Origin of the sequence: Micromonospora sp. C51, assembly GCF_018070435.1 — a bacterium.
Lineage (GTDB): Bacteria > Actinomycetota > Actinomycetes > Mycobacteriales > Micromonosporaceae > Micromonospora > Micromonospora sediminimaris.
The window spans coordinates 1-45,375 of record NZ_JAGPXQ010000045.1 but is presented as its reverse complement, the minus strand read 5'-3'; the positions used below and the strand labels follow the sequence as shown (position 1 = coordinate 45,375).

Annotated in this window: 43 protein-coding genes; 15 read left to right on the top strand and 28 right to left on the bottom strand. The window is 70.5% G+C overall.

Translation table 11 applies throughout. From position 1 onward, the window contains the following. Positions 1–115: 115 nt before the first annotated feature. The 5 genes from KBX50_RS28160 to KBX50_RS28135 are packed head-to-tail and all read right to left on the bottom strand — an operon-like array spanning position 116 to position 4,179. Positions 116–904, bottom strand: a complete 789-nt coding sequence (locus tag KBX50_RS28160; RefSeq protein WP_210940868.1) for an endonuclease/exonuclease/phosphatase family protein — start codon at positions 902–904, stop codon at positions 116–118. Continuing rightward, positions 889–1,524, bottom strand: coding sequence for a dTMP kinase (tmk, locus tag KBX50_RS28155; RefSeq protein ID WP_210940866.1), 636 nt, complete (start codon positions 1,522–1,524; stop codon positions 889–891). The genes KBX50_RS28160 and tmk overlap by 16 nt, the downstream gene beginning before the upstream one ends. Further along, complete coding sequence (locus KBX50_RS33065) at positions 1,521–2,624, bottom strand: radical SAM/SPASM domain-containing protein (protein WP_307871097.1); 1,104 nt, start codon at positions 2,622–2,624, stop codon at positions 1,521–1,523. Before KBX50_RS33065 ends, tmk begins: the two co-directional genes overlap by 4 nt. After that, positions 2,621–3,598, bottom strand: coding sequence for an aminoglycoside phosphotransferase (locus KBX50_RS28140; protein ID WP_210940865.1), 978 nt, complete (start codon positions 3,596–3,598; stop codon positions 2,621–2,623). Before KBX50_RS28140 ends, KBX50_RS33065 begins: the two co-directional genes overlap by 4 nt. After that, positions 3,595–4,179: a metal-dependent phosphohydrolase gene (locus tag KBX50_RS28135; RefSeq protein WP_210940864.1), complete on the bottom strand. Its 585-nt coding sequence runs from the start codon at positions 4,177–4,179 to the stop codon at positions 3,595–3,597. The genes KBX50_RS28140 and KBX50_RS28135 overlap by 4 nt, the downstream gene beginning before the upstream one ends. Positions 4,180–4,215: 36 nt before the next feature. Between KBX50_RS28135 and KBX50_RS28130 the strand changes: the two genes are divergently transcribed. Continuing rightward, a complete protein-coding gene (locus tag KBX50_RS28130; RefSeq protein ID WP_210940863.1) occupies positions 4,216–4,662 on the top strand; it encodes a hypothetical protein in 447 nt (148 codons plus the stop codon). On the opposite strand, the gene KBX50_RS28125 is transcribed toward KBX50_RS28130, so the two are convergent. Further along, complete coding sequence (locus KBX50_RS28125) at positions 4,652–5,257, bottom strand: hypothetical protein (RefSeq protein WP_210940862.1); 606 nt, start codon at positions 5,255–5,257, stop codon at positions 4,652–4,654. The genes KBX50_RS28130 and KBX50_RS28125 overlap by 11 nt on opposite strands. Before the next feature lie 926 nt (positions 5,258–6,183). Here KBX50_RS28125 and KBX50_RS28120 point away from each other — a divergent pair. The 12 genes from KBX50_RS28120 to KBX50_RS28065 all read left to right on the top strand — a co-directional run bounded on the left by KBX50_RS28120 (position 6,184) and on the right by KBX50_RS28065 (position 22,746). Then, positions 6,184–6,459 (top strand): hypothetical protein, encoded by a 276-nt coding sequence (locus KBX50_RS28120; RefSeq protein ID WP_210940861.1) that lies wholly within the window; start codon positions 6,184–6,186, stop codon positions 6,457–6,459. Continuing rightward, the gene (locus tag KBX50_RS28115; protein ID WP_210940860.1) at positions 6,456–6,689 is read left to right on the top strand and encodes a hypothetical protein; all 234 of its coding nucleotides are present in this window, start codon (positions 6,456–6,458) and stop codon (positions 6,687–6,689) included. Before KBX50_RS28120 ends, KBX50_RS28115 begins: the two co-directional genes overlap by 4 nt. Beyond that, positions 6,686–7,435, top strand: a complete 750-nt coding sequence (locus KBX50_RS28110; RefSeq protein WP_210940858.1) for a GPP34 family phosphoprotein — start codon at positions 6,686–6,688, stop codon at positions 7,433–7,435. The genes KBX50_RS28115 and KBX50_RS28110 overlap by 4 nt, the downstream gene beginning before the upstream one ends. 44 nt (positions 7,436–7,479) lie before the next feature. Next, positions 7,480–8,973 carry an APC family permease gene (locus KBX50_RS28105; RefSeq protein WP_210940856.1) on the top strand — a complete coding sequence of 498 codons (1,494 nt, stop codon included), beginning with the start codon at positions 7,480–7,482 and terminating at the stop codon, positions 8,971–8,973. A gap of 13 nt (positions 8,974–8,986) precedes the next feature. Continuing rightward, a complete protein-coding gene (locus KBX50_RS28100; protein WP_210940853.1) occupies positions 8,987–9,646 on the top strand; it encodes a GNAT family N-acetyltransferase in 660 nt (219 codons plus the stop codon). Between the two features lie 161 nt (positions 9,647–9,807). Further along, positions 9,808–10,266, top strand: coding sequence for a GNAT family N-acetyltransferase (locus KBX50_RS28095; RefSeq protein WP_210940851.1), 459 nt, complete (start codon positions 9,808–9,810; stop codon positions 10,264–10,266). Between the two features lie 551 nt (positions 10,267–10,817). Then, on the top strand, positions 10,818–11,318 hold the full coding sequence (locus tag KBX50_RS28090; protein WP_210940849.1) for a hypothetical protein: 501 nt from the start codon (positions 10,818–10,820) through the stop codon (positions 11,316–11,318). An 810-nt stretch (positions 11,319–12,128) separates the two neighbouring features. Further along, positions 12,129–12,959: a formyltransferase family protein gene (locus tag KBX50_RS28085; RefSeq protein WP_210940847.1), complete on the top strand. Its 831-nt coding sequence runs from the start codon at positions 12,129–12,131 to the stop codon at positions 12,957–12,959. 21 nt (positions 12,960–12,980) lie between these two features. Next, complete coding sequence (locus KBX50_RS28080; RefSeq protein WP_210940845.1) at positions 12,981–15,371, top strand: tetratricopeptide repeat protein; 2,391 nt, start codon at positions 12,981–12,983, stop codon at positions 15,369–15,371. Between the two features lie 226 nt (positions 15,372–15,597). Beyond that, positions 15,598–17,475, top strand: a complete 1,878-nt coding sequence (locus KBX50_RS28075; RefSeq protein ID WP_210940844.1) for an Hsp70 family protein — start codon at positions 15,598–15,600, stop codon at positions 17,473–17,475. A 30-nt stretch (positions 17,476–17,505) separates the two neighbouring features. Next, entirely contained in the window at positions 17,506–19,437 is a 1,932-nt protein-coding gene (locus KBX50_RS33450; RefSeq protein ID WP_282101667.1) for a BTAD domain-containing putative transcriptional regulator, read from the top strand. Between the two features lie 330 nt (positions 19,438–19,767). Continuing rightward, the gene (locus tag KBX50_RS28065; RefSeq protein WP_210940842.1) at positions 19,768–22,746 is read left to right on the top strand and encodes a BTAD domain-containing putative transcriptional regulator; all 2,979 of its coding nucleotides are present in this window, start codon (positions 19,768–19,770) and stop codon (positions 22,744–22,746) included. A gap of 49 nt (positions 22,747–22,795) precedes the next feature. On the opposite strand, the gene KBX50_RS28060 is transcribed toward KBX50_RS28065, so the two are convergent. From KBX50_RS28060 to KBX50_RS28045, 4 genes are all read right to left on the bottom strand, one after another. Next, on the bottom strand, positions 22,796–26,185 hold the full coding sequence (locus KBX50_RS28060) for an NACHT domain-containing NTPase (protein ID WP_210940841.1): 3,390 nt from the start codon (positions 26,183–26,185) through the stop codon (positions 22,796–22,798). A gap of 337 nt (positions 26,186–26,522) precedes the next feature. Further along, a complete protein-coding gene (locus KBX50_RS28055) occupies positions 26,523–27,593 on the bottom strand; it encodes a M23 family metallopeptidase (RefSeq protein WP_307871096.1) in 1,071 nt (356 codons plus the stop codon). A gap of 415 nt (positions 27,594–28,008) precedes the next feature. Next, positions 28,009–28,962 carry a DUF2637 domain-containing protein gene (locus KBX50_RS28050; protein WP_210940838.1) on the bottom strand — a complete coding sequence of 318 codons (954 nt, stop codon included), beginning with the start codon at positions 28,960–28,962 and terminating at the stop codon, positions 28,009–28,011. Positions 28,963–29,232: 270 nt separating this feature from the next. Beyond that, a complete protein-coding gene (locus KBX50_RS28045) occupies positions 29,233–30,030 on the bottom strand; it encodes a hypothetical protein (RefSeq protein WP_210940836.1) in 798 nt (265 codons plus the stop codon). Between KBX50_RS28045 and KBX50_RS28040 the strand changes: the two genes are divergently transcribed. Beyond that, positions 30,029–30,352: a hypothetical protein gene (locus KBX50_RS28040; protein ID WP_210940834.1), complete on the top strand. Its 324-nt coding sequence runs from the start codon at positions 30,029–30,031 to the stop codon at positions 30,350–30,352. The two genes, KBX50_RS28045 and KBX50_RS28040, sit on opposite strands and share 2 nt — an antisense overlap. Positions 30,353–30,775: 423 nt before the next feature. On the opposite strand, the gene KBX50_RS28035 is transcribed toward KBX50_RS28040, so the two are convergent. From KBX50_RS28035 to KBX50_RS28025, 3 genes are all read right to left on the bottom strand, one after another. Continuing rightward, entirely contained in the window at positions 30,776–31,291 is a 516-nt protein-coding gene (locus KBX50_RS28035) for a hypothetical protein (protein ID WP_210940832.1), read from the bottom strand. Then, positions 31,288–32,043 (bottom strand): hypothetical protein, encoded by a 756-nt coding sequence (locus KBX50_RS28030; RefSeq protein ID WP_210940830.1) that lies wholly within the window; start codon positions 32,041–32,043, stop codon positions 31,288–31,290. Before KBX50_RS28030 ends, KBX50_RS28035 begins: the two co-directional genes overlap by 4 nt. A gap of 136 nt (positions 32,044–32,179) precedes the next feature. After that, positions 32,180–33,454 (bottom strand): DNA-processing protein DprA, encoded by a 1,275-nt coding sequence (locus KBX50_RS28025; RefSeq protein WP_210940829.1) that lies wholly within the window; start codon positions 33,452–33,454, stop codon positions 32,180–32,182. 414 nt (positions 33,455–33,868) lie between these two features. Between KBX50_RS28025 and KBX50_RS28020 the strand changes: the two genes are divergently transcribed. Continuing rightward, positions 33,869–34,294, top strand: a complete 426-nt coding sequence (locus KBX50_RS28020; RefSeq protein ID WP_210940828.1) for a hypothetical protein — start codon at positions 33,869–33,871, stop codon at positions 34,292–34,294. 54 nt (positions 34,295–34,348) lie between these two features. On the opposite strand, the gene KBX50_RS28015 is transcribed toward KBX50_RS28020, so the two are convergent. The 15 genes from KBX50_RS28015 to KBX50_RS27945 all read right to left on the bottom strand — a co-directional run bounded on the left by KBX50_RS28015 (position 34,349) and on the right by KBX50_RS27945 (position 45,166). Then, the gene (locus KBX50_RS28015; protein WP_210940827.1) at positions 34,349–34,630 is read right to left on the bottom strand and encodes a hypothetical protein; all 282 of its coding nucleotides are present in this window, start codon (positions 34,628–34,630) and stop codon (positions 34,349–34,351) included. Positions 34,631–34,906: 276 nt separating this feature from the next. Continuing rightward, positions 34,907–35,473, bottom strand: coding sequence for a hypothetical protein (locus tag KBX50_RS28010; RefSeq protein WP_210940826.1), 567 nt, complete (start codon positions 35,471–35,473; stop codon positions 34,907–34,909). Positions 35,474–35,606: 133 nt separating this feature from the next. Next, a complete protein-coding gene (locus KBX50_RS28005; protein ID WP_210940825.1) occupies positions 35,607–36,638 on the bottom strand; it encodes an ArdC family protein in 1,032 nt (343 codons plus the stop codon). Between the two features lie 100 nt (positions 36,639–36,738). Then, the gene (locus KBX50_RS28000) at positions 36,739–38,085 is read right to left on the bottom strand and encodes a hypothetical protein (RefSeq protein ID WP_210940824.1); all 1,347 of its coding nucleotides are present in this window, start codon (positions 38,083–38,085) and stop codon (positions 36,739–36,741) included. 285 nt (positions 38,086–38,370) lie between these two features. Next, on the bottom strand, positions 38,371–38,709 hold the full coding sequence (locus KBX50_RS27995; protein ID WP_210940823.1) for a hypothetical protein: 339 nt from the start codon (positions 38,707–38,709) through the stop codon (positions 38,371–38,373). After that, the gene (locus KBX50_RS27990) at positions 38,706–39,359 is read right to left on the bottom strand and encodes a GGDEF domain-containing protein (protein ID WP_210940820.1); all 654 of its coding nucleotides are present in this window, start codon (positions 39,357–39,359) and stop codon (positions 38,706–38,708) included. The genes KBX50_RS27995 and KBX50_RS27990 overlap by 4 nt, the downstream gene beginning before the upstream one ends. A gap of 144 nt (positions 39,360–39,503) precedes the next feature. Continuing rightward, positions 39,504–40,502 (bottom strand): DUF4192 domain-containing protein, encoded by a 999-nt coding sequence (locus tag KBX50_RS27985; protein ID WP_210940817.1) that lies wholly within the window; start codon positions 40,500–40,502, stop codon positions 39,504–39,506. A gap of 53 nt (positions 40,503–40,555) precedes the next feature. Further along, positions 40,556–40,909, bottom strand: coding sequence for a hypothetical protein (locus KBX50_RS27980; protein ID WP_210940815.1), 354 nt, complete (start codon positions 40,907–40,909; stop codon positions 40,556–40,558). 200 nt (positions 40,910–41,109) lie between these two features. Continuing rightward, complete coding sequence (locus tag KBX50_RS27975; protein WP_210940813.1) at positions 41,110–41,775, bottom strand: hypothetical protein; 666 nt, start codon at positions 41,773–41,775, stop codon at positions 41,110–41,112. Positions 41,776–41,873: 98 nt separating this feature from the next. Continuing rightward, positions 41,874–42,017 (bottom strand): hypothetical protein, encoded by a 144-nt coding sequence (locus KBX50_RS27970; protein ID WP_210940811.1) that lies wholly within the window; start codon positions 42,015–42,017, stop codon positions 41,874–41,876. Between the two features lie 47 nt (positions 42,018–42,064). Continuing rightward, entirely contained in the window at positions 42,065–42,496 is a 432-nt protein-coding gene (locus KBX50_RS27965) for a helix-turn-helix domain-containing protein (protein ID WP_210940803.1), read from the bottom strand. Next, entirely contained in the window at positions 42,493–42,720 is a 228-nt protein-coding gene (locus KBX50_RS27960; RefSeq protein ID WP_210940801.1) for a hypothetical protein, read from the bottom strand. The genes KBX50_RS27965 and KBX50_RS27960 overlap by 4 nt, the downstream gene beginning before the upstream one ends. After that, complete coding sequence (locus KBX50_RS27955) at positions 42,717–43,841, bottom strand: GGDEF domain-containing protein (protein ID WP_210940799.1); 1,125 nt, start codon at positions 43,839–43,841, stop codon at positions 42,717–42,719. The genes KBX50_RS27960 and KBX50_RS27955 overlap by 4 nt, the downstream gene beginning before the upstream one ends. 152 nt (positions 43,842–43,993) lie before the next feature. Beyond that, positions 43,994–44,326, bottom strand: coding sequence for a hypothetical protein (locus KBX50_RS27950; RefSeq protein WP_210940797.1), 333 nt, complete (start codon positions 44,324–44,326; stop codon positions 43,994–43,996). 183 nt (positions 44,327–44,509) lie between these two features. Continuing rightward, entirely contained in the window at positions 44,510–45,166 is a 657-nt protein-coding gene (locus tag KBX50_RS27945; RefSeq protein ID WP_210940795.1) for a hypothetical protein, read from the bottom strand. Positions 45,167–45,375 lie beyond the last annotated feature (209 nt).

The window sequence follows — 45,375 nt, the reverse complement described above, 5'->3', positions numbered from 1 at the left end:
GCCGCCGTCGGCTGCGGAAGCTGAACAGCGTTCTTCTTGTCTGCCATGACGTGGTCCTTCCCGGACAGGATCAACGTCCTGTCCAACGGACCACACCCAGGTCAAACACGGAAATCTACGCAGTCCCCGTTGCGAGTGCGGCACCGCGCCTGACGGTAGCTGGGACGTCGATGTCGACGCTGTGCGCGGCGTGGTCAGTGAGGCCATCTAGGCGGGGTTGGTGCAGATAGGCGGCGGCAGCCAAGTGGGGCAGCAGCCCAGGGCCCGTATGGAGGTAGTCGAAGCGGTATCCGCTGCCGCCGCGGCCGATCCAGCTGTGGGCTTGTACGTCGGGGTGCAGGCTCTGGTGGATGTCGGCGAGTCCGAGGTCGCCGAGGGTGTCGAGGAACTCGTATTCGAAGGTGAGGAAGCCGGGGTAGCGGGGTTGGTGGTCGCGGCTGATGACGTTGTAGTCCCCGCCCACGACGAGATGAGCCCGGTGGGCGGCAGCCATCGTGGCCAGGGTGTTGTGGACGGTGGTGAGGAAGGCGCGTTTCTTGGCGACCTTGGTGGGTGCACGGTTGCTGGAGGGCACATACAGGCCGAGCACGGTGACGGTGGGGTCGGTGTCGAGGGTGATGGCGGGGGCGCGGCCGGGCAGGCTGATTCCGGCGGTGAGGTGTGGGGCTGGTCGGCTCGGGACGCGGGTGGCGATGGCGCAGCCGCGGTCGCCGTCGGGTGAGGGCTGGTGGGTAACGGTGAGGCCGGCGGCGCGCAGTTCGGCGAGTAGGTGTCGGGTGCCGGGGCCGTTGCTGGTCTCGGTCAGGATGATCACGTCGTCGTCGCGGGCCAGGAGCCAGGTGAGCAGGCGCTGCGCGCGGGCTGGCGCGGCGGCTTGCACGTTGATCGTCAGGATGGACAGCACGGTTGCTGGGCCTCGCTGGTCAGGGGCAGGTCGGCGGGTAGGAGGCCGAGGATAGTGGTCACGACCTGGTCGGGGGTGAGCCTGTTGCAGGCGACGGTGTGTTGGCGCCATTGCTGCCGGTGTAGGTGTCGGGCCGCGTCGCGGTAGTGGGCGAGTTCTTGTTCGGGCGAGCCGGCGCGTTCGAGGCGGGTCAGGTGCGGTCGGGCGTCGAGTCGGGCGCGGATGACGTCGGGGTCGTCTTCGAGGTAGATGACGGTGGCGGGGAGGACGTACCGGTTGTAGGACCAGATCTCGGCGAGGTCGAGGCCGTCGACGCGTTGCAGGACCAGTGAGGAGGCGACGTATCGGTCGGTGACGACGTGGAAGCCGTCGTCGAGGCGGGGGATGATCTCGTTCTCGATGTGCGCGACCCGGTCGGCGGCGAGGGCGAGAGCGAGTGCTTTGCCGTGGAGGAAGTCTTCCTGCCGTCGCAGGAGTTGGCCCAGCGGCGTGCGGGTGGGCTCCGCGGTCAGGTGCACGCCGGCGGGGCCGAGGTCGGCGAGGCGGTCGGCCAGGAGGCGCGCGATGGTGCTCTTGCCGGCTCCGTTGGGGCCTTCGATGGCGATGAACAGGCTGATCACTCCTCGGCGACGGCGAGCGGTAGGAGGCGCCGGCCGTGCGGGGCGGTGACCGGGCACTGGTCGGCGTCGATGTCGCCGATGCGTCCGCCGGCCGCGACGACGGCTGCGGGGCAGCCTTTGCCGCACTGCCCGCCGAGCGTGCAGGAGCCGCAGGTCGGATTCCCGCCGGGCTGGTAGCGGGTGTGGAAGTCGTGGCCGTCGAGGTTGGCGGTGATGTCCGCGGCGAGGATGTTGCCGGCCAGGAACTCGGCGTCGCGGTGCGGGGAGGCCGGTGTGCGGGCGGCGAAGACGAGGTAGGGGCAGATCGCGACCTGCCCGTCGACGAAGACGTAGATCAGTTTGCCGGCGTCGCAGCCGCCCAGCGGCAACTCGTCGTTGGGGAAGCGGATATGGACGAGGTCGAGCTGGTCGGCGAAGCGGTCGGTCACCGCGCGGATGGCGTTCATCGTCGCCGCGGTGGCGGCCAGCCGTGCGCGGCTTTTCACCCCTCGTCCGAAGGACGACAGCGGGTTCATCAACACGTACTCGGCGCCGACCTGCACGCCGAAGGCACACAGGTCCGCGAACTCCTCCGGCACGGTCAGCGCGTTGGGCGTCGACAGGAGCCCTTTGAGTAGGCCGGCCTGGGCGAGCTTGCGGGTGGTGGCGAGTGTGGTGGCGAACGACGACCGGTCGCCGCGGAACGTGCCGTGGCTTTCGGGGCGGAATCCGTCGAAGGACACGTTGATGTGGACGTTGCCCAGCGCGGTCAGGGCGGCGATGTGATCGTCGGTGGTCTGCGTCGCGTTCGTGCAGATGCCCACGGGCAGCCCTCGGTCGGCCACGACCTGGCACATGGCGATCAGGTCGGGGTGGACGAACGGTTCCCCGCCGGTGAGCGTGATGCGTTGCACCCGGGCGTCGAGCAGCCGGGGCAGGACCCGGGTGGTGAAGTTCTCCAGCGTCAGGTCGCAGCCTTGGGCGGTGGAGGAGACGAAGCAGTGGGCGCAGTGCAGGTTGCACCGCTCGGTGATCTGCACGAGTGCTTTGCGGCCGTCCCCGCCTACTGAGGTGCGGAAGTAGCAGGACGAGGCGTGGGTGTCGACGATGAGACGTTTCACGATGAGCTTCCCGCTTCCAGCGGTAGAGGGGCGGCGCTGGCAGGTGGTGCTGCGCCGAGCAGTTGTGCGGCCCCGTGGAGCTGCCGGAGCATGACCTGGCTGTGACGGCGGTCGGTGTCGGGCCGGTGGTGGCCGGCGGCGGCGGTGGTCAGGAACCACCAGGCCGCCCAGACCCGGTGCCAGCCCAGCGCCCACCGCGCGGCGGGAAGGCCGCCCCGGTCGGCTTCCGCGCCTGGGTGCCCGCCTGCGGCTACGTAGGCGCGGATGAGTCGGGTGAGCAGTCGGGGTTCGGGTGGTGTGCGGGTGCCGAACCAGGTCGCCAGGTCGAGCAGGCCCGGTCCGGTGAACGCTTTGGCCCAGTCGACGAGGTGGCATCCGGCCCGGGTGACGTGCAGCGAGCTGCGGTGGAACTCGCCGTGGCACAGCCCGAACGGTGGCCGTTCGGCGCCGTCGGCCCGGCGGTGTGCGACGGCGGCCAGCCGCTGCAGCGACTCCTCGATCGGCCTGGAGTCGGGGAAGCGTTCCTGCCGGCGCAGCGCGTCAAGGGCGTCGAGTGCCTGTCCGGGCAGCCGCGCCAGGCCCGCCTGGTCGAACGTTGGTAGCCCGGTGATGCCGGCAACGGTGTGGACCCAGCGGGCCGCGGCGGCGGCCTCCGCCGCGGTCGCTGCCCGGACCGGGGCGCCGAGGTCGTCCATCAGCATGCCCAGCGTCTGAGGGCGCATCGCGTAACCGTGGAGCACCGGAACGGCGGCTTCCCGGTCGTTGAGCGCCCGCAGCACGGTCGCCTCGCCGGTGAACGGCGCGACGGCAACCTTGCAGACCACGCTGCTGCCGTCCGCGAAGATCAGCCGTTCCACGGTGGACAGCTCCCACTGCCCGATGCCCTGCCGCCCGGTCGGTACCCGTCTGGCGGCGGTGAGCAGGTCACATCGCAGCTGCGCGACGAGGTGCTCGTCGAGCCTGCCGGCGTTCACCGTAGCCCCGATGCGGCGATGGCGGTGGCCTGTTCGAGCCGGGCGAGGACGGCGTGCAGATGCGCCGACATGCTGGCCGGCACCCGCGGATGCGCCGCCTGCTGGAAGGCCCGGAAGTGCGGCAGCAGCCCGCACAGCACCGGCCGCCGGGCGAAGAAGCCGGTCACATCCCCGGTGGTTCGTGCCCGCCGCAGCAGCGAGGTCAGCGCGACGATCTTATCGGCGGTGGAGGCGAGCAGCACCGGCTGGTCACCGACACGGATGGGCGGGTCGGGTTCGTCGAGGGCGGAATGTTCGGCCTGCAGTGCGGCGATGATCCGCGCCACCTCGGGCCCGTACCCGGTGGTGAGGACCTGGTACACGTCCATTGTGGTCGGAGCGAGGTCCGGTGCGTCGTGCAGCAGCGCCGCCGCGATCACCTCTCGTGGCGGCGCGGGCACGTGCTCACCGATGGTCACCGCGACCCGGACCGCGTGGACCAGGGCCGGCCGGTCATCGATGGTGTGCCCCGCACACCATGCCCTGGCGTCACGAAGGGCGCGGTCGATGACGGCAGGACGGGGAGAGGATAAGACCGTCATACCCTGATACCTCCTGATTGCCGTACGATCGGCGGCATGTCCGGGCCGCTTCCGCACTGGTGTGAGCAGACCTGCGTCGTGTGTCCCGCTCAGCAGCTCGGACCGGGCCAGTTCGACGTGGTCGACCGGCCCGGACCCGAGTTCGCCTACCGCCCCGACCTCGGCTGGCGGGCCACCGGCGACGGGGTCGCCGTGTGCGTCCACCCCTTCCGGGTGGGCCTTCCCGCCGGCCGGTACGCCTCGGCCGGGGAACCGGTCCCCGACCAGGCGCCCCGGCCGGCGCCGACACCGGCGGCCCTGCAACTGCCCGCCGACCTGGTGGATCTGGAAGGCTGGCTCGTCGCCGTCCTGCGCGACGCACCCCCCGAGCAGATCTTCACCGCAGTCGCCCGCGCGGAACGGCTGGCCGGCGAGCGGTTCGATCCGAAACGGGTGGTGGCGGCCATGCGGCGAGTGCTGTCCGTGGAGCTGGCTAACCGCTGACCCCGACAGCGACCAGCTCCGGCTGGTCGAAGTCGAAATCGTGGCTACGCCCGTCGCGTCCGAGACCGGCCGCCTGGTAGCGGGTGTTGAGCAGGTCCAGGCGGCGGGTCACCTCGGCCGAGTCCAGCCAGTACCGCAGCGGCTGCTCACCCCACCCCGCAGCGGCGTAGTAGGCGTCGGTGACACACCCACGGGTGTAGGTGAACTCCTCCAACTCCGTCGCGTGGGGAAAGACCACTGCCAGGTCGGACTGCATCCGCGTCATCAGCGTGAACTGCGCCAGCACCGCGTGGATCATCTCGTCCACCGGCGCCGGCACCAGCAACTCGGCGGCCCGCTCGTCGCCACCGGACAACTCGAACACCGCCGCCTTGAGCGCCAGCACCCGCAGCGCCTCCTCCAGCAACGGCCCGGCGTCACGCTCCAACGACCAGCGGCTGATCGCCGGGTAACCGGTGAACGTGGCCCAACAGGTGGAGTACTTCATCGACGAGCTGTGCAACCGGTCGTAGGCCGGGTGGACGCGCATCCGGTCGAGGATCTCCGCGGCGACACGGCCGACCTCGACGACCTGCGGCATCGATGAACTGGTCATGGTGCATCCCTCCCAAAGGGGCAGTGGACACCGGGAGACCCGCGCGCCGGAATGCGGCGGCGGTCCCTCACCGCCCGTCGAACCCATGCGGGTGGTGACAAAGCAATCAGAAACTGTCGTCACCGATGTCGATAAGAGACACCGTTGACCTCCGACAATCCGCCGACATTTCGCCGTGAACGTCGTTCCGCGCTAATCCCCGGACCGGGATTGTTGCCGGAATGTCGGAACCCGCCGGCAGGTCTGGCCGACATAGATCGGTCTCGTCTTTAGTCGTCTCGTTGGCACGCGATCCTGCCAGCCGGCAGCCTGTCGAGCCGGGTGCACCACGGCTTCCTCATTCCGCCGTGTCATGGGTCGTTGACCGTGCGATCTGAAGGGTTCTGCTGTGCGTGTTGCCCGGAGACTGGCGTTGTGGCCGGCCATTCCGCTATCCGCGACCATGCTCTTCGCCGCGTGGGGTGTGACCTCGACGGGACGCCAGGCGACAGCCACCGATCGGCTGCCATCGCCGGCGGCAATCTCGTCGGCTGTCGGTGACGTGCTCCATCAGCTTGATCAGAAGCGTCAGGTCGCGGCGGCGGCGGTGGTCTCGGATGCCGGGCGGCTTGTTGGACGCTTTCTCAAGCAGGGCGCCGTTCCGACAGCGCGAGCCGGCCACGCATCTCACACAGAAAGGTGATGGCAGTGCGCGTCAAATGGTTCGTCCCTGCTGACGGCGAGCACCCGTTCAGGCCCTTCGGCATTGACTGCGAGGATGCAGCCACGCGCTTCGCCAGCTGTGGCGAAGCGACGCCTCGCCACCAGGATGAAAACACCGCACTGCCCCCTGGCACCCTCGATCGGCGTCGGCCGTGCGGGGCAAACTCCAGTCGCCCTGCCCTGGACTCCCACCCTCGACATCGAGGGCGTCGAAGGACGCGGCCATGAACCGCAGCCCACAGCCCCTGCCCGACATCACCCCGGGCACCCTGCTCCAACTCGAGGCGAACGACTGGTCCTACGGCCGTGACCTCACCCCCGGGACTCCCGTGGCCGTCACCGTGGCCGCGATTCGCGACCTGCCGAACCGCAGCGACGAGTGGATCTGGATCCTCGGCCACCGTCCCGAGTGCGACTACCCGCACGTTGACCGGCACCCGCCATGCATGGAGGTGCGGGTCACCGTGGCCGCACTACACCGCCGGAATTCTGGTTCATGACCAGCACCGACGACGGTGACCGCGCCGTCGATCGCTTCGAGGCGGCGCGCAACACGGTGCTCCAGCATCGCGACGGCGGCACCTGCCTCCACTGCCAGACCGGTGGATGCGGGCAACACGCCTGGGCGATCGGGGAACTCGCCCACCACCCCGGCGGCCTAAAGCTCCTCCGGCAGCTCGGGTTTTCCATCCCCTCTGACGAATCGACCGAGGAAGGTCAGCCGCGGTGAACACCCCACCCTCCGGCGCATCCAACGACCACGCACCCCACCTGTACGAACACCCGGCACCAATAGAACCGGCCCGGCCGGTGCGCGCCGTTGGCAGCGCAGCCGCCCACACCACCACGCGTCTTGCCGACGAGTTCTTCTACCTGGCCCACGATGACCAGACCGGACGTCCGCGTCTGTTCGAGTCGGCAACGGCGTACGGCTTGGCCGCCGCGCTGCTGGCGGAGCTGTACCGGGAGGGTCGGGTCACCTTCGAGGGCCGCCATGTGCGGGTGATCAACACGGTCCCACCGAAGGACTGGCTGCAACATCTCGTCCTGGATCGGCTGGTGGCCGAGCCGCGTCACACCGCGACCCGAACGTGGTTGGCGTTCCTCGCCACCACCGCCTACGAGCAGGTGATCACCCGGATGTGGCAGCTCGGGCTGCTGCGGCCGGAGCAGGTCGGCCGGCTGTGGCGCCAGCGCACCGTCTACGTCCCCACCGACGTGAACACGGCCGCCTGGTCCTGGGCTCGCCTGTCCTTCCAACTGCGCAACTACCAGCCGCTCAACGCCTTCGACCAAGTCCTCGCGGGCCTGGCGCTACACACGCAGCTCGATCCGATTCTGCTCGACGGCACACCGCTTGCCGTCCGCGCGTTCCTGCGTCACCAGGTCGACCAGGCGCACCCGCCGTTGCGCGACCTTCTTGCCGACCTCGGTGCCGTCGTCGGCGGCGCCGTGCTGAGCCACCGCACCTCCTGACTGGCCACCTTCCTATCCATCCCCTCATTGCTGAGAGAGAGCCGATGTCCCACTCGAAGCCCGACACCGTGTCCGCCGTCCTCGCCAGAGGCCGGCTCGGTATCCCGTCGGTGGTGTTCTTCGTCATCGCCGCCGCCGCACCCCTCACCGTCATCGCCGGTGGCGCGACCACCGGGTACGCGGTCACCGGCGTCACCGGCATCCCCGTCGCCTACCTCCTGGTCGCGGCCGTGTTGACGTTGTTCGCGGTCGGCTACGTGGCCATGTCCCGCCGCATCGTCAACGCGGGCGCCTTCTACACCTACGTCACCCGAGGACTCGGCCGCCCCACCGGCGTTGGCGCCGCGATGGTCGCCCTGCTCGCCTACAACGCAATGCAGATCGGCCTGTACGGCGGCGCGGGCGCGGTCACCGCCGCATTCCTCAACGACCGGTACGGCTGGCAGCTCACCTGGTGGATCTGCGCCCTCGCCGTCTGGGCCATCGTCACGGTGCTCGGGGTCGCGCGCATCGACCTCAACGGCCGCGTCCTCGCCGTCGTCCTGATCGCCGAATGCGCCGTCGCGTTGACCTTCGACGCCATCATGCTCACCCACCCCGCCGACGGGACCGTCAGCTTCGACACCCTCGCCCCGACTCACCTGGTCGCCGCCGGCATCGGCGCCGCCCTGGTCACCGCGATCACCGGGTTCGTCGGCTTCGAAGGCACCGTCGTGTTCTCCGAGGAGACCAACGACCCGCACCGCACGATCGCACGCGCCACCTACATCGCCGTGACCGTGACCGGCCTGCTGTACGGGCTGTCCGCGTGGGCGATGTCGGTGGCCACCGGCCCCGACCGCATCGTGGAGGCGGCCCGCACCGACGGCACCGACCTCATCTTCAACCTCGTGTCGCCCTACCTGAGCCAGAGTGTCATCACCGTCGCCCGGGTCCTGTTCATCACCTCCCTGTTCGCCGCGCTGCTGTCGTTTCACCACACCGTCGCCCGATACCTGTTCGCCCTCGGCCGCGAACGGGTGCTCCCGGCCGTGTTCGGCCGGACCAGCCGCCGCACCGGCGCACCGAAGGTCGGCTCCCTCGTCCAGAGTGCGCTCGCTTTCTGCGTGCTGGTCGGCTACGCGCTCGCGGGGGCGGATCCGATCGTGCACCTGTTCTTCTGGATCACCGTCACCGGCGGCCTCGGCGTGCTCATCCTGATGACCGCCACCTCCGCCGCCGTCATCGGCTTCTTCACCCGCACCACCCACGCAGAAGGAGCGTGGCGGTCGGTGATCGCGCCGGGGATGGCCTCGGTGGCGCTCGGCGGGATCCTCACCGTCACCCTGCGGGAGTTCGCCACCCTCCTCGGCGTGGCACCGGACTCGCCGCTGCGCTGGGCTTTCCCCGCCGCGTACGCCGTCGCCGCGCTGCTCGGTATCGCCTGGGCGCTGATCCTGCGCACCACCCGCCCCGATGTGTACGCGGCGATCGGCTTGGGCGCGGACAGCGACACCGGACCCCTACGCGCCCCTGACCTCGCCCGCCAACCTGCCTGACCAGAGGGAAGCTGTGACCGCAACCAACACGAATCTGCTCGTCCGCCCTGCCACCGAGGCTGACGCCGGACCGCTGATCGGAGTCCTCGCTGAGGCGTTCCACGACGGCGCCGTCGCCGACTGGCTGGTCCCCGACCCGACCGACCGCCGAACCGTCTACTACCGGTACTTCACCGACGCCTTCCATCACGGCCTGACGCACGGGCATGTCTACACGACGGGCGATCAGACGGCGGTGGCGATCTGGTACCCCCGTCTCGAACGCACCTCGACCGATACCCGGGAACGGCTGGAGTCGCTGGAGCACATCGCGGGCGTGTACGCGCCGAAGTTCGTGCTGCTGGAGGAAATGTTCGACGCCTTCCACCCCGACGACCCACACCACTACCTCGCCTACCTCGCCGTCGACCCCACCCGACAGAACCGCGGTCTCGGCGCCGCCCTGCTCGCCGACCATCACCGTCGCCTCGACGACCTTGGCCTGCCGGCGTACCTGGAAGCCACCACCATGCGCAACCGGCGGCTCTACCTACGCCACGGCTACACCGCCGGCCCCACCATCGTGCTCCCCACCGGCGGGCCCATCATCTGGCGAATGTGGCGCGGCACCCCCACCAGCAGCGGCGGCCGGACCCCCTTTCCGCGCACCCTGCCACGTCGGCGGCCCCTGTGACCGCCCCCGCCGTGACCGCGCCACCCATCCGGCCCGCGCAGCCCGGCGACGTCGCCACCATCGCCGCGCTGCTCACCGACGCCGTGGCCACCAACCCAGTAGCGCAATGACTCGTCCCCGACCCGGCCGGGCGGCAACACATCTTCCACGCCCTGCTCGCCATGGAAATCGACCACGCCGTCGAATGGGGGCACGTCGATATCACGGTCGACATGACCGCCGTCGCCGTCTGGCGCCACCACCCCGCACCGCAGGCGCCACCGCTGTCCGACTACCACCTGAGCACCTTCACCGGCCGACACCTAACCCACTTCCAGCACCTCCACACCCTGGTCCGCCGATACCGCACCGCCGCCGCACACCACTGGCTGACCTGGCTGCACGTCACCCCCCACGCCCGCCACCACGGCATCGGTCAGGCGCTGCTCGCCCACCACCACCGGCGAGTCGACCAGCTCGGCTACCCGGTCGACACCATCGCCACCACCACCACGGTCCGAAACCACCTGACCAGACACGGCTACCACGCAGGCACCCCGCTGCACCTCATCGACGGTCCACAGCTGTGGCCCCTACGCCGCGCCGGCCGACCGGCCCCGCTCACCACGGTGACCGGCTGAACCGCCACCTCGACAACCGGACCCCGAGGGCTGCCTCAACGGCGCGGCAGCCCTCGGGTCCGCACCAACCCAATGGGGCAGGGCGTCCGCGGTGCGCGGTGGCGGACAGGCTGGCAAACTGGCGATGCAGGCGCCCGTCACCGCCGACCTCGTCGTACCGCTACTCGGGTCCAAAATCCCCGGCGCAGGGCTACGCTCAGCAGTCCGGCAGCTCCTGCGGCGACGCATTCGGCAAGGCCGGAACATCGGCGCACCTTCATGGCCCTCACTCAGGGGATGCGGGACAACGTTGCCGGTCAGCGGCTCATCGCCGTCTGTCGGCGTACGGGGTCCGCTACAGAGTCAGGTACGCGCCGACCTACGGTATCCGCAGACCCACTCCCATTCGCCCTGCCGCGTGCGGGCCGCCCTGCCGCCGGGCGACCCCACCCGTCTCCGCTCGGCTTTCAGCGATCCGACCAAAACGAATAGAGCGGCCGGCCGGGGGCCGTGCGTACGCGAGGCTTGGGCGTGATCAGCTTTGCGGGGGAGGAGTAGCCAGGCATCCGGCGGTGACCTTCCTGCCGTACCTGTGTGTGACGTTCTACTATGGAACGGGCACGGACATCACAAGTTATCGATTGATGCGCCGCTGTCGCCACGGATCGGTCTCGGCTGTGGAGGTAAAGATGGACCTCGTGTCAGCTACTGTCCTAGCGGCGCTGGCGAGCGGTGCAGGTGGTGAGATGGGCCGGCAGGCCTGGGCGGCTCTCACATCGTTGGTGCGCAGTCGGCGTCGCTCTACCGACAGCGGGGATTTGTCAGCCCTGCCGACGGGGGAGCAGGAGCTGGACGAGCTTGAGGCGGCGCCTGCGGACTCGGGGGCTGCCGCCCGATTGGCTGCGGTGCTGCGCCGCCGCGCCGAAGCTGACGACGAGTTCGCCGCCGATCTGACGAAGCTGCTGGCCCCGGTTACGTCAGACTCCGCGCAGGTGAACAACCTCATCAGTGGCACAGTCTCAGGTACTGCCATCCAAGGCCGAGACTTTCACGGGCCGATAACGTTCACCTGACCAGCATGTTCGGTGGCGCGAATAGTGGGCCAGTAATGGCTGGGCAGGCCTCGAGCTGAGGTGCTAAGGCATGACCGGGGAGCGCACAACGCGCCTCGCTGCCGATCCGGCGCTCAATCAGCCAGCGCGCGACCCGATCCGGCTCCTCCGCTGCTGGCGAACCTCGCCCCATCCGGACTGCGGGGGTGCGCTAGATGTACCCGTCCATAAGGGTAACGACACGGACCAATCGACATTGATACCGCGATACGTCGATCGCGGTGACCTATGTTTGGTTGCTGCGCTGCTGATACGCCGCCGTAGCGCCCAGGAGGAGGTCAGGTGAGATCTTCACGGCCGTTTCTCCTGGTAGGACGTTCGTCAACTCACCCTCGGTGGCATCGTCCAACCGGAGGCCCTGAACCACGATATCGCCGTCTTCGGCAATGTAGATGGTGGGACAACTGCTGGACGACTCGCCATACAACAGCCTTAGCTTCATCAATCGCCCCTGCTGCGCTCGTCGTTGCCTTCAACCGTGTGCGAGATGGCCAGTATCCGGTACATCACGCTATGTAGTCAAGGCTTAGGGTGTTCACGTTGGTCGATCAAGGGTGGCTCTGACCTGCGGTAACACCAGTCGCCGGCGCAACTCGCCGCCGGCGAGAGTCCTCAGCCGCCGCACCTGCGCGAGACTCATTTGGCTTCACACGCGACAACCAAATCAGTGCCACCACTTCTGCCAGCACACGTGCATCGGCTGTAGGTAAAGCGTTAAGTTTGACGACCACAGGTGTCGACCTCTGATCGATCGGACATGCCATGACGCGCATGCGTGTGGCCTACGCTGGCCATGACTTCTTCTCATCCTGCCTGGAGCTATTGGCGCAGCGTGCCGACCTCGATCTCGTCGTGATTTTCAGCGACGGCCCCGGGGGCCAACCCACCGACAATGTCCGCGCAATCGCAGCCGCCCAGAACACGCCCGTCCGGAGTGGACGGTGGTCGACCGAGCAGATCGACGCCTTCAACACTCTGGACATTGACCTGCTGGTCTGTGCGGCGTACATGTACCGCATTCCGGTCGAACGCCTTGATGTCAGCTATGCGGTCAATGTCCATCCAACCCTGTTGCCCTATGGCCGCGGCCCCAACCCGCTGGCCTACCTCACGTTCGAACATCCCGACCTCAACGGGATCACCATTCACGAGATGACCCCCGAGCTCGACCAAGGGCCCATCCTGCTCCAGGAGCCCTTCGACCGCGACACCGACGACGGTTTCGACGAGACGTTCCTCAAACTCTGGGCGTACGCGCCCCGCGCACTACAACGCCTCATCGACGACATCGATCACTATTTCCAACACAAGCGTGACCAAGGCGCCGGATCGTACTGGCCCGAACCACCCGAGGCTGAACGCACCCTGCACGCCGCCACCGCCACCGTCGCCGACGCCCAGCGTCTGCAGGCGCGATTCGGTCACCTCGGCTTCGTGCTATATCCGGCCGACGCGCCGCCCCTGCAGGTACGCAGCCTGACAGCATCACGCTGCCAGCATCAGTACCCACCCGGCCGCCTCGCCGCGAAACTGCACCACGGTTGGATCGTCGCGGTCTCCGACGGTCTCGTGCACATCCACCCCGCGCAGCCACGAACCTGAAGCGCAAGGGAGGACATCGCCGTGCACGACACACCACCCGAGCCATCCGAGCAGACCCGATCAGTGCTCTACGGCGCCGCCCGCGACGTCGTGCAGGCCCGCCACGTCAGCGGCGGAGTCCACTTCCACAGCGCACCATCCGCAGGACCCACCCCACGCCTGCTCCCACCCGGCGTACCCGACTTCGTCAACCGCACCGACGACCTGCAACACCTCACCGCCGCGCTGGCCGCCACCACTGACGCACGCACACCCAGCGCCATCGTCGTCATCGCCGGCACCGCCGGCGTCGGTAAGACCTCCCTCGCCCTGCACTGGGCACACCAGGTCCGCGACCAGTTCCCCCACGGCCAGCTCTACGCCAACCTGCGCGGTTACGACCCCGGCCAACCCGCACGGCCACACGACATCCTCGAACGGTTCCTCCGCGCGCTCGGTGTACCCCACGACGACATTCCCGCCGACACCGACACCCGCACCGACCTCTACCGCTCCCTGCTGGCAGAACGCCGCGTCCTCATCGTCTTGGACAACGCCGCGACCGTGACCGACCTACGGCCCCTCCTGCCGGGCACCGGCGAATGTCTGACCCTCATCACCAGCCGCAGCAGACTGTCCGCACTCGTCGCCCGCGACGGCGCACGCCGCCTCACCCTCGATGTCCTCGCCGACCCCGACGCCGTGACACTGCTGCAGATCACCACCGACGGCTACCGCCGCGGCGACGACCCGCAGGAGCTCACCGAACTTGCCCGACTCTGCGCCCGGCTCCCACTGGCCCTGCGCATCGCCGCCGAACGCGCCTCCCGCTATCCCCAGCACACCCTCAGCGACCTGATCCAAGACCTCCGCGACGAATCCGGCCTCTGGGAACTGCTCGCCACCGGCGACGACGACGAAACCAGCCGCGTCCGCAGCGTATTCGCCTGGTCCTACCAGGCACTGCCCGCCGACGCCGCAGGCCTGTTCCGCCTGCTCGGCCTGCACCCGGGCGCCGACTTCTGCACCAACGCCGCCGCAGCCCTGGCGGCGCAGAGCCCCAACCGCACCCGCAGCATCCTCGACGTCCTCGTCGGCGCCCACCTGATCGAGCAACAAGCCCGCGACCGGTACCAGTTCCACGACCTGCTGCGCGCCTACGCCGCAGACCAGGTACAGCACGACGAACCCGCCGAATCCCGCACCAGGGCACTGCTGCGAGTCATCTCCTGGTACCTGCACAGCGCCGACAACGCCATCGCCGCCAGCGACTACGGCCGCCGACGCTTCGAGCTGGAAGCACTACCCGATGGCGTGACTGCGGCATCGTTCACCACCCACGAAGACGCCCTCACCTGGTACGAGGCAGAACGGAGCAACCTCGTCGCCGCCACCCGCGCCGCCCACACCGCAGGCCTGCACCAGCACGCATGGCAGCTACCCGCCCTCCTGCACCACATCTACAACTTCCGCCATCCCTTCCACGAATGGTTCACCACCACCGAGATCGGACTCGCCTCCGCCCGCGCCATCAACGACCGACGAGCCGAAGCGCTCCTTCTCCACAGTCTCGGCAAGGCATACACCCAGGCCAACCGCCACCACGAAGGCCTCGAACACCTCCGGCAAGCCATCGCCCTGCACGAGCACACCGCAGACCCGGCCGACGAAGCCGAAACCCTGTGCGGCGCCGGCCTGGCCTGCCTACGCCTACGCCGCCTCGACGAAGCCCTCGAACTGCTTCACCGAGCCCTCACCATCGCCCGGCACCTCCGCGACCGCCATCAGGAAGCCTTCGCAACCCACCTGATCGGCTGGGCCCTTCTCGAACTCGACCAACCGGCCGAGGCCCTACAGCACAGCCAGACCGCAGCCGAGACAATGCGCCAACTCGGCAACCGCGCATCGGAAATAGACGTCCTCGTCAAACAATGCGACATCCTGCGCCAACTCGGCCGTCTCGACGAGGCCCGCACCGTCGCGCAGCACACATTGACCGTCGCCTCCGACACCGACGACCCCGTCATCACCGCCGCCGCCTACATCGAGCTGGGCAGGATCCACCAGGACCTCCACGAACCAGAAGAAGCCCTCGCCGCCTACCAACGCGCCACCGTCCTCCAACGCCGCCTCGGCAACCGGGGTCGCGAAGCCACCGCACTCGACGCCACCGGACTGGCCTACCACCAACTCGGCCGGTACGCCGAAGCCGCCGAGTTCCACCTCCACGCCGCAACGATGCAGCGTGAACTCGCCGACCCCTGGCTGCAGGCGATCGCGATGACCCACCTCGGCGACGCTCTCCACGCCGCCGGCCGCACACCAGAGGCCACCGAGTCCTGGAACGACGCACACCACCTGCTGCGCCCATTCGACGACCCCGCCGCCCGAAAACTCCGCAACCACATCTCCACCGCGATGAAGACCAGCTGAACAAGCCGTCCCGCCGCTGCTCGGCACCTCACCCTGCACCCGTGCTCGCACAGCAACGCCTACACGGCGCGCCGGCGACCGCACGCACCATCACGCCTACGTGCAGCTCATCCCGGCGACGCCCCAGAATCCACCGGCCCATCCAGCCCGGGGCAGACCAGCCCGACCACTGCTGACTGTAGTTACGGCATGACGTGAATGTGATCCTCATGTTTGACTGTCGGGTATGCGAGCGGGGCAGGCGCGGCTGGCGATCGATTGTGGAAGCGCCACGACGACCGCGGTCCTTGCCTGGCCGGACGGATCCTGGTCACCGCTGCTGTTCGACGGCGAACCCGGGCTGCCCAGCGCCGTGCTCGTCGCTGGCGATGGGTCGGTGGTAACGGGGCAGCGGGCGTGGCAGGCGGCCACCGCCGATCCGCAGCGGTTCATACCCCGCCCCCGGCGCCCCGCCGACGAGCAGATGAGCGTCGCCGACATGCAGGTCGCACCCGCGGACCTGGTGGCGGCAACCCTGCGGCGAGTCATGGATGAGGCCCGGGCGGTGGCCGGCGGGCCGGTGGAGGACGTGCGGCTGGTCGTGCCGGCGGGGTGGGGGCCGCGCAGGCGGACGTGGCTGCGGCAGGCCGCCCACCGCGCCGGCTTGCCGCAGCCACGCCTGGTGGAGGCGCCGGTGGCGGTCGCCTCGCACGTGCTCGCCGGGGGTGTGCAGCTGCCGGTGGGGTCGGTGGTGGTGGTGTGTGATCTGGGCGGCGGCGCTGAGGTGAGTGTGCTGCGGCGGAGCCCGGTCGGTTTCGAGGTGCTGTCCACGCTCGCCGACAGCGACGCCGGCGGCGATGCCATCGACGCCGGGTTGACGGCCGCGGTGGCTCCCGCCGGGATGCCGGCGGGGGACGGGTGGGCGCTGACGGCGAGCCTCCGCAGCGCGAAGCACGCCCTGGCGGGGCATCCGGCGGTCACGGTGCCCATGCCGTCGGGATCGGCGGTGGTGCTCAACCACATGGTGGTGGAGCAGGCCGCCCGCCCGGCACTGACCCGGGCGGCGGGGCTCGTGCGGGAGGCGGTCGACGCCGCCGAGGTGGACCCGACCACCGTCGCCGGGCTGTGGTGTGTAGGCGGCACGGCGCAGATGCCGCTGGTCGCCGATGTCATGGCGGCCGAGACCGGGCTGAGGCCGATGTTGGTGCCGGATCCGCTGCTCGCGGCGGCCCGTGGCGCGGCCGACGCCGGCGGCCTGGCCACCGACCAGAGCACGCCGGCGGTGGGGGAGCCGCTGCCGACGTTGTGGCGGGCGGTCGCGGTCGCGGTGCCGGGGTTCGCCTCGCTGGCGCTGGTGTCGCACGCGCTGCTCACCGCGGAATGGCACTCGGGGCTGGTGAGGCCGTGGGCGTTCATGAACTGGGGTGAGGTGGCGATGGCGTCGGTGTTCGCCGTGATCGCCTGCCTGGCCGCCGGCACCGTTCTCGGTTCGACGCTGGCGACGCGTACCGACAGTGGGGTGCCGCTGTCGCCGGCCGCGCAGGTCGCCACCGGCATCCTCACCTCCGCGTGGCTCGGTGTCGCCGTCGTGGGCATGTACGCGGTGGTGGGTTCCCAGTACATCGGCACCGAACTGGGGGCGTTCCTGCGCTGGACCGTGCTGCCGGTCGCGCCGATCCTGCTGGTGGCGATGGTGCTGGCGCTGATCGCGTTCCGTCAGTGGCGTACCCCGCGGGGCGGCTGGTCGGAGTTCCTCGCGTTTCCTGTCTCGTCGACGTTGACGGCCACGGTGGGGATGGTCCTGGTTCAGTGGTCGCTGCCCGCGACCTATTCGCCCGGCATGGAGGTGTGGCTGGGGCTCGGGAGTCGCGTCGGTGGTCTGCTGATCGGGGTGGGGGTGATCACCGCGTTGGTGTCCGGGTGGTGGTTGCGGCTGGTGATGGGTGTCCCGTTCGCGATCCTCACCGCGACCCTGGTCGGCCGGTACAACACCGGGACGGTGGCCGGCCTCTACGTCGTGGCCGTCACGGTGTGGTGGCTGGCTCGCCTGTGGACCCGCATCCTCTACACGGCGCCCAGCCAGCCCCGCCGCAACCTTGTCCCACCCGGCCCACCACGTTCGTGACGCGCATCGCCGGTAGGGGGTGAGGAGAGAATGCGGTGGCCGCGGCACGTCGCGTCGCTGCTGCTGACGGTCGTGCTGCTGACCGGCCCGCCGATCCTGCTGGTCCGGATGGTGGGCTGGCCGTCGGTCGACTCGCCGCGGGTGGCGTGGTGGCAGTGGGTCCGTGACCCGTTGACCGAGCAGAACCTGATTCTGCTGCTGGTGGGGCTGGCCTGGCTGCTGTGGGCCTTCGTCGCCTACCTCGTCACGGCCACGACCGCGACCCGGGTGTGGGCCGGCGTGCGGTGGCTACGCCGCCTCCCGCTGCCCACCCCGTGGCAGGCCACCGCCACCGGCATGGCCGGCGCCGCCGCCCTGACCATCGCCACCCCGACCACCCCCACCCCCGACGCCAGCCACCAGGGGACAACCACCACCACTGGCACCGACCACGACAGGTTTGAGCAGGCCGACACGGCTGACGGGGTCGCCGTGCCGGGCGGATGGCTGCCCTACGACGTCGCCGAGCAGGTGAGCGCCGCGGCCGGGCTGGTGTGGCTGCGACGCCGCCGCGCCTACCGCCCCACCCGACCACACCCCCACACCGAGGACGCGCAGGACCTGGCGCCGCTCCCGGCCACCGTCGCCGTCATCCAAGCCGCCACCGGCAGCCGACCCACACCACCGGCGCCCGCCCCGGCCGCCGGGCTACCGCAGGTCGGATTCCCACCCACCGGGGTCGGGCTGACCGGCCCGGGAGCGCTGGACGCCGCCCGCGGACTGCTGATCACCGCACTCCTCTCCGCCATGCGGCAGAACACGGTGGAGCTGGTGATCACCCGCCGCGCCGTGGATATGCTGCTCGGACCGGCCGCCCCGCACCTGCGGCCCGCGGCAGGGCTGCGGATCGTCGACACCGCCGCGCACGCCACGACCCTGCCGGCCGACGACACGCCAGCCCTGTCACACGGCACCGAAGGCGGCCGGCGGGTGCTGATCCTCGACGAACCGCCCCCGAGCAGCCTCGCCACCAGCAGGGCGACGACAGTCGCGCTCACGGCATGGCCGCACGCGACGACGTGGCACGTCGAGACCGACGGCCACACCCACCCCTCCGACACCGCAACCGCCGGCCCGCGGGTATGTGTGCTCGACGCCGTCGCCACCACGGACCTGCTCACCGTCACCGGCCACCTCCACCCGCCGACACCCGCCACGCCCACACAGCCCCACCCGCAGGTGCAGGTGCCGCGCCCCACAGCCCCACACCACGACACCATCCGCCCCGACAAGCGGATGCGAGTGCGAGTCCTGGGTGAACCGGCACTGCTCGTCGACGGCACGGCCCTGACGGTGCGGCGCACCGCCGCCCGGCAGGCCCTGATCTTCCTCGCCGTGCACCCCGACGGAGTCGACAGCCATCTCATGGCCGAAGCCCTCTGGCCCGGACTACCCGGCCAGCGGCTCACCGGACGCCTCTACACCACCCTCAGCGAACTCCGCACCGCCGCGCGCACCACCGGCCTGCCCATCATCGACCGCACGGGCGACCGCTACCGTCTGCACCCCGACCACGTCGACGTCGACCTGTGGCACTTCCACCGTGCGGTCGACCGCGCCGCCGCCACCCTCACCGACCACACCACCGCCTGGCAGGCCGTCGTCGACGCCTACACCGGCGACCTCGCCGCCGGACACACCTGGGCATGGCTCGATCCGCACCGCGAATCCATCCGCCGCCATGTCCTCGACGCCTACGCCGCCCTCGCCGCCGCCGCACCTGATCCCCGCCAGGCACTGGCCTACCTACAGGACGGCATCCGCGTCGACCCGTACAACGCCGACCTGCACCACCGCGCCGCCAGCATCCTCGCCAGCCTGGGTGAGCACATCGCCGCCGCCGACCTGACCGACCGGTACACGCGACGACTCGCCACCGCCGGTCTCACTCCCGAAGGCACGCTCATACGCGGCAGCACCTGACCGCCAGATCGATCCCGCACCGCAATACCGTCCCGAATGGCACCTCGCCGGGCCTCAACCGACCGACCGGGCGCGGTGAAAGCAGATAGGGCGGCTGCCGGCGCGGTCGCCGCATCACGGTGCTCGGGCCCGTTGTCAGCAACCGCGACCGCCCCTCAGCGGCGAGGCCCATATAGGCGGCACCGGGTCTGACCTGCGGTTGTAAGGTTGTGTTAGACGGTGTTAGGTGCTGTTAGACCCGCACCCGGCCTCAACCGCCCGCCTTTCTCCTACGTTCGGTGTCACGACCGCATCGGTCGCCACGGATGAACGACGCAGGGGGAGGGCAGCGTGAAACCACCGGTCTCGACAGCGGGGGTCGCCGCGGTCGTGCTCGCGGCGGCGCCACTCGTGCTGCTGTATCTGGCAGGCTGGCCGACGCCCACGATGCCATCTGACAGCCAGCTGCGGGCGTGGCTGCACCAGCCCCTGACCACCGGGTTCCTCACCACAATGCTGCAGACCAGCGCCTGGCTGCTCTGGGCCATGCTCGCCACCGCCATCGCCCGCCGCGTACACACGGCCGCCGCGGCTCGGCTGCGATGGCGGATCGCGCTGCGCATGCCGGGACCGATGCAGGGCCTCGCGGCCGCGCTACTCGGCGCCACCGCCGTCACCTCCACCGCGCTACCCGCCGCCGCGCACACCACCGCCACGACCGACACGACGCCCGACAGCCCGCCAGGTGAGGACTCCCTCGCCCCGCGGTCCGACGCCGACCTGTCCACCTCGGACCGCCTCGACGCAGGCGGGACATCACCAGCGCACACCAGCCACAGTGCCGGTGACAACACTGGTCAGGAGGACGCTGCTCGACGCGGCACGTCCATCTCCGCCAGCGCTGCCCGCGCGGCGAGCGGAGCACCGGCGGCGACGCGGCTGACGGACAGCCACCGGGACAGAGCAGCGACCGGGCAGACCTACACCTGCGTAGTGGAACGCGGAGACAGCCTCTCAAAGATCGCCAAAGAGTGGCTCGGCGACCCCAACAGGTGGCCCGAAATCTTCGCCCTCAACCGAGGCACCCACTTCCGCGATGTCGGTGGCACGCTCACCAACCCCAACCTGATCTACCCCGGCTGGACCCTGCACCTACCCGACGACGCCACACCACCGACCACCGCGCAACCGCGAACCCCGCCAGCGCCCACCCTGCCACGCACACCGAACCAGACACCGTCAGCGACCCCACCATCTACCTCCACCGCCACACCAGACACCGCGCCACCCGCCCCGCAGTCCACGGCAGGCCCATCAACGCCGGCCACTCCCGACCCCGACTCCGTGGTCGAACGTCCCCCGGCCACCCCGCCGTCTGCCACAGCGACCTCCCCGACGAGCACACATGCCCCGAGCAGCACCACACCGACCGCCTCCCCAACGTCCGAGGACCAACCCAGCGACAACAGCCCCGGGGTCAGCTTTCCTGGAGGTTGGGTACCCGTCGGACTGGCAGCGGCGCTGGCCGCCGCCGCATCGATGGTCTGGCTGCGACGCCGTAGCCGCTACAACCCCACCACCGATCCCGACCCGGCCAACGATCCGACCCTGCAACCTTTGCCCGCCGTCATCAGCCGGCTGCGCCGAGCGGCCCGCGAGCAGGCACCCGACCTGGTCACCCCACCCGCCCCGCAGCCCACCGTCCGCGACATCGCCGAAGGCACACCACCGCCGCCAACCCCGACCGGCCCGTCCGGGCCGCAACTCGCCGGCCTGCCAGAGCATCCCGCCGACGGACTCGGACTCACCGGAGCAGGCGGACCCGACGCGATCCGCGCGATGCTCGTCGCCACCCTGTCCTCCGGCAGCCCCGACGACCCCGACGCCCGCGGCCACATCGTCATCCCCGCCACCGCACTGGCCGACCTGCTCGACGGCAACGCCATCACCGACCTCGTCGGCGTCATCCCCCGACTCCACGTCACCGCCGGCCTCGATCACGCTCTCGCCCACATCGAAGCCCAGATCATCCACCGCACCCGCGCCGTCACCGACGCTGACGTCACCAACCTCGACGACCTCCACCAAGCCGACCCGCACCACGAACCGCTCCCGCCGATCATCCTGATCACCGACGTGCCGGACACCGCGATCCGAGCCCGGCTCTGCACCGCCCTGCACCTCGGCCACCCCCTCGGCATCACCGCCGTCATCGCCGGAGACTGGTCCCACGGCACCACCCTCACCGTCGCCCCGGACGGCACCACCACAGACAACGACACCCAACCCGGACCCAAACTGGCCGTCCTGGACAGCGACACCACCCTGCAACTGCTCACCGTCCTCACAGAGGCCCACACCGGCGACCCCGCCAACCCACCACCCCCGTCGAAATCGGATCAGGAGCAGACCGCCCCTGCGGCGGGACCCGGAGCCACCACCGGCCTCGCAGCGCTCGTCACCGCGGAAACCTGCACCAGCCAGGCGGACATTGCCCGCCAGCAGCCAACCGACAGAGCCGAGCCGGTGAAACCCGCGGCGAACCGTACGCAGCCGAAGGTCCGCGTCCGGATCCTCGGCAGCCCCGCAATCATCGGCACCGACGGAACCCCGGTAACGGGCGTCCGACGGGCCAGCTACGAACTGCTCACCTACCTCGCGGTCCACCGCGACGGCGCCGACATCACCGACATCGAAGTCGCCATGACCCCCGACGCCACACCCCGCCGCGCCCGCGACCGCCTCTCCACCAACGTCGCCAACCTCCGCAACCGGCTCACCACCGCCGCCGGACTCACCCCAGGCGACAACACCCACACCTTCAAACCGGTGGTCAACCCCGGCGGCCGCTACTACCTCGACCCCCAACTCCTCGACATCGACTGGTGGCGAGTCCTCGACGCCACCAGCCGCGCCGGACGCACCACCGACCGACAAGCCCAACGCGAAGCGCTCGAGGAAGCCGTCAGCAACTGGGGTGGGCTGCTCCACCACGACTTCGAATGGTCAGACGGCCCGCAACACACCTGCCGACAAGTCGGCGTCAACATCCACGCCCGCCTCGCCGTCCTGGTCGCCGACACAGATCCCGCCCGCGCCCGCGCCCTCCTCGACGCGGCATGCACCATCGACCCCATCAACGAGCAAATCGCCCGCCTCGCGATGACCGCCCACAGCCAGACCGGCGACACCGCAGCCGTACGAACGCGACTCACCACACTCACCCAAGCGCTGCAGACAATCGACGAAGAACCGTCCGAGGAAACTCACCGGCTGGCCCGCCGCCTGCTGCATTCCACATCACCACGAACGGACAAGCGGTCGACGTAGCCGCCATACCCTGACGCCAGACTGAGATCTGGCACTCACACGACCGAGGTCACTGTCTCGTAGTGTCGGGGTCGGGGCGGCTGAGAAGCATTAGCCCAAGCCGCGGCAAGCGGAGGAGTGCGCCGGCCTGCTCGATCCCCTCGTAGCGATCGATGTGGCGGCGGAACTCGTCCCAATCGTCCGGCCAGTTGCGATCCTCCAAGATCAGCCACCGCAGGTAGCGGGGGACCGTGCGGTCGTTGGCGAGGCTCCGGAGAATCTGCTCGCCTTGCGGATCGCCGCTGCGGCTCAGGTTCCGGGCCGCCACGAAGCGGTGCCAGGCCGACCGGGACGGGTCGACCGCGATCGCGGTGATGAGATCACCTGAGATCTGCCGGGGTAGCCCGGCCTGAGTGACGGCTAGGACCAGTCGGGTTGGGGTGCCTGGGGCCGCGGCCACCTTCTCGAGGCGGGCCGCGTACCGATGGGGCAGGCGCCGCCAGATACCGAGCGCCGAGATCCGCAACGCCCGATCGATCCCGCGGTCCTCGATGCGGATTCCTAGACCGAGAGGCGAGAATTCCTCCCGCACCTCGTCCGTCCATTCTTGGGCGGTCCAGTCGCCGTGTCTGCCGACGATGTCGGCGGCCCGGACAGCCACGCGGACCGGAGTGCGCCGGTCCTCGATCAGGTTGATCAACGGTTCGAGGTCTCCTGTCTCGTAGGCGAGACGAGTGCCGGCCTGGAAACGAAGGCGCGCGGAGCTGTCTAGGCCGCGCAGCGTCTCCCAGCGGGGATCCTGACCGGTCCGGCCAAGCAGCGCCGCCGCGAAGACCCGGTCGCCTCGGCGGGCCCGCGCTCTGGCCACACCGACCGGGTCACCCAGGGCCACAAGCACGCCGAGCGCGATCCGGCTACGTGCGCGCCGCCGCAGTTCACGCAGAGCCTCGGCATCGCCTTGGCGCGCGAGGATCGCCCACCGCTCGATCCGCTGCCGCCGGGTCAGACGTGCCCGTGTGGGCAGCCCCAGACCGGCCGCCAGCCAGGCCGCCGGACCCGGCTGATCTACTGCCTCGGCGGCCCGCCGCAGCGTCTTCGGGGCGGCGGCCTGCGCCAAGCGGCGGGCTGCGGCCACCGCGAGCGCGGAATGCACCCGTCGGCTGGACGCCAGCGCGATCAAGGCATCGAAATGGCCCAGGTCGCCGAGCATGGCTGCTGCCCCATAGGTGGCAGGCACATCGGTGGCGTCGGAGACGAAACGTGACAATAGCTCGACGGTGACCGGATGGTCGCGCCGGTGCAGCTCCCGCAGAGCGCCGAACCTTAGGAACTGATTCACTGTCGACGCGCCGTCGTAGAACTCCGACTGGGTTGAACCTTCGGCGAACAGCCTGAGGGCAGTGTCGTCGCCTCGATCGGTCAGCGCGATCGCGCCCCGGAGCCGTTCGCTGTCCCGGATGCCGGGCGAGGCGAGTAGGCCTCGCAGAGCCGCGTCGTCACCGTCGTCGGCGAGGCGGATGGCGGCGGCGACCCGCTCGGTGTCGTCGATGTCGATGTTGTTCGCCCTCGTCGTGAGTTCGCGGCGGCCGATGCCGCCGAGTGCGTGCCGGCCGGTGAAGCGTCCGGCGTCCCACGGCAGGGGCTTCGCGGACAGCCCCATCTCGAAAAGAGCGTCCTCGGCGAAGTCTCGAACCGCCGCGTCGTCCGCGGTCGCGGCAGCCGATCTCAGCAGCGGAACCCCGCGCTCTCGATCGACATCGGCGATCGCGCTCGCCACGGTGACGCGGGTCCAGTCGTTCATCGCATCGTCCTCCGCGAGTTCGCTGAGCCGGCGCAACACGTCCGCGTCGACGCTGAGCTCGCGCAGGATCCGGAGCGAGTCCGAACCCTCACCTGCGGCCAGGTCGTCGATGAGGGCCTGCACGATGCGGCCGCGGGTGTCCGGGCCGACCGCAATCCCGTCCGCGAGCAGGTCTCCCGCGGCAGCCGGTTCGAGGCCCTCGTTCAGAAGCCTAGCGACCAGCCGGTCGGTGTCCGACTGAAGGGCAACCTGGAAGGCGGCCAGGTTGCGGCCACTCGGATTGGTCATCAGACGGCACCACTTGGCCTCGTCGAAGGTAGGTGACCGGCATCGAGCGGCCAGGTACTCGGCGAAGCTTTGATGGATGAAACGCAGCCGGCGCCCCCGGGCGACGACCACGCCTGTGGCCTGGAGCAGATCAGACATCAGCGAGCGGCCGTTGGGAACCAGGGCGGCCAGGTCGTGACCGGCCGAGCGCCGCAGCCAGTCGAGCCCTGCCTCCACCATGTCGGCGTCCGGATCGTCGACATTTGCGTCACCGACAGCGTTCAACAGACCATTCGCTCGTCCGGAGAAGTCGGCACGGAACCATGACGCAAGCGCGGATGCGGACTCGCCCCGGTCGGCCAGCGCCGCCTCGATCACCTCCCGCAGCTGCCGCAGCTCCCGCCGGCCCTCCACTAGGTGCCCGACGAACTGCTCGTAGAGGGCTGCCCGGCTCGACGGGAGCGGCCGGTCGCCGTCGTGCTCGAACACCATCGCAGCGATCGTCGTCAGCAGCGGTACCCGGGCCACTGGGCCGAGCCGGGCACCCGCCACCCGAGCCAGGAAGCGTACGGCCAACTCTTTCGCCTCGGCAGGCATCTCGGGACGCCGGGCGGCGAACCAGCGCCGAGCGAAGGCGTCCAGCTCGTCCTGATCGAACGGTTGCAACTCGTAGACGTCCACGCCGGGTGCCCGAAGACCCGACATCTCGTCTTCGGGCAGCGGCCGCGTCGTGACGACGAGCTGGTGCGACACCGATGGCTCGGCGAGCCGGCTCCGCAGCGACCAGAGCACCCGTGACCGCGCGTCCGGATCAATGATCTCGTCGACCCCGTCGATCATGATGCGCCAGCGGGCACCACGGGCCGGCGGCCGGTCGAAGGTGGACGCTGGCAGGTCGAGCCTCAGATCGTGACGGCAGGCAAGGGCCAGGGCACCCGGCAGCGATTGCTCGACCAGGTCCGCCGCAGCGATGGCGATGGTGAACACCTTCGGCCGCCGGCCCCGGAGTGCCTCCTGGGCGCTTTCGGCCACGGCTGCAGCGACCAACGCCGACTTTCCCGCTCCAGCACCGCCGAGCAGGATTGTGTGCTGGCTGCTGGCAAGCATTTGCTTGATGCCAATCGTCAGGTCTGCCGCCCCCGGTCCGGCGACCTGCTGCCGGACGTATACCTCGGACAGCGCGGGAACGTGCCCGAAGAAGCGGTAGCGATGACGGGCCGCGTCGTGGCTCTGCGCCTGGAGGAGAGCAGTCAAATCCGGCCCGGCGAGGGCCGTCCGGGCCGTCCGCCGCCGCAGCAGCAATCCACCGATCGTGATCGTGACGGCGACCAAGGCCAGGAACGCGCCGATGACCGAGCCCAGCTTGTCGCTGACTTCGAGCCAGTCACCCATGCGCGGATCGTAGCGGCGCAGCGACGTACGGCGTAGAGCATGGGCCGACGGGCCGAGGAGTGCCGAATGAGGCTCGCTGTTCGACCGACCGCTGCCGTCTCACTCGAACCGTCGCGAGACCCGGGAACACCGAGAAGCGCAGGGACGAGCGGATACCTCTGTTCAAAGAGTCGACTGCTACCTGCTTACCCGCGCCAAACGCCCGCGGGCGGCGCAACGGTTTGCTAGATCATGCGCTGCCTCGCCGCACCGCTTGTTGCCACTCCTGAGCTGCTGGTCAGGGTGGGCTGTCCCGCGGTCGCCCTGACCAGCCAGTTCCCCGACGCGACCAGTCCCCCTACCGTGGGGATTCGCCCAGTGGCGCGCCGACGGCAATCATGAACGCGACGGGATTTTGGGCGCCCGCGCTGCTGGGATCGCCGTTGGTGTGGATCTCGTAGTGCAGGTGTGGGCCTGAGCTGTGGCCGGTGGAGCCGACGAGGCCGATGGGTTGGCCGACGGTGACGGGCTGGCCTGGTTGGACCAGGGGTGTTTGGTCCATGTGGCAGTAGCGGGTCATGATTCCTTGAGCGTGTTGGATGTCGACGTACCAGCCGCATCCGATGGTGTGGTGGGGGTTTCCGTCGCGGTGGCAGCCCCAGTTGCTGCCGTCGCGGCGGTCGATGGCGTTGCAGCGGACTTGGGTGACGGTTCCGGTGGAGGCGGCGCGGATGGTGGTGCCGCGTGGGGCGGCGAGGTCGACGCCGTCGTGTCCGGGGCGTGCTGCGGTCCGGAATCCGGATCCGACGGGGGCGTGGATCGGTTGGGCCCACGGGCCGGCGATGCCGCAGTCGTCGGCGGCCGGTGATCCGTCAGGCAGGGGGTCGATGCCGGTGATGGTGGTGACCAGCAGGGTGGCGTCGGGTTCCCATTTTGCGTACGCGTCGGGGTAGGCCGAGATTTGGACGCGTTGGGCGGCTTCGGTCAGCGGCATGGTCTGCCAATCGGGGATGGTCAGGAGTCTGGCGTAGAACGTGGCGGCGGCGTAGGCGGGGTCGAGGAGCTGCGGTGGGGTGCCCCATCCTTGGCTGGGGCGTTGTTGGAACAGGCCGATGCTGTCGCGGTCGCCGCCGGTGAGGTTGCGCAGGCTGGATTCCTGCATGGCGGTGGCGACGGCGATGACCCAGCCGCGCGCGGGTACGCCGTCGCGGGCGCCGACGGCGGTGATGGTGGCGGCGTTGCCGACCTGGTCGCGGTCCCAGCGGCCGATCGTCGGCCACCCGCCGGCGGGGGCTGGCGGCAGGGAGGTGGCGGGGCTGGGCGCGCAGCCGATGGCGGGGGTGGCGACCAGGACGCTGGTGCCGGCGACACAGGTGAAGATCACCGCGAGGCTGACGGCGAGCAGGATGGTGGCGAGGCGGCGGCTCACCGTCGCGCCTCGGGCGTGCGGTCGCGGATAGAGGCGGTTGCTGACGTGGTCATGAGGTCCTCCAGGTGCGGGGGCGGCAATCGCTGGATTTCGCCGCCCTGTTCGGTGCGGTATTCGTGCTTTGTGGTGCTTGTGGCTGCTGGTTGTGGGCACAAAAAATGGCCGCATCTGCGGCACGGTCGAGTGCGGGGCTTACAGGGGCTGTGACGTCAGTAGCTGTTTGGGCAGGGATTGGGCCCTGGCGTCGGGAAGACGGTTCGTGATGTCACGTGCCCGCCGTTCCCGACGCCAGGGCTTTCGATTGTCGGTCAGCAGATGAGCTCCGGCCGGCATGTGCACAGCTGGCGGCGGATGTCAGCTGAGAACCCGGCTTCCCGACGAACGTGGGGGCGGCTTACCGAGGCGGCGGGGTCGGTCACGGTGAGGCCGGTTGGGCGTCGGTGGCCGGCTGGGGTGGTGGTTCGTGGTGTCCGGTGGCGGTGGGGAGTGCGGCGAGGCGTCGTGCGGGTGGGTCGGGGTGGTTGAGGATGCCGAGTTGTCCGGCGCGGCGGATGGCTTGGACGGAGCGCACGTCGAAGTGGTGTCGTCGGGCGAGGTCCTTGAGGTCGGTGTTGCCGGCTTTGAGGTCAGCCCAGACTGCTTGCCAGCGTTGGTAGGGCTCGGGGTTGACGGGGATGCGGCGCATGAGGGTGACCGGCCAGTCGTCGGCGGCTGCCGTGTCGCCGTCGATGTCGTCGAGTCGCGACACGGCCGGGTCGTCGGGTGTGGCGGGCGGTTCGTGTCGCGACACGTTCTCGCTCGGCGCGTCGTCGAGCGCATCGGCCGGTTCCGCGGTCCTGCTGGCGGCAAGGGCGGGAGGGTGTCGGTCGGGTGGGGTGTTGTGTCGTGGGGCGTGTTCGAGGATGCCGGAGAGCATTTTGATCGCGGCGATGAGCGCGATGGCGGGCCAGCCGGCGATGATCCGGGCGATCAGGTCGTCCTGGGCGACGAGGATGTTCGCGCCGAGGCTGGCGATGCCGCCGGCGACGAGCGCGGTCCAGGTGACCCAGGTGGAGGGGCGGCCGGCGCGTCGGTCGGCCAGGATGGTCAGGGTCGCCACGATTTCGACACCGTCCACGGTCAGTGGGAAGGCGTGGGCTCGCCAGCCGGTTTCGCCTCGGGACTCGGCGAGCTCCCGGAGATGGTCGTAGCTGACGGCGCCGGCGATGCCGGCCAGTCCGAGGGTGGTGAGGGTGGCGGCGGCGGTGATCGTCAGGTCGGCTGGTGACCGTCGTGGTGTGTCGTGGCGGGCGCGCAGCCGCAGGACGATGTCGGTGAGGGTGAGTGCGACCGCGACGGCGATGCCGGCGGCGAGGAGACGCCCGTCCATCAGCGGCACCCCCGCCGGCGGGGTGGGCTGTCGACGGGGTCGCGGGCCCTGTCGGGTGTCGCGACACCGGCAGGACCGGTGTTGTGGTGTCGGGTGGGATCGGCGGCCGGTTCGTGGGTAGTGCGGGTCGAGGGCATCAGAGGTTGCGCCTTCCACTCAAAGGTGCGGTGCCGGCGCTGGGGCGCCGGCACCGCATGGGTGTGATTCCGGCGCCCAGGGGGAGCACCTGTCGGTGCGTCACCCGGGGGGTCAGGAACAGACCGCGGGAATTCAGTCGGTGGTGGGGTCGTAGTCGCTGTGGTGGACCGGTGTGATGTCCACGGCGCGGATGTCGGCGGTGTCGGCGTGGGCGACGTCGAGGTGATCGAGGTCGGCGGTGACCATGTCGACGGCGATGGGGATGGCCTCGCGGTGGTCGAGGGCCTTGACCGTGACGACCAGCGGCACCACCCACACCAGCCGGTACCGGTACTGCTGCTGGTCGGCGGGGTGGGTTGGGGGCTGGTCAAGGACGCGTAGCCGCAGCTGCCACGGTTCGGTGGGGTGCACGACCGCATCGAGGCTGCGCAGGTCGACGCGCAGGAGTTGCTGCGCCGAGGCGACGGCGTCGTCGGTGGTGGCGGCGTCGACGTCGACGGCCAAAGGGGTGTGGACGGTCGCCTCGAAGTGGGCGCGCAGGGGCGGCGGCATGGTCAGGTAGTGCAGGGCGTTGTTGGCGTCGGCGACGGACAGGGCGCCGGTGTTGACCGCCCAGATGATCCAGCGTCGGACGAGGTCGACGAACTGCTGATACCGGTATTCCAGAGCGCTGTTGCTGTCGCGCAGGGTGTCATCGGCCTGGGTGAGCGCGCCGCGCAGCGTGTCGATCAGGTCGGTGTCGGCGCGCCGCAGGAGCGCCACCTGCTGCGCGATGAGGTCTGCGGTGGCGCGCAGGACAGTGTCGTCCGGCATGACGCCATGGCCCTGGTGGAACCCGGCGCGCAGCAGGTCGGTGATCTGTTCGGCGGTCCACGGCGTCTGCTCGGGCAGGGCCTCGCTGGCGTCGGTGGGGTAGGGATGGTCTTTCATGAAGGATCCTTTCGGTGGCCGCGCGAAAGCGGCCCGGGCGGGTGTCGGTCTGTCGGGCGCGGCCGAGTTCGACCAGACACGGGCAGGCGCACAGGACGCCGCCGTGGGCGCGGTCGAGGACCCGGCCGATGTCGGCGGGTATGGGGTCCAGATCGGGGTGGGCGAGCTGCGCGTCGACGGCGGCGCGCAGCCGGCCAGCGGCGAGGCGAGGGCGACGCGACACGGGGCTGGGTGCGGCCGGTCACCGGAGCGCTTCCGTGAGCCGGCGGTGCAGTTCTGGCACGACATTCCTGCTCGTGCAGGGGGCGCGTGCGGCGGGTGAGGTCGGTAGCAAGGGCCTCACCCGCCGCGTCGGTGAGGTCGGTCAGGGCTGAGGCAGGTCCTCGCGCAGCGCAGACGGACGAGGCGGATGCCGGTGAGTGACCCGCCGGAATTCGTCCGTCGGCCGGTGCAGTCAGACGGCCCGTTACGGTCGGCTCCACGGGAACTGCGTCGTCCGCATGTTCGACTGCGTGGTCGAGCAGGTCGCCGCGGTGGCCGGGTCACCGAGAGGCCGGGGGCTTCATGCGAATGTGCCGGGCCTGGCGTGGAGGAATTCGCCGTCCGGCCCGGCGTGGTGACCCGACCGCAGTGACGGCATTCAGCGATGCGCCATCGGGTAGGCATCGGGCCGACGGGGGGTTTGTGGTCACGGACACCGTGGTACGCCGGTACCTCTGTCTGGACTGTGTGCAGGTTGGTTTGGTCAGCGGGGCCGGCGTGAGGCCAGACCGTGGATCTCGCCGCGAAGCAGCCTGATCCCGTCGGTGGCGGCGGCCTCGACGGTGTCGAACGATGCCGCGCGGGCGCCACCGTCGGTGTAGGAGGGGAAGCCGACTCCGGTGACCCGGTTGTGCACGCTCACGTGCCAGCCGGAGGCGTCGGTGGGTGGGTGTAGATAGGTTGTCGCGTCGATGACTCCGCCGGGCGCGTCGATGGCGATCGTGTACGGAGCGCCGTCCATTGCCTGGTGAGGTCTGGCCGTCCAGCCCTCGGGCAGCATCCGATGGACCCGGGGCAGGTTGTCGGTGACCTGGCGGGCGGAGGCGGCGACCTGCCGTGCCGTCTCGGCGGCACGGTCCCGTGACGCATGGTCGGCGTAGCTGACCCACTGGCCGGTCGGCTCGTGCAGGACGAGCCAGATGCGGCAGGTGTCGCACCACGGCCGACCGTCCCGCACACCGCCGGGTGTGGCGCAGGTGCCGCAAACGGGTCGGGTCACGATCTCCTTCCTTCCTGACCGCGTGGCCGGTCGGTGATGGTGGGCGGGGCGGCCCGCAGCGCGGGCAGCCGTGCGTGCAGCCAGTCCGTGATGAGGTCGCCGACGTCGCGGACGAGGTCACGACCGGGGTCCGGCATGGCGGTGCCGAGTTCCGGATACCGTGCGGCGACTACCCGGACCATGGCGCCGGCGGCGGCCGACGCGGCGGCGGACAGCCGGGCACGCCGCGCCTCGACCTCGTCGATGGTGGTGATGATCAGCGCGGAGACTGCCGCGGTGGTGGTGTGTTCGGGTACGCGGAGGCACCACCAGTTGTCCTGGTCGTCGGGACCGATGGTGAACTCGCTGGTGTCCGCGACGGGCCGGCGGTGGCCGGGGGCGTCGAACCAGCCGGGCCCGGCGGTCACTGACCATCGGGTGTCGCCGAGGCGGTCGGTGTAGCGGCTGCCGGTGTAGAGGGTGGCGGTGTTGCCGCCGCTGTGCGCGACCAGAGCCGGGCGGCCCTGCTCGGCCAGGTGGGCGACGACGGCGTCCAGGTCGATCAGGTGGGGCAGCCGGCCGGCGTTGAAGACGTCCCGCAGGTCGTCGACGAGGAGGTCGTTGACGGGTGCGGGCAGCTCGAGGCGGTGGCTGCGGGCGTACGCCCACAGGTCGTCGTCGCTGGGTAAAGACGTGTCGTTGCGGCGGCTGGCCTCGCCCCACGCCGTGGTGAGGTTGAGGAGTTCCTGCCAGTCCTGAGATGGGTGGTCCACCGTGCTCCTTCCAGATTGACTTTGGGTGTGGCGTGGGCTTGGGGTGCTGATTCCGGCGCGCACCTGCCGGGGTGCCCGGGACGGGGCGCAGCCGCTCCCCGGGCACAGCGGGCAGATCGCGGCTCAGGCCCGCTGCTCACGCCGGGGGCGGGTCGGTGACCTGCCAGCTCCAGCCGTCGAGGAGGTAGTAGTCGTCGACGTCGGCCGTGATGGTGCTGGTCGACTCCGTGGGCGTGCCGGCCCGCTCGGTCTGGCGGACGGTGCCGTCGACCAGGCGGATGCGGGTGGTGCCGGCCGACTCGCCGACCCGCGCCGCGAGCGCGTCGCAGTCGGCCGCGATCCGGGCGATCGTGTCGGCGGTGAACCGGGCGATCGGCCAGCCCTGCGGGCCGGTCAGGTCGGCCACGAGCGCCGGGTACGGGCCACCGACCCCAGGCAGCGCCACCCACCCCGGCTCCCACGTCGTGGCAAGATCGCGGCCCCGTCCGGGGCGGCTGGTGGGTGGGGTGAGGTGCGCGACGACGTCGGCGGCGTCGCACACCAGGCGGATGCGGGGCTCGTCGCGCAGTGCCTCGTGGCAGCCGGCGGATAGCAGGGAGGTGACCGGACCCGGTACGGCCATGGCCGGTCTGCCCAGGGCCAGCGCCCGCGGGAGGATGCCGCGGCCCCTACTGGGGGCCGCTTCGACGAGGACCGCGCCGCAGGTGAGGGCGGCCAGCCAGGTCTGGTTGAGCAGGGTTCGGGTGCGGCTGGGGTCGCTGCTCGGCGGCCAGACGCTGATCAGGTCGAGCCGGTCGAACAGCGGCCGGTTGCCGGTGGGGTGCAGCCGGTCGAGCCCGCAGGCGGGCATCGCGACGGCGGCGTGGGGCCGGCTCGTGAGGGCGCCGCGCAGCGCGGCGGCGTCGATGCCGTAGCCGCCGGCGTTGAGAACGGTCCAACCCTGCGCGGCGAGCCCGTGGCCGAGTTCAGTCGCGACGTGCTGGCCGTAGGAGGTGGCGGCGCGGGAGCCGACGACGGCGACCGCACGGTGCAGCAGGTCGGGTAGGGGCTGGTCGGCGCGCACCCACAGGCACAGCGGCGGCGCGGGCAGATCAACGCCGCCGGCGGTGTGACCTGCGGTGGCAAGGTCGTGCAGTCCGGTAGGCCATTCCGCGTCCTGCGGCGTCACGATCCGCGCGCCGATTCGTGCCGTGTCGGCGACGACCGCCTCGGCGATCCGACGTCCGTCGATGGTGGATAGATGCCCGACGGGAGCCGGCATCGCGGCGGCGGGCAGGTCGCGGGTGAGCAGGCGCCGCAGGACGGCCATCGGGCCCTCGTGGTGGACCAGGGTGTGGATGTGACGGTTGCCGGGCGTGGTCAGGTGGGCCAGCACGGCGCGGGCGATCCTCGGGTCAGTGTCGGCGGGCATGATGGTCTCCTTGGTGCAGGGTGAGAGGTTCGGTGATGTGGCCCGCGTCGGGCAGCGGCCGGCCGTCGAGGTCGGCGCGGGTGAAGGCCAGACGCACGGGCGGTCTGGAGCATGCGCAAGCGCCCGCCGGCCGGGGTTGATGTGGACCAGGTCGCCGCGCACGTTCCCTGGCAGGCTGAATGGGTGTTCTCCAACGGCCACGGTGCGGGCGACGGACCCGTCATCCCGTCCCTCCGCGACGACTCTCCACACATCGCCGTCAGCTGCGGGACAGCAGCGGTTAGAGCGTGCTCGCCGAGCTGGTCGCCGTGCAGGCGCTCGCCCGGGGCGGTCGCGTCGCCATCCTTGACCGGAAGGGCTTACACCGTTGGGCGCTCGGACTCGCCAGGTCGACTATTCACGCGGCCGGCGCAGATGCATGAGGCCCTGGCCCGCGCCGATGTTCTCGCCAACGAGCGCAACCAACTCGCACTGCACGAGCCGGAAGACTGGGATCCCGGTCACCGCAGGCTGGTCATCGCCGAGGAGTTGATGGCCTCCATCGGGCAGTTGGTCAACTTCTGGACGGACGTACGCGGCAAGGGTGACCCGAAGCGATCCCCTTGCCGTGTCGGCTCTGGCCAACCTGCCTGGGGACATCCCACGTCAGCGGCCTATCAGGCGGTGCCGGGGGACTTCCTGACGCTGCGGCAGGCTGCCGAGGCGGGAGTGATCCCGTGGAAGCTCGACGCAGCCGAGAAACGGCTGCAGGGCAGGGCAGGCACCGTCCCCACCCCGAGAGGTAAGGGCGGGAACGCCGACCTGTACCTGCGCAGCGCCCCTCGTGCGTTGGCGCGGTAGCAGTAGTCGAATAGGTGGGCAGGGAAGCCTGCACCTGGTGGCGCAGGCTTCCGCTCACACTGATCTACGGACGACGGCCAGACCGCAGGTAGCGAGAACTCCCACCGCAACGAGCCCGATGCGAAGCCACGGCACGTCCCCGGTCCTCTTGATCCCGATCGATAGGGAGATGCCAACGCAGCCCGCGAGGACCAGGCAGATGAAGGCGGTTATCGTCCGGTATGTTGCGCTGTTCTCAGACCACCAGGCCCAGGCGCCGAACACTGCGGGCACGAACAACAGGAGACTGAGCCCGAGCAGCGGGATGGCGATCCTCCACCGCTTCCAGGCGCTCATCGCTGTTGGCCTCCCTCAGGACGCCCATCGTCCGCTGTGTCGTCCTCGTCCAGCAACGTCAGGTCATCACCCGCATCACGAAGCAACCGAGCCTGCCGTTCGTGCTCGGCTCGCTCCGCCGGCGACATCGTGTCACGCCGGGCCATAGTCTCCTCGAAGCCGCCGTAGGTCGGCGGTCTCAGACAGGAGCAGTTCCTGGCGGGACATGCGACACGCCATCCGGGACGGGTGGCGCCAGATGAGGCTCGACAGCCGGCTCTCGACGGGCGCTGCCAGTCACAGGTGGTGGGTTGCGGTGACGAGCCGGCTCAGTACGTCGGGGATGGCGCCGGCCAGGCGGTTTGGCGTGTGCGCGTCGTGGACCGTGATCGGCTGGGGAACTTCGCCCCGGATGCGTCTGGTCTCGTAGCAGCGGCCGTTGGTGTCGATGGCGACGATGATGCGTACCTCGGCGTCGGCCATCGCTGGCACGGTGTTGATGTCGCCGTAGGTGTAGTCGGCGTACGGCGTGTACTGGAAGCCTTCGAACACCAGCGCGTACCCGACGAACGTGCGGTGCGTGGCGTCGAGCCAGTCGTTCAGCTCGGGTGCGTTCTCGGGGATGCAGATGAAACCGGCGAGCAGGTTCAACACGCTGGCGAGGCCAGAGTCCGAGCCGGGCTCCAGGTCGAGAGCGAACGGTGAGGGCTCCACCTCGATCAGGTGCAGCGGGGAGCCCGTGACCAGGTGGCGGTGGAACAGGGCGAGAAGGACCGGTGGGGCGTCCCAGCCGAGATGCTCGGCTTTCTCCTCGATCCCGGTGACGACCTGGGGCAGCGCGAGGGTGATCTGCGGGGACAGCATGTTCATGCTCCTAACGAGTGCGGGGTGTGTGCACGCTTTGCCGGCTGCCGACCGTGTGCCGGTCGCCGGTCGGGCCGGCGGGGAATGGGATGTCGACGGGGTGGATGAGGAAGCAGTCGGCGGCGGTGGCGGGTCAGAGGGGCTGCGCCTCGACGGCGAGCCCGGGTTCGGCGTCGGCGTCGGTGAGGTCAGCGTCGTCGTCGGGGGTGAGGTCGCGCAGGATCGTCTTGGCCACCCGCAGCACGGTCTGCGCGCAGTCACGGATCAGGGCGAGGTCGCCGTCGGCCCAGCCGAGCACGTAGGCGTCGGAATAGGCCTGGGTGTCGAGGCCGAGCGCCCGGCACACCAGGTGGGCGACGCTCTCGGCTTCGGTCTCGCGTCGGCCGCGGTGCAGCAGGTCCTGCCGGTCGAGGTCGTCGAGGTGCCCGCACCGGATGTGGGCCAACTCGTGCAGGCTGGTCTTGATGCGCTGCGCGCCGCTGACGTCGTCGCGCACCCGCACCACCTGCACACCGGTCCCCTTGACGGTGGCGCCGTTCGCGCGGCCCAGGTGGGCGCTGCCCGCAGGCGCGAGGGCGAAGTCGTAGCCGGCTTGTCTGATCAGTCCGACGACGTCGGCGTAGGCGCCGGTGGGGTCATCGCCGGTGAGCAGCTGGGCGGTCTTCCCGCCGGCGGCCTTCACCTGGCGGCGGCGCCGCACGGTGGGCACCTCAAAGGGTTCGCCGTCGGTCTGGCTGATGTCGAAGGTGCTGGTGGGCCGGAATCCGACGACCTGGATCGCGGGGCGGCCGTCCGGGTCGCGTCGAACGGTGCGGCCGGCGGCCTCCCACTCGCGGGCCTGCTCCTCGGTGGGCCGGCGGGTGACCGGCGCCCAGATGAGGAACCCGGTCTCGCCTGCGCGGACGTGCCGGTTGAGGGCCTTCCAGCCTGAGGTGCCTTTCCTGTTGCCGTAGGGCAGGAAGTAGCGGGGCTCGACACCCCGTTCCGCGGCCTGGAGCATGAGCAGGAACTGGTTGTGCAGGCTGTAGCGGGCGCCGAAGACGGCCGCTTCCTCGATGAAGGTGACCCACTCGGTGGGGTCGGCGGCGAGGCGCGCCAGCCGGGCGTCGAACTCGGCTTTGGTCCGTTCGAGGAATGCGTCGCGTTGCTCGGCTGTCATGGCCATGGTGGCCCTCCTGTCTCCGCCACGTGGCGGCGGACAGGCTGGGGCCGCAGCCCCAGCCGGCCCGTAGGCACGAGGTGGGACTGCGGCCCGGATGTGCGCGTCAGCTCCGGGTCGGTGCGGGAAGAGTCGCGGCCAACGCGGCGGTCTTGGGTGCGGTGCGGAACATCGAGACCGCGTTGGGGGTGATGTCCGCGACGCCGTCGGCGCGTTCGGTGGCGGTGAAGGGAAGCTTGGCGTGGGGGCCGACCCGGAACGCGGGCAGGCTGTAGTGGGTCCGGGCAACGACGGTGCCGTCGGCGGCGGTGTACTGGTCGAAGGAGGCGACGTCGAGTCCGTCGATGGGTGTCTCGCGGTTGCCGGTGCAGACGATGACGAGGTCGTAGGTGCGCCCGCCGATGAGTGCGGCGTCGGGTAGCGCGATGGGACGCACCCGGCGGCTGATCACGGTGAGTCGTTGGACGCCGCGGCGGTCCGGCCGTAGGTAGCGGCCGGTGGCCTGATAGCGGCCGCGGATGTCGGTCTGCCACTGCTCGCAGGTCGTCGGCAGGTCCTCGGCGTACCAGTCGATGCGGTCGACCTGGTCGAGGGCGGCGGCGGCCATGAACGGTTGCGGGGCGAGGCCCAGGCATGACTCGACGGCGCACTTGGCGGAGTCACCGCCGCCGACGACCGCGACGCGACGCAGTCCGCGCAGCGGCCACATGCCGGCCATCCGCTGCATGAACTGCCGGAAGGTGAGCACGGTGGTGCCGTTGGCGCCGTCGGGGATCGGGTCGCCCACGCCGCGGGCGTCGATGACCCGGCCCGCCAGAATCGGGGCCTTGCCCTCGATGTCGATGCTGGCTGCGGTGCCGGCGGCGCTGACGGAGGAGACGGTGGCGTTGGTGACCACGTCGGCGAACTGGGCCAGCGCGAGGCGGATCACGAACGCCATGTCCGTGTTCGGCTGATATTCGATCATGGACAGGTCTGCGGCCTGGATCGGTGCGCCCGGCAGGTAGTTCAGGCTCGCCCCCTGGTCGCCGGCGGGTCCGGCGCCTCCGGCGCGGTTGCGGGAGTTGAGCCAGAACGTCGGCCGTGCGGTCAGCGCGAACGTGCCGCCGACGCGCTGGTGGCGTTCCAGTACCAGCGGCTTCGGGTAGCCGGCGAGGACGCGGACCGCGGCGTAGGTGGCGGCGTGGAATCCGCTGCCGATGATGACCTCACGGTCGGTGCTGCCGGCGCTGATGATGTCGTGGTGGCGCTGTTCGTCGGACCAGTAGGTGTCCAGGAACTGGTCGGCGAACTCGCGGCCGTAGGGGTCCAGGGCGATCCCGGTGAGCTGCGCCTGCGTCTGGCTGGGGAACTCGGACTGGCGTTGCATGATCGTCCGCATTCCCTCGGCGGCGGCCGGTCGTAGAGAGACGGCGGCGAGCAGGGCCTGGATCTGCGTGGATGGCTCGATCATGGGGCTCCGTGTCCTTTCGTTCGGAGTCCAGGCATCGCGCCGGGCCGTGCACCCACCCCGGGTGGCCCCCGGGGTTGCGGCACACGGCCGGCACGATCCCCGGAAGGGGTCAAAGCGGGATGGGTTCCTGGGCTGGCGGTGACCAGCCCCTGGTGGGTGGGTCGCCGACGTGGTCGGCGTGGACCGTCAGGCGGTCGTCGCCTCAGCGCGGGACGGGTGCCCGCGGGTGGTGGCGGTGGCCGGGCACCCGCCGGTGGCAGCGGTGCGGCTGCCGTGGTGGGGCGGTTATCGGGCGATCACGACCTCGTCGTCGAGGACGGCGAACCAGGGGATGGCGGTCGCCCGGCGCAGCCGGGTCAGCCAGTCGTCGATGGCCGTGATCGGGCCGTCGGGATCGGGCAGCGGATACCGGTCGGTGAAGTCCGGGGCGTCCTCGGCGAGGCTGCCCGTGTCGGCGAGGGTGCGGGTGAAGATCCGGATCGCTTCCCGCTTCACCGCCTGGTCGCTGCTGCCGACGATCAGGATCGGCGCGTCGTCCCAGTCGATCAGCCCGTACACGTCCCCGCCGGCAACCGCACCGGAACGCGCCCGACGACGGCAGATGACCAGCCGACGGGTCCTCATCGGACCGGTCCGCCGTCGGTGGTGCCGGGCGTGGTGGCGGGATGGAACACCGTCGTGTGCCCGCGACCGATCTGTTTAGCTGCGCGCAGGGCGCGGTCGGCGTGCACGAGCGCCAGCCGCCGCGCGGCCTCCTGGTGCGGCGTGAGGGACGCGACGCCGGCGCAGGCGGTGACGGTGACCGCCACGGGCGGCCCGGTGAGATGAATGTCGGTCGGTTCGGCGACGGCAGCGACCAGCCGCGCGGCAAGACCAGCGGCGTCGGCGCGGTCGTCGATGAGGACCGCGAACTCGTCGCGGCGCAGACGGAACACCTGTCCGCCGGCGGCCTGCACGGCGTGGTGGAGCCGACCGGCGGTCAGGACGAGCAGCTGGTCGAACGCGCGGTCGCCGAAGCGGGCCACGAACGTCCGGGTGCCGTCCAGGTTGATCAGGATCACCGCGACGGGTCGTCCGGCGACGGCCAGGGCGGCGTGCAAGCCCGCCCGGTTACCGAGGCCGGTCAGGTCATCGTGGTGGAGGCTGTGCAGGGCGGCGGCGGCGACGGCCGCCCGGTAACGGGCCGCGGCGCGCAGCCGGGTCAGGTGGCAGGTGATAGATGCGGTGATCACGATCGCCGTCAGGAGGACGGCGATCTGCGTCAGGGTGGACACGGTGCCCACACCTCCAATCCCCAAGGTCGGGGAGGTATCGAGGGCAGCCGGGTGCCACCGGCTGCCCTCACCTCGAACGGTGTGCGAGCCTCTGCTCGCGAGGGGGGTGCCGGCGGCGCCCGGGTCGGGCACCGCAGCGACGGCCTACTCGGCGGTGGTGTCGGTGGTGGCGGCCCGCCACTGCTGCGGCGACACACCGGCCTGCAGAGCGTGGCCGAGCAGGTGCGCCAAGTGGTAGTCCGGGTCGACGTGCAGGGCAAGGTTTACGGCGATGTTCGCCATGGCGCCGTCACCGGCCAGGTAGGCGGTGACGGCGAGCAGGCAGGCCGGTGCGGCGCTGGTAGCGGGCATCGCCCGTCGGGTCACCTCCATCCACAGCCGCCGCTGCCCGTCGCTGCCGTCGCAGCTGACCCACGCGTGGTCGCGGACCTCAGGGAGCATGAGGACGGCGGTCAGCCACGCCACGTCGTCGTCGGACAGGGTCCCGCCGCGGGCAGCGGACTCGTACGCCTGCTGCACCGCCGCCACCCCGGCGCGCACCACATGCTCCGGCACAGCGCCGGCGGTCGCGCCAGTCTCGTCGGCCAGCATGCCGGTCAGCCGGTGCAACGCGGTCGTGGTCGTGACGCGCATCCGGTCACGCTCCGCCCCGCTGATCGGCGTGATGAGGCGTTCCAACGCGGCCCGGTCCGGCAGGGGAGCGAGACCGCGGTAGACCGCTTCCGCCGCAATCCTGCTGCCAGCCGGGTCGTAGGCCACACCGTCGGCGCAGCCGGCGTCACCGCACAGGCACCAGTAACGGCCGTCGCCGACCCGCAGGACTTCGAGAACGTCGACGCCGGCGGTGGTCAGCGCGGTGGTGAGCAGCGTGGCGGCGGGTGCGACCCGGTCGGCCGGTCCGTAACCGACGAGGAACGCCGCCGACCCGTGCCGGGCGATCATCGCGGCGTTCTGCGCCGCCGGAACCGCCAGTTCCGCAAGGTCGGACAGGTGAGGTAGGTCGAGGCGGGCAGCGAAGCGGACCTGCCTGCCGTCCAGGACCACCACGACCAGGCTGTCGGTCGGGATGAAACCGACGAGGTAGGGCACTGCAGCGACACGATCATCGCGGGTGGTGAGAGTCAGCTTGTCAGGTGTGACCACAGTTGGGTTCTCCTTCCCGAGGCCGTCGGCGGCCCGTGCCGCCGACGGGCAGGTCAGCGACAGCAGGTGAGCGCGGTGAGCACCCCGTCGGTCTGGGTGGGGGTGAGACTGATGACGGTGGCGCCTCGGCGACCGGTGACGACGACAGGTCCGACCAGCGGCAGGTCACCGCCACCCAAGCGCGCCACGAGCAGGCGGGCGACAGGGTTCGGGCGCAGGGCTTTCGGATGGCCGTCCTCGTCGCCCCAGGCGTAGAGGTCCGGGACACCGATCGGGATCGGTGGCAGCCACCCGCCGACCGTGCGGCGCAGCAGCGATGCGACGTCGCTGTGGCGCAGCCTGGTGTGGTGTTCGTGGCTCGTGCCGTCCTCGGCGACCACGATGTATCGGAAGATTTCACGGGCCATGCAGACTCCTGTCGGGGCAGTCGCCGGGCATGGCCGTCTGGCCATGCCCGACACGGAAATGGGGTGACCGGGCATCGGCCAGGACAAGTCGTGTGCAGGTACGGCCGCCGCTGGCGGCGCGGGCCCGTGCGCGCGGACGTTGGAACCAGGAGGTTGTCCGGGGTGGTCACTGCGCGTAGGGGGTCGCCGCGATGCGCGCCTCAGTCGCCGAGGTCTTCCACATCGGCCGTGATGTCGATCGTCACGGTGTCGTCCTCGACGTTGTCGACCCGATCGGTGTCGATCCGCAGGTAGCCGCGGACGTCGGACTCGGTGTCCTCGGTGTCGCGGTCCACGTCGGGGATCACGTCGAAGCTGCCGCTGATGGTGAACCGGACCCGGTGGCGCGGCTGGTAGGGACTCAGGTCGAACCGGGACAGGAGGCTGTCGAGCCCGTCGCGGGTGATGTCCGCCTCGCGGTACTGGTCGATGGCGTAGGACCGGATCTCGGCAAGCTGGCTCGCCTCGCGTCGCCGATCCTCGTCGCGTTGCTCGGCCAGGCTGCGGGCGCGTTCGACGGCACTGTCCTGTTCCGCCAGCGCCCACGCCACGGCCTGCCGGGTCAACGCCAGCGCGGTGGCCGGGTCCGTGACCGGTACCGCGGAGATGTCCGCGCGCAGGCTGCGGACCTGCCCGTCGACCAGGACACGGACCATGCTCGTCCCCGGGGCCGGGGACAGCACGACGGCGTCGTAGCGGGCGCCGGCGTCCAGGATGGTGACCGCCTGGCCGGGAGAGCCGGCGAAGGCGGTCAGCGGACGCGGTGACGGCTGCGGGGCGACAGCGGTCGAGGAATCGGGGCGTTCGGAGGTCAGGGCGTCGGTCATGACGATGCCTTTCAGGGAAGCCCGGCGGGACACCGGGACGTGAAATGGGGTTCGCGCCCAACGGCGCGCAAAGGGGGAGTGGTGAACCGGCCACGCGATTACGCCCGGCGCGGGGTGTGGACTGCGGCGACGTTCGGCCCGCTCGCGTATCGGGGTCGCAGGGCGCTGCCGGTGACGTCGACCATCGGCGTCGGGTCGGTCAGCGGCGTAGCCGCATTCGCCCGTGCTGGTGTGGCCGTCATCGGCACAAAGTTCAGGTGCATTTGCCAGCGGGTTGTCGGCTGCCGGGTCAGTCGGGTGGGTCGATGAGGACGTCGATCAGGGGGTCGCCGGCGAGTGCCGGATCGTCGAGCCAGCCGCTGCGCGTGAACGCATGCGCTGCGGTGCTGACCTGGAACGTCCCGCTGCGGGGGTCGCGGTCCAACCAGCGCAGCCGCACCAGCCGGTGCAGGGCCGACTTCACCGACCCGGCCGACATGCCGGTCACGTCGACCAGGTCGTGCGGCTGGCAGCCCGAGTAGGTGCCGCCCGTCGCGGTGACGCAGTCCGCGTGATGGTGCACGGCCGCGCACACCAGCCGCTGGGCCGGCGTCAGGTCGTCCGGGTGCAGACCACGTCCGGCTCGCCCGCCGGCCAGCAGCCACCAGCCGTAGGCGGTGTAGGTGCACAGCCTGCTGGTGGCAGCGGCCAACGCGCTCAGCCGCTGCGGCCGGCCGGTCACCAGCCGGCCCGTCCGGGCGCTGGCGACAGGCGGACGGTGTGGTGGCGGCACCGCACGTGGACCATTGCCCGGCCACGCGTGCCGTTCGAGGTCCGACGGCACTCGGGTAGGGACAGGACGACGTCCACCTCACCGGGCGGCCGGATGAGATCGTCCTGCCGCAGGTCGACAGCCGCGCGCAGTCCGACGACCACCAGAGCGGGCAGCGGTCGTGGCCGGGTCATGACTCGCCGCCGGGCATGTCGAGCGCCGCGGCGATCGAATCGGCGAGGGTGGCGTACGTGGCCATTTCCGACTGCGCCACCGCCCTGATCCGATCGATCCCCGCCGCCGGCGGCGTGACATCGATCGTCTGGTCCGCTCCGTCTGCCGCACTGCTGCCCGTCGGAGGAGGTGGGGCGATGGCTGTCCACCTGTCGTGAGCGATTCGAAGGGCGTTGACGATCGCTGCCGCGTCCGCTGCCCTGCACAGGATCCGGACCGGCGGAACCGGCCTGTCTGTGAGAACGATGTCGCGGCCGGGTTTGAGGTCACGGCGACGGACGTGCGCCCGGGTGCCGTCGGCCCGCGGTATCCCGTCGCGGTTCGGCTCGTAGACCAGGGTCTGGTTGCCGGACCGCTTCGCGGTGTACATGGCAGCGTCGGCTTGGGCGAGGGCGTAGCGGGGATCGCTGCCGTCGCTTGCGGCCACGCCGACACTGGCCCGCGGCGGCGCCGGCTCGTCAGCGGCCGGTGCGGTGAAGGCAGCACGGATCGCGTCGGCCAGGACGGCCGGGTCGGTGTGCGGGGCCACGATCACGAACTCGTCGCCGCCGGCACGAGCCACGACGGCGTCGGCCCGCACAGCGGCGGCTGCGGTGGTGAGCCGATCCGCGATCGCGGTGAGGTACCGATCACCCGCCGCGTGCCCACCGTCGTCGTTGATCTGGTGCAAACCGTCGGCGTCGGCCACCGCGACTGCGACCGGGGTGCGGTGTTCGGCGGCGGTAGCGAGGGTCCTCTCGACGACCGCCCGGGTGGGCAGGCCGGTGAGCGGATCGGTCAACGCCGCGGCGAGTTCCCGCCGCAGGCTGTTCTCCCGGTCGGTGGCCGCGGCGAGACTGGCCCACAACCGCTCCAAATCGGTGCCCCACCTGTGCTGGTGGTGGCGGGCAAGCCGGACCAGCGTCACGGCGCCCGGCAGCGCCACGACCCCGGTGATGACGGCGGCTATCGTCGCGGCGGTGAACCGTTCGGTGGCGGCGAACGCGCCAGCCGGCCCGGCGGTGATGATGCTGGAGATGACGACGAGGGTGCCCGCCCTGGTCAGGCGGGGTTGGCGGTCTGGTCGATGAGGAGACAGCATTGAGGGGCTCCTTATGGCTGAGGAGCACCGGGGGGCGGACCGGCTCGGCAGAGGCAGGGCCCGCCCCCGGGCCCACGTGAAGCCGGCCCACCGATCAGGCGGGCTGGCCAAGCGTTGTCCGACGGCGAATCGGCCCGTGCACGGTCATCGGCCTACGGCGACACCGGCCGGCTCCCGGGCGGGGCGAGCTGGCCGACGGGACGCGGTGAGGTGACGCCGGGCAGCGCAGCAGACCGTCTGCTGACCCGCCGAGAAATGTCGCGCCGTGGCGTCAGCCGCGCAGCCTCGAACGCAACCGTTCGGGTCGCACCCGAGCCCCGCGGCCATCGCGTGAGCATCTGCCGCAGGTGCGGATCGCCGATGGTGTCGGTGAACGGCCAGCCGAACCCGTCGGCGAAGATCTTGACCTTGGCTGCCCCGTATATCGGGTAGTCGGCATCGTCGATGGCCGGGGCGAGGTCGTCGCGGCCGAGCAGCCAGGCCAACTCGGCCAGCTTCTCGACAGAGCGGATGGCCGAGGTGCCGCAACGGTCGAGGATCGTGTCGATCGCTAACTTCCAGGTACTGGCGGGCGTAGCCGTCGGCGTCGCTGTGCCGGCTCCACCGCAACTGGTCCCACCGCCCTGCGGCCATACCGGCGTCGAGGAACACGCGGGCGTGTACGGGGTTTATCCGGACGGCCGGGCGGCGACGGCGACCAGTGAAGTGCGCGAGGGCAGCTGGTCGATGTAGTCGTTGGCGGCGTGGAGATAGGCCAGTTGGTCGGACAGCCGACCACTGCGAGTGGTGAGCCACATGCCGGTGGCAGTGGCGGTGGCGTCGCCGGGAACCGCGGCGAGCGCGGCTGCGGTACAGCGAGTATTCAATCCGGCCTGTAGCGACTCGAGCCGGGCAACGGGGATGGGGTGCTGCCGATGTGCGGCGTTGTAGGCGGTCATCGCCAGCACTCGGGAATGCGCCAGGTACGCCTGTTGGGCGCAGCTGATCGGCCACGCGGCCGGGTCGGCACGGTGCCGGTCGAAAAACACCCACCAGGGTTGGGCATCGCGGGTGCCGGAAACGGTGGCGTGCCATTGCTGCCACTGCCACGCGGCGTACTCTGCGGCGGGGCTGCGCATCAGACGCAGATCGAGCAGGCGAATCGGTCCGCCGGCGGCGTGTCCGCGCGAGCGGTGCACCAGTTTGCGGGTCAGCCGGCGGCGTGCCGGGAAACGGCCGACAGGGCCAGTGGGACGAAGGTGCCCATGCGTGTGGACGCGGTCCGCGGCCGAGTCGGTCAGGGCGTCAGTGGTGATGTCGGGGTCGAGAGCGACCACGATGGTCAAGGACGCGGATATGCGTCTACCTCCACTCGAAGACAGAAATGGTCGGCGAGAGGCGCCGCCGTCGAGGCTGTTGGCCGGATAGATCCATGGGCGGGCAACAGCGTTGGACGAAGCGACGGCGTGGAGAGCGTGGGAGAGATTTGGTGGTGCGGGTGGGCGGGACGTCGCGGGAGGAGGTGTCGCTGCCGACCGGCCGATGGGCGGGTGGG

Excerpts from the sequence above, each read along its gene's own strand:
- KBX50_RS28045 (WP_210940836.1), bottom strand. The coding sequence starts at position 30,030 with ATGAAAGACCATCCCTACCCCACCGACGCCAGCGAGGCCCTGCCCGAG.
- KBX50_RS28085 (WP_210940847.1), top strand. The coding sequence starts at position 12,129 with ATGCGTGTGGCCTACGCTGGCCATGACTTCTTCTCATCCTGCCTGGAG.
- KBX50_RS28050 (WP_210940838.1), bottom strand. The coding sequence starts at position 28,962 with ATGGACGGGCGTCTCCTCGCCGCCGGCATCGCCGTCGCGGTCGCACTC.
- KBX50_RS28125 (WP_210940862.1), bottom strand. The coding sequence starts at position 5,257 with ATGACCAGTTCATCGATGCCGCAGGTCGTCGAGGTCGGCCGTGTCGCC.
- KBX50_RS28105 (WP_210940856.1), top strand. The coding sequence starts at position 7,480 with ATGTCCCACTCGAAGCCCGACACCGTGTCCGCCGTCCTCGCCAGAGGC.
- KBX50_RS27970 (WP_210940811.1), bottom strand. The coding sequence starts at position 42,017 with ATGACGGCCACACCAGCACGGGCGAATGCGGCTACGCCGCTGACCGAC.
- KBX50_RS28025 (WP_210940829.1), bottom strand. The coding sequence starts at position 33,454 with ATGCCCGCCGACACTGACCCGAGGATCGCCCGCGCCGTGCTGGCCCAC.
- KBX50_RS28120 (WP_210940861.1), top strand. The coding sequence starts at position 6,184 with ATGAACCGCAGCCCACAGCCCCTGCCCGACATCACCCCGGGCACCCTG.
- KBX50_RS28115 (WP_210940860.1), top strand. The coding sequence starts at position 6,456 with ATGACCAGCACCGACGACGGTGACCGCGCCGTCGATCGCTTCGAGGCG.
- KBX50_RS28000 (WP_210940824.1), bottom strand. The coding sequence starts at position 38,085 with ATGATCGAGCCATCCACGCAGATCCAGGCCCTGCTCGCCGCCGTCTCT.
- KBX50_RS28040 (WP_210940834.1), top strand. The coding sequence starts at position 30,029 with ATGAAGGATCCTTTCGGTGGCCGCGCGAAAGCGGCCCGGGCGGGTGTC.
- KBX50_RS28010 (WP_210940826.1), bottom strand. The coding sequence starts at position 35,473 with ATGCTGTCCCCGCAGATCACCCTCGCGCTGCCCCAGGTCGTCACCGGG.
- KBX50_RS27980 (WP_210940815.1), bottom strand. The coding sequence starts at position 40,909 with ATGGCCCGTGAAATCTTCCGATACATCGTGGTCGCCGAGGACGGCACG.
- KBX50_RS33450 (WP_282101667.1), top strand. The coding sequence starts at position 17,506 with ATGCGGTGGCCGCGGCACGTCGCGTCGCTGCTGCTGACGGTCGTGCTG.
- KBX50_RS28005 (WP_210940825.1), bottom strand. The coding sequence starts at position 36,638 with ATGGCCATGACAGCCGAGCAACGCGACGCATTCCTCGAACGGACCAAA.
- KBX50_RS28130 (WP_210940863.1), top strand. The coding sequence starts at position 4,216 with ATGTCCGGGCCGCTTCCGCACTGGTGTGAGCAGACCTGCGTCGTGTGT.
- KBX50_RS28135 (WP_210940864.1), bottom strand. The coding sequence starts at position 4,179 with ATGACGGTCTTATCCTCTCCCCGTCCTGCCGTCATCGACCGCGCCCTT.
- KBX50_RS28020 (WP_210940828.1), top strand. The coding sequence starts at position 33,869 with ATGCATGAGGCCCTGGCCCGCGCCGATGTTCTCGCCAACGAGCGCAAC.
- KBX50_RS27975 (WP_210940813.1), bottom strand. The coding sequence starts at position 41,775 with ATGACCGACGCCCTGACCTCCGAACGCCCCGATTCCTCGACCGCTGTC.
- KBX50_RS28095 (WP_210940851.1), top strand. The coding sequence starts at position 9,808 with ATGGAAATCGACCACGCCGTCGAATGGGGGCACGTCGATATCACGGTC.
- KBX50_RS28060 (WP_210940841.1), bottom strand. The coding sequence starts at position 26,185 with ATGGGTGACTGGCTCGAAGTCAGCGACAAGCTGGGCTCGGTCATCGGC.
- KBX50_RS27955 (WP_210940799.1), bottom strand. The coding sequence starts at position 43,841 with ATGCTGTCTCCTCATCGACCAGACCGCCAACCCCGCCTGACCAGGGCG.
- KBX50_RS28075 (WP_210940844.1), top strand. The coding sequence starts at position 15,598 with ATGCGAGCGGGGCAGGCGCGGCTGGCGATCGATTGTGGAAGCGCCACG.
- KBX50_RS27960 (WP_210940801.1), bottom strand. The coding sequence starts at position 42,720 with ATGACCCGGCCACGACCGCTGCCCGCTCTGGTGGTCGTCGGACTGCGC.
- KBX50_RS27995 (WP_210940823.1), bottom strand. The coding sequence starts at position 38,709 with ATGAGGACCCGTCGGCTGGTCATCTGCCGTCGTCGGGCGCGTTCCGGT.
- KBX50_RS28015 (WP_210940827.1), bottom strand. The coding sequence starts at position 34,630 with ATGAGCGCCTGGAAGCGGTGGAGGATCGCCATCCCGCTGCTCGGGCTC.